At 64.2% G+C, this 57,671-nt stretch carries 44 protein-coding genes (1 of these 44 running past the window's edge); 24 read left to right on the top strand and 20 right to left on the bottom strand.

Annotated features, from left to right (window positions below):
• Together GCT19_RS31145 and GCT19_RS31140 are read right to left on the bottom strand one after the other, a co-directional pair.
• Positions 1–736: the 5' portion of a hypothetical protein gene (locus GCT19_RS31145; RefSeq protein WP_152854054.1), read on the bottom strand. It extends 431 nt beyond the left edge of the window; the window shows 736 of its 1,167 coding nt (coding positions 1–736); it begins with the start codon at positions 734–736; its stop codon lies beyond the left edge, outside the window.
• 818 nt (positions 737–1,554) lie between these two features.
• Positions 1,555–3,348, bottom strand: coding sequence for an outer membrane protein assembly factor BamB family protein (locus GCT19_RS31140; RefSeq protein ID WP_227749362.1), 1,794 nt, complete (start codon positions 3,346–3,348; stop codon positions 1,555–1,557).
• Positions 3,349–4,223: 875 nt separating this feature from the next.
• Between GCT19_RS31140 and GCT19_RS31135 the strand changes: the two genes are divergently transcribed.
• Both GCT19_RS31135 and GCT19_RS31130 read left to right on the top strand, forming a co-directional pair.
• Positions 4,224–5,117: a GntR family transcriptional regulator gene (locus GCT19_RS31135; RefSeq protein ID WP_026228584.1), complete on the top strand. Its 894-nt coding sequence runs from the start codon at positions 4,224–4,226 to the stop codon at positions 5,115–5,117.
• 41 nt (positions 5,118–5,158) lie between these two features.
• The gene (locus GCT19_RS31130; protein ID WP_152854036.1) at positions 5,159–5,893 is read left to right on the top strand and encodes an ABC transporter substrate-binding protein; all 735 of its coding nucleotides are present in this window, start codon (positions 5,159–5,161) and stop codon (positions 5,891–5,893) included.
• Between the two features lie 143 nt (positions 5,894–6,036).
• On the opposite strand, the gene GCT19_RS31125 is transcribed toward GCT19_RS31130, so the two are convergent.
• From GCT19_RS31125 to GCT19_RS31110, 4 genes are all read right to left on the bottom strand, one after another.
• Positions 6,037–6,453 (bottom strand): organic hydroperoxide resistance protein, encoded by a 417-nt coding sequence (locus GCT19_RS31125; protein WP_018434933.1) that lies wholly within the window; start codon positions 6,451–6,453, stop codon positions 6,037–6,039.
• Positions 6,454–6,685: 232 nt separating this feature from the next.
• The gene (locus GCT19_RS31120) at positions 6,686–7,990 is read right to left on the bottom strand and encodes a cation:proton antiporter (protein WP_018434934.1); all 1,305 of its coding nucleotides are present in this window, start codon (positions 7,988–7,990) and stop codon (positions 6,686–6,688) included.
• Positions 7,991–8,041: 51 nt separating this feature from the next.
• Positions 8,042–8,362 carry a hypothetical protein gene (locus GCT19_RS31115; protein ID WP_152854035.1) on the bottom strand — a complete coding sequence of 107 codons (321 nt, stop codon included), beginning with the start codon at positions 8,360–8,362 and terminating at the stop codon, positions 8,042–8,044.
• Positions 8,363–8,429: 67 nt separating this feature from the next.
• Entirely contained in the window at positions 8,430–10,499 is a 2,070-nt protein-coding gene (locus GCT19_RS31110) for a protein-L-isoaspartate(D-aspartate) O-methyltransferase (RefSeq protein WP_152854034.1), read from the bottom strand.
• 217 nt (positions 10,500–10,716) lie between these two features.
• On the opposite strand from GCT19_RS31110, the gene GCT19_RS31105 reads away from it, so the two are divergent.
• Both GCT19_RS31105 and nadE read left to right on the top strand, forming a co-directional pair.
• The gene (locus GCT19_RS31105; protein ID WP_152854033.1) at positions 10,717–11,241 is read left to right on the top strand and encodes a CinA family protein; all 525 of its coding nucleotides are present in this window, start codon (positions 10,717–10,719) and stop codon (positions 11,239–11,241) included.
• Between the two features lie 14 nt (positions 11,242–11,255).
• A complete protein-coding gene (gene nadE / locus GCT19_RS31100) occupies positions 11,256–12,116 on the top strand; it encodes an ammonia-dependent NAD(+) synthetase (RefSeq protein ID WP_152854032.1) in 861 nt (286 codons plus the stop codon).
• A gap of 14 nt (positions 12,117–12,130) precedes the next feature.
• On the opposite strand, the gene GCT19_RS31095 is transcribed toward nadE, so the two are convergent.
• The 3 genes from GCT19_RS31095 to GCT19_RS31085 form a co-directional block, all read right to left on the bottom strand.
• A complete protein-coding gene (locus GCT19_RS31095; protein ID WP_013094109.1) occupies positions 12,131–12,397 on the bottom strand; it encodes a DUF2934 domain-containing protein in 267 nt (88 codons plus the stop codon).
• Positions 12,398–12,641: 244 nt separating this feature from the next.
• Positions 12,642–12,914: a DUF6723 family protein gene (locus GCT19_RS31090; protein ID WP_018434939.1), complete on the bottom strand. Its 273-nt coding sequence runs from the start codon at positions 12,912–12,914 to the stop codon at positions 12,642–12,644.
• Between the two features lie 135 nt (positions 12,915–13,049).
• Complete coding sequence (locus tag GCT19_RS31085; RefSeq protein ID WP_152854031.1) at positions 13,050–13,613, bottom strand: hemerythrin domain-containing protein; 564 nt, start codon at positions 13,611–13,613, stop codon at positions 13,050–13,052.
• A gap of 142 nt (positions 13,614–13,755) precedes the next feature.
• On the opposite strand from GCT19_RS31085, the gene GCT19_RS31080 reads away from it, so the two are divergent.
• Entirely contained in the window at positions 13,756–14,835 is a 1,080-nt protein-coding gene (locus tag GCT19_RS31080) for a glycosyltransferase family 4 protein (RefSeq protein ID WP_152854030.1), read from the top strand.
• 7 nt (positions 14,836–14,842) lie between these two features.
• Here GCT19_RS31080 and GCT19_RS31075 read toward each other — a convergent pair whose 3' ends face one another.
• Positions 14,843–17,962: a CheR family methyltransferase gene (locus GCT19_RS31075; protein WP_152854029.1), complete on the bottom strand. Its 3,120-nt coding sequence runs from the start codon at positions 17,960–17,962 to the stop codon at positions 14,843–14,845.
• A 270-nt stretch (positions 17,963–18,232) separates the two neighbouring features.
• Between GCT19_RS31075 and GCT19_RS31070 the strand changes: the two genes are divergently transcribed.
• Both GCT19_RS31070 and GCT19_RS31065 read left to right on the top strand, forming a co-directional pair.
• Positions 18,233–19,222 carry a chemotaxis protein CheB gene (locus tag GCT19_RS31070; protein ID WP_152854028.1) on the top strand — a complete coding sequence of 330 codons (990 nt, stop codon included), beginning with the start codon at positions 18,233–18,235 and terminating at the stop codon, positions 19,220–19,222.
• A gap of 106 nt (positions 19,223–19,328) precedes the next feature.
• The gene (locus GCT19_RS31065) at positions 19,329–23,411 is read left to right on the top strand and encodes a CheR family methyltransferase (protein WP_018434944.1); all 4,083 of its coding nucleotides are present in this window, start codon (positions 19,329–19,331) and stop codon (positions 23,409–23,411) included.
• Positions 23,412–23,439: 28 nt separating this feature from the next.
• Here GCT19_RS31065 and GCT19_RS31060 read toward each other — a convergent pair whose 3' ends face one another.
• Positions 23,440–24,726, bottom strand: coding sequence for a phosphatidylserine decarboxylase family protein (locus GCT19_RS31060; RefSeq protein ID WP_152854027.1), 1,287 nt, complete (start codon positions 24,724–24,726; stop codon positions 23,440–23,442).
• A 28-nt stretch (positions 24,727–24,754) separates the two neighbouring features.
• Positions 24,755–25,786, bottom strand: coding sequence for a flavodoxin family protein (locus tag GCT19_RS31055; protein WP_152854026.1), 1,032 nt, complete (start codon positions 25,784–25,786; stop codon positions 24,755–24,757).
• 176 nt (positions 25,787–25,962) lie between these two features.
• On the opposite strand from GCT19_RS31055, the gene GCT19_RS31050 reads away from it, so the two are divergent.
• Together GCT19_RS31050 and GCT19_RS31045 are read left to right on the top strand one after the other, a co-directional pair.
• The gene (locus GCT19_RS31050; RefSeq protein WP_227749361.1) at positions 25,963–26,670 is read left to right on the top strand and encodes a PIG-L deacetylase family protein; all 708 of its coding nucleotides are present in this window, start codon (positions 25,963–25,965) and stop codon (positions 26,668–26,670) included.
• Between the two features lie 58 nt (positions 26,671–26,728).
• On the top strand, positions 26,729–27,661 hold the full coding sequence (locus GCT19_RS31045; RefSeq protein ID WP_026228587.1) for a glycosyltransferase family 2 protein: 933 nt from the start codon (positions 26,729–26,731) through the stop codon (positions 27,659–27,661).
• Between the two features lie 21 nt (positions 27,662–27,682).
• Here GCT19_RS31045 and GCT19_RS31040 read toward each other — a convergent pair whose 3' ends face one another.
• Positions 27,683–30,376 (bottom strand): ATP-binding cassette domain-containing protein, encoded by a 2,694-nt coding sequence (locus tag GCT19_RS31040; RefSeq protein WP_152854024.1) that lies wholly within the window; start codon positions 30,374–30,376, stop codon positions 27,683–27,685.
• A gap of 321 nt (positions 30,377–30,697) precedes the next feature.
• Between GCT19_RS31040 and GCT19_RS31035 the strand changes: the two genes are divergently transcribed.
• The 8 genes from GCT19_RS31035 (at position 30,698) to GCT19_RS31000 (ending at position 39,950) form a co-directional block, all read left to right on the top strand.
• A complete protein-coding gene (locus GCT19_RS31035) occupies positions 30,698–32,005 on the top strand; it encodes a glycosyltransferase family 4 protein (protein ID WP_152854023.1) in 1,308 nt (435 codons plus the stop codon).
• Positions 32,006–32,128: 123 nt separating this feature from the next.
• Complete coding sequence (locus GCT19_RS31030) at positions 32,129–32,731, top strand: D-glycero-alpha-D-manno-heptose-1,7-bisphosphate 7-phosphatase (RefSeq protein WP_152854022.1); 603 nt, start codon at positions 32,129–32,131, stop codon at positions 32,729–32,731.
• Complete coding sequence (waaF, locus tag GCT19_RS31025; protein WP_321576895.1) at positions 32,728–33,969, top strand: lipopolysaccharide heptosyltransferase II; 1,242 nt, start codon at positions 32,728–32,730, stop codon at positions 33,967–33,969. Before GCT19_RS31030 ends, waaF begins: the two co-directional genes overlap by 4 nt.
• A 22-nt stretch (positions 33,970–33,991) precedes the next feature.
• Positions 33,992–35,737 (top strand): carbamoyltransferase family protein, encoded by a 1,746-nt coding sequence (locus tag GCT19_RS31020; protein WP_152854021.1) that lies wholly within the window; start codon positions 33,992–33,994, stop codon positions 35,735–35,737.
• Entirely contained in the window at positions 35,734–36,822 is a 1,089-nt protein-coding gene (locus GCT19_RS31015) for a glycosyltransferase family 2 protein (RefSeq protein WP_152854020.1), read from the top strand. Before GCT19_RS31020 ends, GCT19_RS31015 begins: the two co-directional genes overlap by 4 nt.
• Complete coding sequence (locus GCT19_RS31010) at positions 36,819–37,958, top strand: glycosyltransferase family 9 protein (RefSeq protein ID WP_152854019.1); 1,140 nt, start codon at positions 36,819–36,821, stop codon at positions 37,956–37,958. The genes GCT19_RS31015 and GCT19_RS31010 overlap by 4 nt, the downstream gene beginning before the upstream one ends.
• Positions 37,948–38,904, top strand: coding sequence for a glycosyltransferase family 4 protein (locus GCT19_RS31005; protein ID WP_152854018.1), 957 nt, complete (start codon positions 37,948–37,950; stop codon positions 38,902–38,904). The genes GCT19_RS31010 and GCT19_RS31005 overlap by 11 nt, the downstream gene beginning before the upstream one ends.
• A gap of 50 nt (positions 38,905–38,954) precedes the next feature.
• Positions 38,955–39,950, top strand: coding sequence for a UDP-glucuronic acid decarboxylase family protein (locus tag GCT19_RS31000; protein ID WP_152854017.1), 996 nt, complete (start codon positions 38,955–38,957; stop codon positions 39,948–39,950).
• Positions 39,951–40,052: 102 nt separating this feature from the next.
• Here the strand turns inward: GCT19_RS31000 and GCT19_RS30995 are convergent, their stop codons facing one another.
• The 5 genes from GCT19_RS30995 to GCT19_RS30980 all read right to left on the bottom strand — a co-directional run bounded on the left by GCT19_RS30995 (position 40,053) and on the right by GCT19_RS30980 (position 46,018).
• The gene (locus GCT19_RS30995) at positions 40,053–40,307 is read right to left on the bottom strand and encodes a hypothetical protein (RefSeq protein ID WP_018434958.1); all 255 of its coding nucleotides are present in this window, start codon (positions 40,305–40,307) and stop codon (positions 40,053–40,055) included.
• Positions 40,308–40,559: 252 nt separating this feature from the next.
• A complete protein-coding gene (locus tag GCT19_RS30990; RefSeq protein WP_018434959.1) occupies positions 40,560–41,171 on the bottom strand; it encodes a recombinase family protein in 612 nt (203 codons plus the stop codon).
• Between the two features lie 74 nt (positions 41,172–41,245).
• Positions 41,246–41,368 carry a hypothetical protein gene (locus GCT19_RS44455; protein WP_013094087.1) on the bottom strand — a complete coding sequence of 41 codons (123 nt, stop codon included), beginning with the start codon at positions 41,366–41,368 and terminating at the stop codon, positions 41,246–41,248.
• A gap of 385 nt (positions 41,369–41,753) precedes the next feature.
• Positions 41,754–44,045 carry a 5-methyltetrahydropteroyltriglutamate--homocysteine S-methyltransferase gene (metE, locus tag GCT19_RS30985; protein ID WP_152854016.1) on the bottom strand — a complete coding sequence of 764 codons (2,292 nt, stop codon included), beginning with the start codon at positions 44,043–44,045 and terminating at the stop codon, positions 41,754–41,756.
• Between the two features lie 506 nt (positions 44,046–44,551).
• Positions 44,552–46,018 (bottom strand): hypothetical protein, encoded by a 1,467-nt coding sequence (locus tag GCT19_RS30980; protein ID WP_018434961.1) that lies wholly within the window; start codon positions 46,016–46,018, stop codon positions 44,552–44,554.
• A gap of 428 nt (positions 46,019–46,446) precedes the next feature.
• Here GCT19_RS30980 and GCT19_RS30975 point away from each other — a divergent pair, with 428 nt between their 5' ends.
• The 5 genes from GCT19_RS30975 (at position 46,447) to GCT19_RS30955 (ending at position 54,510) form a co-directional block, all read left to right on the top strand.
• Positions 46,447–48,714 carry a two-partner secretion domain-containing protein gene (locus tag GCT19_RS30975; protein WP_227749360.1) on the top strand — a complete coding sequence of 756 codons (2,268 nt, stop codon included), beginning with the start codon at positions 46,447–46,449 and terminating at the stop codon, positions 48,712–48,714.
• A gap of 262 nt (positions 48,715–48,976) precedes the next feature.
• A complete protein-coding gene (locus GCT19_RS30970) occupies positions 48,977–52,597 on the top strand; it encodes an AAA family ATPase (protein WP_152854015.1) in 3,621 nt (1,206 codons plus the stop codon).
• Positions 52,598–52,654: 57 nt separating this feature from the next.
• The gene (locus GCT19_RS30965; protein WP_013094082.1) at positions 52,655–52,912 is read left to right on the top strand and encodes a DUF4242 domain-containing protein; all 258 of its coding nucleotides are present in this window, start codon (positions 52,655–52,657) and stop codon (positions 52,910–52,912) included.
• A 683-nt stretch (positions 52,913–53,595) separates the two neighbouring features.
• Positions 53,596–53,826, top strand: a complete 231-nt coding sequence (locus GCT19_RS30960) for a hypothetical protein (protein ID WP_018434964.1) — start codon at positions 53,596–53,598, stop codon at positions 53,824–53,826.
• A gap of 186 nt (positions 53,827–54,012) precedes the next feature.
• Entirely contained in the window at positions 54,013–54,510 is a 498-nt protein-coding gene (locus GCT19_RS30955) for a YciE/YciF ferroxidase family protein (RefSeq protein ID WP_013094080.1), read from the top strand.
• Positions 54,511–54,932: 422 nt separating this feature from the next.
• Here GCT19_RS30955 and GCT19_RS30950 read toward each other — a convergent pair whose 3' ends face one another.
• The gene (locus GCT19_RS30950) at positions 54,933–55,460 is read right to left on the bottom strand and encodes a hypothetical protein (RefSeq protein WP_227749359.1); all 528 of its coding nucleotides are present in this window, start codon (positions 55,458–55,460) and stop codon (positions 54,933–54,935) included.
• 235 nt (positions 55,461–55,695) lie between these two features.
• Entirely contained in the window at positions 55,696–56,223 is a 528-nt protein-coding gene (phaP, locus tag GCT19_RS30945) for a TIGR01841 family phasin (RefSeq protein ID WP_152854013.1), read from the bottom strand.
• 431 nt (positions 56,224–56,654) lie between these two features.
• On the opposite strand from phaP, the gene GCT19_RS30940 reads away from it, so the two are divergent.
• Positions 56,655–56,933: a hypothetical protein gene (locus GCT19_RS30940; RefSeq protein ID WP_152854012.1), complete on the top strand. Its 279-nt coding sequence runs from the start codon at positions 56,655–56,657 to the stop codon at positions 56,931–56,933.
• A gap of 492 nt (positions 56,934–57,425) precedes the next feature.
• Positions 57,426–57,671 (top strand): manganese catalase family protein (locus tag GCT19_RS30935; RefSeq protein WP_193727468.1); only part of this gene is annotated, 246 nt, incomplete at its 3' end.

The following is a 57,671-nucleotide window of genomic DNA, read 5'->3' as shown; positions in this document are numbered from 1 at the left end:
GAAAAAGAATGCAGCCGATCGAATAGCGCGATTCTGCAGGCACTTCGCAAGGTTCGAGGTCCCGAGTCGCAGCGATGAAAGCATCAGGTTGAAGCGTGGTCCGTTGATGTAGCCAGCGCGCGATGTGCGGATAGCCCCATATCGTGCCATTGGTGCCGATCTCGATCTGCTCCGCAGGGATGATTCGCAGCGGAAAGCGCTTGTCCCCGTCGGCCCCGACGAAATGCGGATGCGCCTGGCTCGTGAAGTATTCGCGCTCCAGGTTCATCACGCGCATCACCTCAGGGAAGCCCCAGTTGTTGTTGTTGATGAGGGGAGTGACGTAGGCAAGCTCGTTCGCGCTTTCATTTTCCGCCGCGTCGTAGGTGGCCAGCATCTTGTCGAGCCACCCGCCGGCGATCGGAAACGCGTCGTCGTCCACCTTGCAGATCAAGTCGATTTCGGCGAACGCCGGCTGCGAGAGTAGTTTTTTGATCGTGCGATAAGGTGGGCCAGGCGGAATGTCGTCGACGACCCGAACGATGCCCGGAAAAAGTCTTGCGTAGCGCCGCGCGACGGCAAGCGTGCGTTCCGCGTCATAGCCGCCCCGACAGTTCTGAAGCAGGATGAACTCGACGCCTGTTGGCCGGTACGCCATGTGACTGGCGAGGGTTAGTTCGAGCGCTGCGTAGTCCCGACAGAGCAGGACCAGAATAGCGACTCGCCTCGATGCCGCGTTAGAACGGGATGCAGTCATGCTACTCCTTCGTAGGTGCCGACGAGCACGTTGCCTAAGGAACATACATGCGAGTATCGGGACACACTGAATCTGGCGTCGTCTACATCACGAATTTACGAACACCCACAGTGCCGATGCTAATAACCGCGGATCAGGTCGCAGCACCGATCGCGGCTACTAAAGAGACAAGACAGGGACACGCCGGTTCATCATAGTACAAGCAACGATGATGTGAAGTCGCATTCCATAGCGCGTCGCCCCACCTCTCGGCGGCGAACGGTTACTTCAAGTATTGAGGCAAACAACTGCCGGGAGGAAGTTCTATGAGTTATCGGACATTTCAGTGCGCTGAAATCCGCCAAACCATCATGGCGGAGGGCAGCAGTTGCCGGCTGCCGCCGGAAAGCGTCGCTAAGTGCCACTTCCACCGTTCACGACCGCCTCCTGCCCATGACGCTACCCACGCTTCGGGCCGACGACCGGTCACGGTCACGATCTTGAGCATACAGCGCGCGAAGCGTTCTGTTCGAGCGCGAACGCCTGTAGCGCATCGGGCTCGACCGGCAATTCCGCGACAGTGATGGCGGTGGGCGCCATGGCTATCATGATGCCCAACTCGCGCTACGTTTAGAAGCTCGGGGAGCCTTTATTTGCGCGGGCGAGAGCAACGTCGACTCGCGCGCGTCACCGCGACGGCGCGATGCGGCGCGCGCGCCGGGATCTCTATGCCCTCCAGCCAGGCGTTGAGTTCGGCAAGCGTGAAGCCGCGTTGCGCGAGCGCCAGTGGTGACGGAAAGCGGCGCCGTTCGAGGCGCGTGTGCTAACGGGTTTAGCAGTCAGAGGCCATAGGCATGAACCACGTGGTCGCCACCAGCGACGAAGACTTGCCCGTTCACGACCATCGGCGACGCGAAGTTCCCCTCGCCGGTTTGAACTGGCGTGTATCGGTCGTGGAAGAGTATGGTCCCGTCCGCTGCATCCAATGCATAAAAGTCGTTGCCCAAACCGTCTGCGTAATACACCACACCATTTGCGGCGACGGGCGGGATAGCCGGGTTGAACGCGGATTGGTTCAAGCCGACTTGCGCCTGCCACACGGGTTTGGGGTTCACAGTACAGTTGCTGTCGATCGAGAATGCAATGACCCCGTGTTTGTATAAGTTGTTGCTCCCCGAACCGGCGGGGGACACGACGTAAAGCCGATTCAGCACCGGGTCGAATGCAGGGAGGCCTATGTTGCTGCCCTCTTCTGAACTCTGGGAAATCGTCAACTTTTCGATGGGGCCCTGCTGCTGAATAGTGGCCCGGTTATAAATGAACAGGTTGCCGGACTTGTTGTAGGCCGCGAGCATCGTCGGGCAGGTGGGACGCTGAAAGAGCAATGCTGTAGCGCCGAAGTCGACGTCCGTGAGGGGCGGAGAAAGCGGCGAGTTCGACGCGGCTACCGCCAGGGTCGGCGTGAGCTTCACGACGTGTTCCGCGAACGCGGCATTTTCCGGATTGGCGAATGCGTTGCCCGTGAGTGCATAGACGACCGTCCCATCAGGCGGAATCGATACGCCTCCCACACCCCATATACCGCCCCCATCTGGCCCGGTTGCGCCGTCTGGGTACCAGCGTTGCAGAATCGCAGCTGGATTGGTGGTGGACGCGCGGACGACCTGTCCATGGTACGGCTCCGTATCGCAGGGGTCGCCGGCGGTCGCCACGTATATCGACGAACCATCGGGACTGAGCGTCAAGCCGCCATAGACCATCGTTCTTGGAGTAGCGTTGTTTGCGTCGAGAAGTAGCAGGTTGAAGCCCGGGAGATCCGCGCCGGTCTGGAGGTTGTACGCATGCAGGTAGCCTCGCCCGCTCACAACGAAAATCCGGTTGTTGGCATGGTCGATGACGGGCGTGCCCTGCACCCCGATCTTGCCTTGGAACAGCCCGGTGCAGTTCTGCGTCAAGATAGCTTGAGGGATAGGGGCGCTTTTCCAAATGACCTTCCCTGTCGCGGCATCCAGTGCCCATGTAGTGTTCCCCTCTGTCGCAACATAGACGATATCGGTTGGCACCCCGTTGATCATTACTCCGGCAGCCAGTACCGGCTGAGTCAGGATGGCACCGTCCAGGACAGGTGACTTCCAGTGCTGTACCAACGTCGTCACGTTGGTCTGGGTGAGCACCGTCTCGACTGGGTTATACCCAGTCCGCTGCCTGTTCATACCAAATGTCGGCCAGTCGGTCGTCGTAAAGGTCGGCGCGGCGACGGCCCCTGGTGTCCGGCTCAATGTAGCGGCAGTCGCTGCTTCGGGAGCTTGGTACGGCGTATCCACCGCCGGCCCGCGATCGTCGCGGAAATTATTCGGATTGATCTTGTCTCCGCCGTTCTGTTTGTCTACGTCCGATCCATCGAGGGCGGAGGCTGGCGGCACTTTCGGTCCGACGCCAGACGGGTGCGGGCCATGAGGGAATGGGTCCTTCGCGTTCGACGACGCCTGACCGGCTATTGCAAGACCCGGCGCAGACGCCGCAGCCGGTGCCGCGTTCGAACTTTGCGCTTGTGCGCCCGAGCCCGCCATGCAGGCGAGGATCAAAGCTGCGACGAGCCGAGAAGCGTCGATAACTCTCTGTGCGCCTTTCATGTAGCCACCTCTTGCAAATATTGCTGTTAGCATTGGGCAGACGGCGCACCGCGACTTCTCGCCTCGATTTACTAATTGATACGCGCTTTGCTAACGTGATGTTAATCGTAGGCCATCTAAAATCAACCGCAAGAAATGTCCGCGATGGACTACCGTCTGGCGGACGGGGAATTGTCCCTTTTGAGTAATGCAAGGTTCACCCCGTTCGGCTGCTTCATTCGAATGCGCGATTTCGCTGGAAGCAGATCGGCACACCCGGCCACCCCGTCCAGAACTCTCTAGTAGCTAGCGCTTTTAAAGAAATGGGGCAATAAATACCTGCTTCGGCGGCGGGCGAAAAGGGTGCTAACACATACCCCGGCAGCGTTATGCTAACGAGACATTTGCGTTAGCGATATGCAACATTTGCTCTTAGCTCCCACGTTTCAATCGACGTGCCATCCGTAGGAAATACGATGCCGTTCTGTCATGAGCATTGTCCAGCGGCAAATGAGCCTGAACGAAGGTTTTGAGGCAAATCCCGGACACGTTTCCAGCGGCAGATGAGCCTTAGACCCGCAGGGTTCGTATCGACGGTTTGCCCATCAGCGACGAGTCCGTCGCAGCAACACCCTCGACCTGCAACCGAGTGATAAGCTCGACGTTGACGCCCCCACCGGCACGCCATCGCCTCGTCGCAAGCTGCCGGTACGCGCCGTGCGCGCGAATCGCACCATCCAATCGATCGATGCAACCGCGGCCGTAAAATGCGCCTCGAACACACGCTATTGCGTTCAGGCGACGTAATCCCGCTGACACCGCAAAAGCGCTCGGCGAGGCAGCTGGCTCGAAATCGCACCGCGGCTGCGCTGACGTTGCGGCCGAAGGCAACGCAAATGATCGATCGATCCATCGCCAAGCAGATCGTCGAGCTCATCGAGAGCGAAGGACTCGACGCCGGCGCGCACCTGCCCGCACAGATGCTCGCCGACCGTCTGCGCGTCTCGCGTTCCCCTGTGAACGAAGCGCTCGCGTTGCTGCACGAGAAAGGCATCTTGACGCGGGAAAAGAATCGCGGCTTTTTCGTGGCGAAGCCGCTCTCCGAATCTCTTGCGGACGTGGTCGACGACCTGCATCTTGCCGAGGCCGACGTCGTCACGCGTGCCTATTTCCAGATCGCCGACGACCGCCTGAAAAACGAACTGCCCGATGAATTCTCCGAGCAGCTGATCCGCACCCGCTACGGACTGACCAGCGCGCAACTGACCGCCGTGCTCGGCCGCATCGCGCGGGAAGGATGGGCCGAACGCAAACCGGGCTATGGCTGGCAGTTCTCGCCGATGCTGACCACGCCCGACAGTCTCCTGAAGTCGTACCGGCTGCGGCTCGCGCTCGAACCGGCGGCGCTGCTGGAGCCCGGCTACCGGCTCGAACGCAAGGTGCTGGAGCGGTGCCGCGAGGTCGAGAAGCATCTGCTCGCGGGCGGCATCGAAACGGATACCGCCGACCAGTTGCACGATCGCGGCGTGCGCTTTCACGAGTCGCTCGTCGAGGCTTCGGGCAACAGCTTTTTCATCGACACGATCCGGCGCGTGAACCGCGTGCGCCGTCTGCTGTCGTATCGCTCGATGCAGCATCGCGAGCGCTACGTCGAACACGCGAAGCAGCATTTGCATCTGCTCGAACTGCTGGAGCAGGAGCGCAACGAAGAAGCGTCCGAAGCGATGCGCGAGCATCTGCTGCATACGCTCGACGCGCTGTCCCGCATCAGCGAAATCCTTGAACCCTGAGACCGCTGTTCGCCCTGAAGGCGGTCGCCACGAGAACCTTTATGACCATCGACTCCTCCGTCTCCGCCGCCTTCACGCCCACAGGCAAGCTGCGCGCATCGATCAATCTCGGCAATCCGATCCTCGCCAATCGCCATGACCAGTCCGGCGAGCCGTTCGGTGTATCGATCGATCTCGCGCGCGCGTTCGCCGCGAAACTAGGCGTCGAACTGGAACTGGTGGTGTTCGATACCGCCGCCAAATCGGTGCAGGCCGTCAGCGAGGAACGCGCGGATTTCGGCTTCTTCGCGATCGATCCATCGCGCGGCGAAACGATTGAATTCACGGCGCCGTATGTACTGATCGAGGGCTTCTATCTGGTGCGCGACGACTCGCCGGTGCGGTCGAATCAAGACGTGGATCAGCCGCACAACCGGGTCGTCGTCGGCAAAGGCAGCGCGTACGATCTGTTCCTCACACGCGAGTTGAAAGCCGCGCAGATCGTGCGCGCGCCGAGTTCGCCGAGTGTCGTGCCGACATTTATCGAGCAGCAGCTGGAAGTGGCGGCGGGCGTGAAGCAGCAACTCGAAGCCGATGCGAAGCAAACGGCCGGGCTGCGGCTGCTCGACGAGCGCTTCATGGTGATCCGGCAGGCGATGGGCGTTCCGAAGAGCCGCGGCGAAGCGGCGGCTCAGGCGCTGCGTTCGTTTGTCGAAGAGGTGAAGGCGTCGGGCTTCGTGGCGGCATCGCTCGCCCGGCATGGGATCGCCGGGGCGTCCGTTGCGCCTGCGGCGTAGCCGTCCGCGCCGCGCGAGCCTCACGAGCGCGGAACTCGATCGGCTCTGCGCGACCGCGTGGAAGGAAGCGGCGCGTAACAGAAAAGGCGGAGCCGCGCCCGATGCTTCAGCGCGGCGCCGCCACAAACTACCCCGACCGACGCTCAAACGAGCGTAGTTTGCACATCCACGTTACCGCGCAACGCCTTCGAATACGGGCAGGTCTGATGCGCGCGCTCGATCAACGCGCGCGCCACGTCACGCTCGACACCGGGAATACTGACGAACAGACGCGCCTGAAGGAAATAGGCGCCATCGGTGGTGCCGAGATCGATTTCGGCATCGACGCTCGTATCGGCAGGCAACGAAAGGTGCAGCGCGCGCGCCGCCAATCCGAGCGCACCGATGTAACACGCCGACCAGCCGGCGGCCAGCAACTGCTCGGGGTTCGTTCCAACGCCCGAGGTGCCGGGCGACGACAGCTTGATGTCGAGACGGCCGTCCGAGCTGCGCGCGGCGCCTTCGCGGCCGCCGGTCGTGTGGGTTTTGCCGGTGTACAGCACGTTTTCGATGCGGGTCATGCTGGCTTACTCCTGTTGATCCAGTGATATTCAGGTCTGCAAATCCGGGGCGAACTTGCGTTGGACGTATTTGAACGCGCCGACGTATCTAGCATGTGTCTGGATCAGCGGATTTGGTATGCGCACGTATCTGCGGGCCGCGCGGATACATTGCGATACAAGGAGCGGCAAACCGGAGCCAGCCAGAGCGCCGCGCGACAACCAACGCGCGACATCGCGCCCGCCGCTTCATTCACCGACGCCGGTCGAAATACCGCCGCAACAGATAGTTCGCGGTCGACCCATGCAGCAGCACCGACAACACGATCGCATCCAGCACCGCGGGCAGCAGCGGCGTCATCGCGCCGCGCGCGTATTCGAGGCCGAACATCAGGTAGTAAAACGCGCCGACACCGCGAATCCCCATCCATGCCATCAGATACCGCTGGCTGTTGTCGATGCGGGCACCCATCATCGCGACGACGACGGACAGCGGCCGCGCGACGAAAAACAGAAACACCGCGGGCAACACTGCGCGCACGTCGAGCATCTCGCGCCAATGCGCGGACACGACGCAGCCGATGATCAGCATCAGCGACAACTCCGCGAGCCGCTCCATTTCGCGCGTGAAGCCCATCATCGATTCGGCGAGGATCGCATGCGCCTTTTCCGGGTCTTTGGCGACATCGGCCTGTTCGCCGTGCTGCACCTCGTCGAGCACTTCGGACGGATTCTTGTCGCCGGTCGAGCGCAATTCCTCGTGACGCACGGTGACGCCCGCCACGAATACCGCGACGAACGCGTACGCGTGCAGCAGCAGCGCGGCGCCGTACGACGTCGCCATCAGCCCTAGCGCGAGAAAGCCGTCGAGACCGATCGCTTCGCCGTAGCGGGTGCGCAGAAAGAAAATCGCGCGCGCGAACACGATCGCGAATACGCAGCCGATCACGAGCGCGCTGACGATCCCCCACAGCACCGAGCCGACGAAATGCACGCCGCTGCCGGAGCCGAACAGCCTCGCGCCGGCAAGCGTCAGGCCCAGCACCGCAAACGGATAGGCGGCGCCGTCGTTGAGGCCGCCCTCACCCGACAACGCGAAGCGCACGGGTTCGTCGTCGCCGGCCTGCGTCACGCGCAGCTCGTTGGCGAGCACCGGGTCGGTCGGCGCCAGCGCGGCCGCGAGGAACAACGCCGCGCCGTCCGCGCGTCCGGTCAGCAAGGCGGTGAAGCCGAACATCAAGGCGACGGTGACGATCATCGCGGGCCCGCCGAGCCGCAGCGGCAACCACCACAGCGGATTGCGCAGCCGCACGCGCAGATGCATGCCGATCGAGAACAGCGACACGACCAGCCCGACTTCGGCGAGCGTCGCGAGCAGCACGGTATTGCGGAGCAGATCGACACCGACAAGCCCGGACACGGCCGGCCCGACCGCCACGCCGACCAGCAGATAGATCATTGCGCCGGTTAGCGGCAAGCGGCGGATCGGCCCGCGCGCGACCGCCATGAACGTGAGCAGCGCGCCGATCAGCAGGAACCAGACCGGTTCGTCTCTCATGGTGGAATCGCGCGCACGAGCGGCGACGGCGGCAGCCGGGCCGCGTCGCCGCTAGCGCGCGCTGCTGGCACCGCGGGGCGCGCTCGCGCCCTGCTGACTGCGCGATCCGTGCTGAGCCGCGGCCTGGTTCGCGCGCCCCGCCTGCTCGCGGTTCGTCTGGTCGCGGCTCAGTTCGCCAGGCGGCGTGCCCGAATGGCCCGCCGCGCCCGCGCCGCCTTCGGTGCCCGCGTCCTTGCCGGCTTGCGCGAATAGCAACGCTTGGCGGGCGACAGCCGGCTGAGGCGCGGCCCGCTCGACGGCTTGCGCACAGACGAAGTCACTCGCAACACTGAACATCGCGACGATGGCCAAGCGCTGTACAACCTTGTTCATGTGCGGCTCCCTCGGTTCGGACAAGCTGGATATGCCTGTCCGCTCCGTTGCAAGCCGCGTTCCTCGCTCACACACCGAATGGAAAAGTCTCCGCCGCGTGGTATTTCTCGTCGGCGGAAACGGGCAGCGCGGTCACCGCGCTGGTGCGATCGAACCACACGAACGCATCGAACTGCTCGGCCAGCGAGGCTTCCGCGTAGTGGCTATACCGCTCCGTCTCCGGACGATAGATGACGCCGATGAACCGCTCCAGCAGCGGCGCGCGCAGCCGTTCACGCAGCGCGTCGTGCACGCCGGGCCGCAGGTCGAGCAGGAAGCGCGCGAGGCCCGTGCCGTGCATGCTGAATTCGACGCTGCCATCGAGCGATGGCCGCACGGTCTTCACTTCCATCGGTCCGCCCCAGTCACTGGCCGCGGCAACCGTGCCGCTGTGCGTGCCGAAGCCGATCAGCGCCGCCGCGTCGCCGAACTGCGCGCGGCACAGCTGGCCCAGATTGATCTCGTCCTGCACGCGGCCCATCTGCGTGGCGCTCGCGTCGCCGATATGCGAGTTATGCGCCCACACGACCACACGCGCCTGCGGCCCGCGACTGTCGAGCGCATGACGCAGCGTGTCGAACATATGCGTGTCGCGCAAATTCCAGCTTTGCGGCCCACCGTAATACATCGCGCGATAGTAGTGTTCGGCGACAGCGACGAGCCGCGCGTTCTGCGCCGCGTCGAGGAAGCGTTCGCCGTCTTCCCGCGCATAGTCGAGCCGGCTTTTCAGCAGATCGCCGAGCTGGGCGATCACGTGCTCTTCGCACTGCGCGTAGCCGCCGCTCAACGCGGCGCGCCCATACACGGCCGGGTCTTTCTGCCACGGACTGAGGCATCCATAACGCTCGCGCGCGATGCGCGCCGCGGCCGGGTCGACGCTGTCGAGATAGCGCAGCACAGCGTCGATCGATTCGGACAGGCTGTAAATGTCGAGCCCGTAAAAGCGCGTCTCGCTGTCGCGGTGCAACGCATTGTGCGAGCGCAACCACGCGACGAAGCCCATGAAGTCGGTGTTGCGCCACATCCAGGTCGGAAAGCGGCGAAACGGTCGAGACCGCTCGCCGGGCATCGGCCGGTCGCGCACATGCCGGTCGATGATCGCGGCATCGGGCCAGTCGGCCTCGACCGCGATCATCGAAAAACCGTGCCGCTCGACGAGGCGGCGCGTGATCGCCGCCCGCGCGCGATAGAACTCCGACGTGCCGTGACTGGCCTCGCCGAGCAGCACGACGCGCCGCCCGGCGAACCGGTCGAAAGACGCCGCGAATTCGGCCGAATCGATGTCGGGCAACGGTTCGGCCGCATCGCGAAGCGCGAGTTCGAGCGCGGCTGGCTCAGGCGCGGCCGCTTCAGGTGCGGCCGGCGTAAGTGCGGCTGGCTCAGGTGTGGCCGGCGTGGATGCAAGCGGCTCAGGCGTGGGTCGCGAATCCGCATGTGGCACGCCGCCTGGCGCCGGCCAGCCGTCGTCGCCGACGAGCGGTACGAAGCGCACGTCGGCGAATGCGTGTTCGTCGTAGTCGTGTTCGTCGCGCCGCACGATCTTCACGAGCCGCTGACGGCTCGGACTGCTGCCGACCGGCATCACGAGCCGTCCGCCGACCGCGAGCTGCACGCGCAGCGCCTGCGGCACCCGCGGCCCGCCCGCCGCCGCGATGATCGCGTTGTACGGTGCATGCGCGGCCAGACCCGCGGTGCCGTCGCCGACATGCACTTCGACGTTCTCGTAGCCGAGCCGCTGCAAGCGCTCGCGCGCGCCCTCGGCGAGGCTCGCGTCGCGCTCGATCGAATCCACCCGGCCCGCGATCTCCGCGGCGATCGCGGCCGCATAGCCGGAGCCCGTACCGATGTCGAGCACACGATCGCCGGGCTGCAATTCGGCGGCCGCAAGCATCTTCGCGACGATGTACGGCTGCGAGATCGACTGTTCGCCGCCGATCGGCAGCGGCGTATCGTCATACGCGAATTCGCGCAGATCGAACGGCACGAACGCTTCGCGTGGCACACGCCGCATCGCCTCGATCACGAAGTCGTCGCGCACGCCGCGTTGCACGATTTGCCGTTCGACCATCCATGCGCGCGCTTCGTCGAAATCGCCCATCGCCGCCTCCTCGCGAATGCGCAGCGCTGCGCGCGCCCCGCATCGCGGCGGGGCCGCGCGCGAGTCCGCTGCTCTTCCACGCTTCAGCAATGAGCATACCGCCGGCTTGAACCGATGGCGATGCGCGAAACGTGAAGCACGCGCGGACCGATCCTTGCTGAGCTTTTGCACCAACGAAACGCCGGTCCGAATCCGTCGCACAACAAAGGCTCAAATCATGAACATTCCGATGCAAGTCGTGTCTTTCCTCAGCTCGCGAGGTCTGAAGCTCGCAACCGCCGAATCCTGCACCGGCGGCCAGATCGCGTCGTATCTGGCTAGCGTGCCGGGTAGCGGCGCGTGTCTCGATGTCGGCTTCGTCAGCTACTCGCCATCAGGCAAAGCAGGCTTTCTCGGTGTGCGGGAAAGCACGATGAAGCAATACGGGCTCACCAGCGAGGCGGTCGCGCGCGAAATGGCCGAGGGCGCGCTAAGTCAGGAAGGCTGCTGCGCCGACATCGCGGTATCGAACACGGGGCTTGCCGATGGCGGCGCGCATGGCGGCTCGGCTGACGGCCCGCCACCGGGCACGCAATGCTTCGCATGGTCGTTTCGACGGGCCGGCGATCAGTTCGTCACGTTCGCCGAGACGCGGCGCTTTCCAGGCGATCGCAACGACGTGCGTTCGGCCGCCGCGCTGTATGCGCTGTCGCGCGTCGAGCATTACTTCGATCAACTCCCGCGCATCGAGCGGAACCACTGAAGAGAGACCGAACGATGAATCTGCACTCCTCCTTCGACACCCACGCGTGGCAGCAGGCAGTAACTGACGAACTCGGCGTCGAGCGCGATTTCGACGTCGACAGCGAGCGCGAGCGGCGTATTGCCTTCCTCGGCGACTACCTGGCGTCGCAAGGCTTGCACACCTATGTGCTTGGTATCAGCGGCGGCGTCGATTCGTCGACTGCCGGACGCCTCGCGCAGCTTGCCGTCGAACGTCTGCGCGCAACCGGCTACGAAGCGCACTTCGTCGCGGTGCGTCTACCGTACGGCAGCCAACGCGACGAAGAAGACGCCGCGGCCGCCCTTGCGTTCATCCGCCCCGACGAAACGCTGACGGTCAACATCAAGGAGCCCGCCGACGCGATGCTGTCTTCTCTGAAACGCGGCAACGTGCAGTACGTCGACGACTTTCATGAAGACTTCGTGCTCGGCAATATCAAGGCGCGGCAACGCATGATCGCGCAATACGCGATTGCGGGCGCGCGGGTCGGCGTGGTGATCGGCACCGACCACGCGGCCGAATCGCTGATGGGCTTTTTCACGAAGTTCGGCGACGGCGGCGCCGATATCCTGCCGCTCGCTGGTCTGACGAAGCGCCGCGTGCGAGCGCTCGCGCATGCGCTCGGCGCATCGGAGCGGCTCGTCGACAAAGTGCCGACCGCGGACCTCGAATCGCTGACGCCGCAAAAACCGGACGAGGACAGCTACGGCATCAGTTATCAGGACATCGACGACTTCCTCGAAGGCAAGCCGGTCAGCGACGAAGTATTGACGACGATTCGCCGCTTTTACATGGCAACGCGCCACAAACGCGCGCTGCCGGTGGCGCCGACGCGATCGTCGGCGCCGGTGTAGAGCGCGGGGCCCGCTTATCCAGCGCGCGGGCGTTTGGCTCGCTTCGAGGGTTCGATGTCGTCGCCCGGCATTTCCTGCAGTTGCTCTTCGGGCGCGATGCGCGAGCCGCGGTCGCGATCGGCGGACTGATCAGTCGGCTCCTGCGGCGCGGCCGCGCCTTCCGCCTCGATCTGCCGGCGCGCTTCCTCCCAATGGTCGTCGGCTCTCCCTTCCGGCGACGGATCGTTTTCCCAGATCTGATACGCCCGCGTGCGGATGCGGGCTTCGAGTTCCTTGTCCATATGCGTTTCTCCGAGAACGTAAGCGATGCCGCGGCACGGCGCCGCGCGCGCCGGGTCCGAAATGACGGCGAGCGACAAGCGAGCAAGGGTTGTTCCGCGCGGTGCGCGTTGGGTCGATAGCACCATCGCAAGAGAGCGGCGGGCGCACAACTCCACCGTGTGCCGGTGGTGAACCGGGACAAGCGTTTGATGGGGATGCCGTCGTCAGCGCGGCGGGGCGCCGCGCGCTAACCGGGCCGCGCGCTCACGCCTCCGGACAGGCAAGGTCGGCCGCCACGATCCGCGCGCCGTATTCTTCGGCGGCGAGCCGCGCTTCCTCGATGCTGTTGAACGGACCGACTTCGGGCGCGCCGTCGAACGGGAACAGACGGCGGCCATCCACTTTACGGCTCACCAGCAGATCGGCATAGAATCGTCCATCGGCGCTGCGTCGCGCGGTGACGTAGATCGAAAAGTCATCGCGCGAGGCGACCGCTGCCGCCGGGTATTGCGTCAGTTTCAGCTTTCTCCTTGACATGGCTCTCCCTGCCTGCATCAGGCGATCCTGTTTCGCCCTCCTGAAATCGATGTTAATGGACATGTAAAAGGGTGCGTTCGTCCGTAAGCATCGACTTACGGACAGAGCCGTCGCAGCAACGCCTTTGGGCTCCAATCAGGTCTTGTCGCCGACCGCGCGACTGCCCGCCTGATCCAGCTTGGCTTGCAGCGTTTCCTTGCGGGCCGCGATCTTTTTGCCGAGCGCGGCGAGATCGCAGCCGGTGCGGCGTAAGGCCGGAAAGAGTTCGCCTTCCTCCTCCTCGACGTGATGCCGCACCAGTTCGGACATGACCTTGAAGGTCGCGTCGAAGCCCTTGTCGCCCGGCTTCAGCGTCGTGAACTTCGCGATTAGCGTCTTCACCAGAAAATGCTCGACGTAGGCTTCATCGACATCGAGCTTGTCGTCGTCGGGCAGTGCTTGCTGCGCGGCCGGATACAACAGTTCTTCCTCGATGATCGTATGCATCGTCAGTTCTTTGCAGGCACGCTGCGCCAACGCGGCTTTCGCTTCGAGCGTGTCGCGCTCGTCACCGCGCGATTTGCCGAAGGCGTCGAACAGTTTTTCGACGGCACGGTGATCGGCTTCGAGCAGCGCGAGCGCGTCGGGTGTTCTCGCGTTTTCGCGCGGGGCGGTTGGCTTCGTGTCGTCCGAAGCGGATTGCGTTGCGCGGTCGTTCATGGCAGCTCCTTTGATCGGTCAAGTGCCCGCATCGAGCAAACGCCATACCGCGTCACCGGTCGCGCGGCGGTACGCCGATTGCTGCTGGTGGTCCGGCGCGGCGTGTTGCGCGCCGACTTCCCTCTCCTCTTTTCAACGCCCGATGAGAATCGCCCAGATCGCCCCGCTTTACGAAAGCGTACCGCCGTTCGCGTACGGTGCGACCGAACGCGTCGTGTCGTATCTGACCGAAGAACTGGTCGCCCGCGGCCACGACGTGACGCTCTATGCGAGCGCCGATTCGACGACCGCCGCGCGACTCGTGTCGATCTGCCCGCGCGGACTTTGGCGCGACACGAACGTGTGGGACACGCAAACGCATCACGTCAGGCAACTCGCGCGCGTGATTCGCGACGCGGATCAATTCGATGTCGTTCATTTTCACGGCGAGCCATTGCATTTCGCGTGGTCAGAACTCATGCCATGCCGTACGCTGACGACGCTGCATGGCCGTCTGCTGCTGCACGATCACGGCCCGCTGTTTCGCGAATTCGCCCGCGTGCCGGTGGTGTCGATTTCCGCGAGTCAGCGCCGGCCGGTGCCGTGGGCGAACTGGCAAGGCACGGTCCATCACGGCCTGCCGCTCGCCGAGTTCGCGTTTCAACCGATGGCCGGTTCATACCTGTTATTTCTCGGCCGCATGATGCCGGAGAAACGTCCCGATCTCGCGATCGAAATTGCCCGGCGCAGCGGCTTGCCGTTGAAGATCGCCGCGAAGATCCATCCCGGCGAGCGCGACTATTTCCGCGAGCGCATCGATCCGCTGTTGCGCCGCTCGACAGCGTTCACCGAATACCTCGGCGAAGTCGGCGGCCTCGCGCGCCGGCGCTTGATCCAAAACGCCCGCGCGTTGCTGCTGCCGATCGAATGGGACGAGCCGTTCGGCATGGTGATGATCGAGGCGATGGCGTGCGGTACGCCGGTGATCGCGTTTCGCCGCGGCGCGGTGCCAGAGTTGATCGACGACGGCGTGAGCGGCCTGCTCGTCGATAACGTGGACGAGGCCGTGCAAGCGGTTGCGCGCATCGACAGCATCGAGCGTGGCGCGTGCCGGCATGCGTTCGAACGCCGCTTCACGGCCGCGCGCATGACCGACGACTACCTGACGATCTACGACGCGCTGCTCGCGCCCGACACGCGAGACCATCCGCGAGCGACGGGCAGTCAGCCCGCGCCGGTGTAATCGCCGTTTAGGTGCAGTCGGGCGCCTTGTTGCGATCGTCATGATCGTCGGATTCCGTCGCATAGCGACGCGATTGGCCGAGTTGCCGGCGCAATTCGTTAACCTCGTTCTTCAGATCGATCATGCGCAGTTCGCGGCCGATCGCCACCTTGTTGATCCGCTCGAGTTCCTCGTTGCGCGCGCGCAGGTCTTCCTCGGCCCGCGCACGTCCGACCGCCGCCCACGTGCGCTCGGCCATCAGTTCGAGAAACATCAGTTCGTCGGGCGCCCACGTGTGCGCGGTGTCGAAGTGCATCGTCAGCGCGCCGAGCACGCGGCCCGACTGCACGAACGGCATGTTGGCCCACGCGCCGATGCCGAGCGCATGGCAAGCGCGCCGCTCGGCCGCGCTTGCGGCGGGATCGGCCATCACGTCGTTGCTCCAGCCGCTGCGGCCGGTGAACAGCGCGGCCGTGAGCGCGTGCCCGGCGTCGTTGATCGCGCAGCGGCGGCCCAGCATATCGGCCGTGCCCGCGAGCGCGTCGGTCGCGACGATTTCCAGTTCATCGGGGCCACGCGCTTCCGAGTAGTTGACGCGCGCGGCGCCGAACTGCTGACGCAGCATCCGGATCGCCGTCGATCGGGTATTGCGGTAACCGGTCAGCCCGCGCAGCGCGTTGGCGAAGCGCAGCATGAAATCGTGCATCGCGCTTTCGCGCAGCACTCTCTCCGCGTGCTTCAGATCGGAGATGTCGGTGACCGTGACAGCCACGCCGGTCGTGCCGGTCTGCGACAGAAACGGGCGAATGCGCCGCAGGAACCATTCACCGCTTGCATTGCGCACCTCGGCTTCGCGCGGTGCCCGGTTCTGCATCACCGCGAGCACGTCGCGCAGGAAATTCACGTCGTCGACCTTCGGCGAAATATCGGCGATGCCGCGACCGACGTCGCCCGTTTTCAGCGGAAATATCTCGCAGATCGAAGGCGTGAACCACCGCACGCGCAACGCCTCGTCGAGAAACATTGCCATCACCGCACCGGCGCTCAGTACGCTGCTTTGCATCTCCAGTTCCGCTATCTTGCCGGTGAGCCGCGCATTGGCCTGGTTCAGGTCGTCGTTGACGAGATTGAGTTGCTCGTTCGCGGCTTTCAGTTCCTCGTTGAGCACCTGCAACTCTTCGCGCGACGCCTCCAGTTCCTCGCGCGAGATGCGGATCGCTTCGCTCCACTCGCTGGAAGCCGCGACGTCCGCATCGTGGCTCGGCAGTGCAACCGGTTCGGTGGCGCCGGGGCGAATCTCGCGCGCGCGGGAAATGAACGATGCGAGCAGCCTCGGCGCGGCGCCGTTTTGCGCGCTTCGAATCGGCGTGAGCCGGATCTGGAACGAGTGCGTGACGTTACCTTCGTCCCGCAGGCCGTTGACGATCGTCGGCTGACCGTCTTCGAGCGCCATCTTCGCGGCTGCCTTCAGGCTCGACGCCAGTTCGCGCTGCGTCAGTTCGAGCAGGTTGTCGGTTGGCTGGCCGGCCGGGACACGCAGGAATTTTTCCGTATCGCCATACACACGCAGCACGCGGAACTCGTCGTCGATCAACACCGACGGGAAATCCCGCTGCGCATGCGCGCTCGAATGACCGATGAAAGGCACGGCGCTCGCGCGCAAGCTTGTCGCGACACGCAACGGGAAGCGGACTTCGACGTCACTCGCGGGGCCCGTCTTGCGGTAGATATGCCAACGGCTCGACACGAAGTTGAAACCTTGCCGCGATAACAGCGGCTCGCCCTTGCCGAGGAACAGATACCCGCCCACCTTCAGCGAGCTGTGCAGCAGGAATACGACGCGCTTGACCGCTTCGGGGTCGAGATAAATCAGCAGGTTGCGACAAGTGACCAGATCGAGGTCCTTGAACGGGGGATCGAGCAGCAGGTCCTGCGGCGCGAATACCATCTTTTCGCGCAGGTGGCGTTTGACGCGCCAGTTGCCGTCGGTGGAATAGAAGAACTTCTGCTGGCGTGCCGTGGAGACGTTCTTCAGCGCGTCGCCCGAAAACGCGCCGCGGCTCGCGCGCGCGACGATCTCCGGCGACGCATCGGTCGCGAACACCCGGAAATCGAAGGGACGGCCGGTGTTGTCCGCATGCTCTTGCAGAAGCATCGCAACCGAATACGCCTCTTCGCCGGTCGCGCAGGCTGGCGTCCAGGCCCGCACGACATCGCCCGCATGTCGCTCGCTCAGCATCGGCTCGATGACCTCATGCCGCAGCACGTCCCAGGCCGGCGCATCGCGGAAGAACTCGGTCACGTGAATCGGAATGCCGCGAATCAGCGCTTCGAGCTCGGCCGGGTCGTCGCGCAACAGCGACTCGTAGTCGCCGAACGATTCGGCTCGCCGTAGATCCATGCGCTGCTGGATGCGCCACAGCAGCGGGGTCGCCTTGTATCCACCCAGATCGAAGCCCGCCTGCTTGCGGACCAGCCCGACGATCTCATCGAGCGTTCGCGTGATCTCGCCGGTCCATGCGACTTCATTGGCCGGCCGCACATAGGCGGGTGACGCGCAGCGCAGCAGCTGTTTCGCGATCTCGCCGACCGGCAGGATGTAGTCGGCGGCGCCGCGCGAAATCACCGCTCTCGGCATGCTGTCGTTCATCGTGGTGACCGGGTCCTGCACCAGCACCACGCCGCCGGCCCGCTTCACGCAGATCGCGCCGGCCGCGCCATCGGTGCCGGTGCCGCACAGGATCGCCGCGAGCGCGTGCGAGCCGCGATCTTGCGCGAGGCTTTCAAGGAATGCGTCGATAGTGTCGATGCCGGGACGGCGGCTGCCGCCGTCGACCGGCCGCGTGCGAAAGACGCCGCCTTCGAGCGTCAGCACGTCGTCGGAACCCGCTACGTAGACGTGGTTCGGCTCGGGACGCTCGCCGTTGTTCGCGGCACGGACCGGCAGCAACGTCCACTTGCTGACCAGATTCACGAGTTCGTTCGATCCACCCGGCAGCTGGTGTTGCACGACGACGAGCGCAAGCGCAGGTTCGGCGGGCAAAGCCTGAAGCAGGCAATGCATCGCTTCGATGCCGCCGGCGGATGCACCAATGCCGACGACGTGGCAGCTTTCCGCTGGCACGGAAGCTTGAATCGGAGTCGCCATGAGTGTGAGTTTGCGCAGGAACGTCGTATCGTGCCGGCCATGCCCGGCACACCTGTCCTACATGATCATCATATGCCTGTGCGTGGCGCGCGGTGCTTTCGGCCAGCGCGTGGCTGATTTGTGGCGGAGGCTGAAAACCGGTGTAGGCGCAAGGACGTTTTCATCGACGACCGCGCAATAAAAATGCCCGGACGGCATATCGCTTGCTCATTAGTTTGATTGACACGAAAGGCCGGTTTTCCCGTCCTGCTTCCACGTCCCGGAGTCCACTTGACCCACCGTGATTTCATCGTAATAGGCACGTCCTCGGGAGGGGTCGACGCGCTGCGTGCGCTTGCGTCGCAGCTTCCCGTCGATATGCCCGCCAGCATCGCCGTCGTGCTGCACATCGGCGCGCACGGCAGCATGCTCCCTACGCTTCTGAACCAGGCCGGACCGCTACCCGCCAAGCACGCGCAGGATGGCGAACATTACGTGCCCGGCAGAATTTACGTGGCGCCGCCCGATCGGCACCTCGTGGTAGACGATGGGCAGTTGCGGCTCCTGCATGGCGCAAAGGAAAATTTCGCGCGCCCCGCGATCGACCCGCTGTTTCGCAGCGCGGCCGCACAGATGGGACCGCGCGCGATCGGCGTGATCCTGACCGGCCTGCTCGACGATGGCGCCGCGGGCCTCGAAGCGATCCAGGCGTGCGGCGGCACGACGGTCGTGCAGGACCCCGACGACGCGTTCGCGAGCGAGATGCCACGGCATGCAACGCCCTTCGCCGACCACGTGCTGCCGCTCCAGCAACTGGGCCCATGTTTGGTAAAACTGACCGGCGGCATTTCCAACCCGCCGGTAAATATCGGGCCGGCGCAGCGCGAGGCCTCCGACCGCGTCGCCCTCGAACAGCGCGCGTGGCTGTCCGGCACCGCGCCGTTCGACGCCATCGAGGGACTGGCAACGCCGTCGACTTTCACGTGCCCCGAATGCAACGGCACGCTGTGGCGCATCACCGGTTCGCGCGTGCTGCGTTACCGCTGCCATACCGGCCATGCGTATTCGGCCGCGTCGCTCGACGACGGCCGCATGATCGATGCGGAGATGTCTCTGCGCAATGCGCTGCGGGCGCTGCGCGAGCGCGAAATGTTCAGCCGCGAGCTCGGCGAACACTTCGCGGCGATAGGGGACACCGCCGCGCAACGACGCGAGGAGGACAATGCCCGGCGCGCGGGCCACGCGGCCGAACTCTTGCAGTCCATGCTGCTGGAAAAATGAGTGCAATGCGGGATAATAACGATCCGGGCCGAGCAAGAAATGGGCTCGCTGCCCTATAAAAATTCACCGCTGAACACTATCCTTTTCCAAGAAGGGACACGCAGCCATGTCAAAGAAGCGAGGGCAAACTCTGCCTAGCCAGGCACTCTATCCGATCGTCGGTATCGGCGCATCGGCGGGGGGGCTTAACGCGCTGACGGAATTCTTCGAGGCGCTGCCCGCGCGCACGTCGATGGCCTTCGTCGTGGTCGTTCACCTGTCGCCGGATCACGAAAGCAATCTGGCCTCGCTGCTGCAGAAAGTCACCAGCATGCCGGTGCAGCAAGTCACGGGCCCTACGCAGATCGAATCGGATCACGTCTATCTGGTCGCGCCCTCGTTCGAGATGATCATGGTCGACGGCTACCTGCGCGTCACGCAGAAGCAGTCCGAGGAGGGACGCCGCGCGAGCATCGATCTGTTCTTCCGCACGCTCGCCGAGGCGCACCGCGAACGCGCGATCGGCATCGTCATGTCGGGTGCGGGCTCGGACGGCTCGGTCGGCCTGTCGCGCATCAAGGAAATGGGCGGCATCACGCTCGTGCAGGACCCTTCCGAAGCGGAATACGACAGCATGCCGCGCAGCGCGATCGCGACCGGCATGGCCGACTTCGTAATGACCGCGGCCGAAATGCCGCAGCGGCTGCTCGATCTGTGGTCCACCGCGCGGGAAATTCACCTGCCGGCCGTGCAGCCGGACGAGCCCGAGGAAGATACGGTCAACGAGTCGGCCGAGCGCGCGCTGCGCGAGATCATGGTGATCCTGCGCACCCGCACCGCGCACGACTTCCGGCATTACAAACGGGCTACGGTTCTGCGCCGTATCGAACGCCGGCTGCAGGTCAACGGCATTACGGATCTGCAGGCGTATCGCGATTATCTGCATCTGCACCCTGAAGAAACCCAGGCGCTGCTGCAGGACATGCTGATCAGCGTCACCAATTTCTTCCGCGACAAGGAAGCGTTCGACGTGCTTGAGCGCGAGGTGTTGCCGGCGCTCTTCGAAAACCGCGGCGAACAGGACCGCATCCGCGTCTGGTCGGTGGGCTGCGCGACCGGCGAGGAAGCGTATTCGCTGGCGATGCTGCTGCAGGAGCGCTCGCTGAAGTCGCCCGAGGGCGTGTCGTTCCAGGTATTCGCGACCGACATCGACGAGCGCGCCATTTCATTCGCGCGCGTGGGCCTGTACCCGGATTCGGTCTCGGCCGACCTGACGCCGGCGCGCATCCGCCAGTTCTTCACCAAAGACGCCGCGCACTTCCGGATCAAGAAGGAGCTGCGCGAACACATGCTGTTCGCGCACCATAACGTGCTCAGCGACCCGCCGTTCTCGCGGCTCGATATGATCTGCTGCCGCAATCTGCTGATTTATCTGGACCGCGAAGCGCAGATCGAAATTCTGAAGATGTTCCACTTCGCGCTGCGGCCCGGCGGCGTGCTGTTCCTCGGCAGCTCGGAGTCGGCCGACAGCGTGAGCTCGATGTTCACCGTGGTCGACAAGCGCAACCGCATCTATCGCGCGAACATGGCCGTGCGCGGTGACACGCCGATGCCGATCGCGATTTCGGGCACGATGAGTTCGCGCCCCCTCGTCACTACGGTGCAGCCGCCGGGGCGCCGGCGCTTTTCGTTCGGCGATCTGCACCAGCGGCTCGTCGAGCAATATGCGCCGCCCAGCGTGCTGGTGAGCCGCGAATCCGAAATCGTTCATCTGTCCGATCGCGCCGGGCGTTTTCTGCAATATTCGGGCGGCGAGCCGTCGCATAACATCGTGGCCGCCGTGCGTCCGGAACTGCGGCTCGAACTGCGCACCGCGATCTATCAGGCCTTGCACACGAACCGCAGCGTCGAAGCGCGCCGCGTGCACATCGAGCGCGATGGCCGTTCGTACTTCGTCAATATGACCGCGCGGCCGGTGCACGACCCGGAAGCGAACGCGGACTTCGTGCTGGTGCTGTTCGACGAGGTCGAAGACAGCATGGCCAACGCCGAAACGGCGTCGGCTGACGTGCAGAAAGACCCGATCATCAGCCAGCTCGAACGCGAGCTGCAACGCACGAAGGAGCAACTGCAGTCCACCATCGAGCAGTCGGAGACCTCGACCGAGGAGCTGAAGGCGTCGAACGAGGAATTGCAGGCGATCAACGAAGAACTGCGCTCGGCGACCGAGGAGCTCGAAACCAGCAAGGAAGAGCTGCAATCGATCAACGAAGAGCTGACCACGGTCAACGCGGAGCTGAAGTCGAAGGTCGAGGAAACCGGCAAGATCAACGACGACCTGCACAACCTGATCGCCGCGAACGACATCGGCACGATCTTCGTCGACCGCAACATTTGCATCAAGCGCTATACGCCGCGCGCCACCGACGTGTTCAGCATCATTCCGTCGGATATCGGGCGCTCGCTGCTCGACATCACCCACCGCCTCGAATACGACAAGCTCGCCGACGACGCGGCCGAAGCATTCGACTCGCTGCGCCTGATCGAACGCGAGCTGAAGAGCAACGACGGGCGCTGGTATCTCGCGCGCTTCGTGCCCTACCGCACCACCGAAGACCGCATCGACGGCGCGGTGCTGTCGTTCATCGACATCACCGGCCGGCGTCAGGCGGAAGACCGGCTGCGCGAAGGCGAGCGGCGCATGCGCCTCGTCGCCGAGGGCACCAAGGACTACGCGATCATCACGTTCGACGAAAACGGCGTGATCAATAGCTGGAACGCGGGCGCGGAACGGATTTTCGGCTATTCCGAAGCCGAAATGATCGGCCAGTCCGCCGACATCCTGTACACCGACGAAGACCGCGCCGCGAACGTTGCGCAACGCGAGTTCGCCGAAGCGCGTCTGAACGGCCGCGCCGAAGAGGAGAGCTGGCATCTGCGCAAGGACGGCACGCGCTTTTTCGCGAGCGGTGTGCTGTCCCTTCTCGACGAGCCGGGTCTTAGCGGCTTTGCGAAGATCACGCGCGATCTCGGCGAGTTCGCCAGCGACCCGACCTCGGGACGCGGCACCCACGTCGAAACGCTGCGCGCGGCGAGCGAGCGCGAAGCGCAGCGGCGCCGCGATGAATTTCTCGCGGTCGTGTCGCACGAGCTCAAGCATCCGCTCAACCTGATTTCAGCGAGCGCCGAACTGATCGCGCGCGCGCCGGAAACGCGCCAGAACCTGAACGTGTCGCGCGCGACCGATACGATCCGGCGCACCGTAATCGGCCAGGCGCAAATCATCGACGACCTGCTCGACATTTCGCGCGTGCGCACCGGCAAGCTGTCGGTCGTGCGCACCGTCGTCGACATGCGCGAGATCGTGCAGCGCGTGTGCAGCGCGGTGCAGGACGATGCCGCGCAGCGCGGCATCACACTGAGCGTCGAGGTGACCGATGCGCCCGTGATCATTCATGCGGATCTGACGCGTATCGAGCAGATCGTGTGGAATCTGATCAGTAATGCGCTGAAGTTCACGCAGCGCGGGTCGATCCAGGTGTCGTTGCAGGTCAATGACCACGCCGAGGCCGTGCTGCGCGTCAGCGATACCGGCATCGGCATCGAGGCCTCGCTGCTGCCGCATATCTTCGAGATGTTCCAGCAAAGCCGCGATCCGGGCTCGCGCCGCGGGGGCCTCGGTATCGGCCTCGCGCTGGTGCGCGATCTGGTCAACCTGCACGGCGGCGCGGTGCGCGCGGAGTCGGACGGCGTCGGCCGCGGCGCAACGTTCACGGTGACGCTGCCTACCCACCGGCTCGCCACCCGCACGAGCGCGGGAATCGAAATCACCGGCGAGCCGCTGAAAGGCACGCGCATCCTGATGGTCGACGACGACGCCGCGACCGTCGAAACCTTCAAGCTGCTGCTGGAAAGCGAGGGCGCCGAAGTGCGCACCGCGACGAGCGGCGAGGAAGCGCTGACGATCATCAACGGCAACGCGCCCGATATCATCCTGTCCGACATCGGCATGCCGGGCATGGACGGTATGGAGTTCATCGGCAAGCTGCGCAGCATGCCGGCGATGAAGTCCGTGATCTGTATCGCGGTCACCGGCTTCGGGCAGCAGGCGGACGTCAGCGCAGCCGAAGATGCGGGCTTCGACGCGCACCTGAAAAAACCGGTGGTTCTCGAAGACTTGCTGAGCATTTTCGCGCGGCTGCGCAGTTGAATCCGCCGCCCGGTGGCGCGCAGCGCGTCTAGCCGTTGCTTTGCGACGGCGATGCGTTGCGCGAGCCGACCCTTGCAACGGCCGCGTTGACCTTGATCGGCGGCTGCTTGTCGCCGAACGGCGGCTCGACGACGAAGCGCTCTATCACGCCCGGCTCGAACACCAGGCAGCAGGTCGATCCGCCGTACTGGAAAAAACCCAACTCATCGCCCTTTCTGACGCGCTGACCCGGCAACGCCTCGATGATGCACGACGACACGTCCGCCATACCGACGAACACGCACGCCACCTGCCCCACCGCCGCATCGTCGGATTCGATCACGATCACCGCGCGCGCCGCGAGCGCCGTGATGTAACCCTGAGAATCGTTGAGCCCGCTCGGGTCTTCGCCTTCGCTATCGGCTGTCGAATAGTAGCTGCCGTCCGCCGCGTACGCGCGCGATATCACGCCACTGACCGGCGCATGCCAGCGGTGATAGTTGAACGCGCTCAAAAACGCCTGATACACCGAGCCGCCCTCGAAGCATCGCGCCAGTTCGCGCTCGCGCGAGCTCAGCATGTCTTCGAGCGAATACGGCTGCGACTTGATCCAGAACGTGTCGCGCAGCTTCACGCCGTGCTGCACGTTGTACGGCGTCGCCTCGCATGGGCTGACGACCAGCTTGTCGTTGTCCGGCTCCTCGACGGGTCGCATGCCGGGACGGAAGCGCCGCGTGAAGAAATCGTTCCACGATGTAAAGCCCCAATACGGTTGCTCGGGATCGCAAACGAATTGCGCAAGGCCGATCCGTTTGTCGGCCTCGGGGCTGAACCAGCCGTCGGGCGACGACGTATTTAAATGTTCGCGTGAATGCGGACCACTCAGAAAGCCGCACCAGCAGTTCAGCACATGCTTGAGCTGCGCGTTGAGCGCCGGGTCGCGAAACAGCGCATAGCCGGACGGCATGCACATCGGCCAGTCGAGTACCGCGTTCAGCGGACAATGAATCAGATCGGACTCGCTGAACGGCGGCGCGTACGTCATCAAGTAATCGACGACCGTCATCAGTTCGTCGATCGTTGCATAGCCGAGCACGTAGCCCGCTTGCTGTGCCTGCATGATGGCGCGCGTCATATCCATGCGGAGCACCGGATCGCCTTCGATCAGCGCCGCGAGTTCCGCGACGGCGCGCGTGCGTGGCGCTGTGCGCGCACGTTCGCGCGCTTTCGCGGCCAGCGCGGTCCGGTAGCGCGCGAGATGCGCTTCGTCGCGCGGCAGCCATCCTCCGAGCCGGCGCCGTTGCGTGCGCGGGCTCGCCACTTCGTCGTTCGTCATGCTTTGCCTTCGTTATCTGAGTTGGGGATCACTTAGCGCGCGGCGTGCCGAGGGCGTCGTCCGGCTCCTTGCGGCCGCCACGGATCTGCTCGACGCAGGTCGCGACGGCCTGGGCCACGTTGGCCACTTCCTGCTGCATGTCCTCGTCGCGATCGAGCGCTTCATGGCTGGTCGCATAAGGCTCGTAATAGCCGATAAAACGATCGAGCCGCGACTTCGCGCCCGCTTCGACAAAGCCCATCCAGTCGAGCCAGTCGGCGAGCGCCCGGCGCGAGTCCTCGATGCCGGCGACGTCGCCATGCACGACGACGCCATAGGCCCGGCCCGCCAGATGTTTCGGGTAATCCCAGCCGGCCAGTTCGAGACGCTTCGCTTCGTCCGCTTTCTTGCCGTGCGTCGAGGTGGGATCGGGATTGCCGCCGTCGGCGCAAACGAGGCGATCCATCATCAGCTTCAGCGGCGCGGACACCTGATACCAGTAGACCGGCGTCACGATCAGCACGCCGTGGCAGGCGGCAAAGCGCTCGTAGATTTCGTTCATCCAGTCGTTGACGAGCCCGAGCGAGTGATTCGGATAACAGCTGCATGGCCAGTGACACAGCGGCATCGCGGTCGACACACAGCCTTTACACGGATGAATGTGCAAGTCGCGATCGGAGTTCAGGTGCGACAAGTCGAGGAAGTCGACGTCGCAGGTCCGGCGTTCGAGCGCCTGCTGCGCGATCTTCGCGAGCCGGAAGCTCTTCGACATCTCGCCGGGGCATGTGTAGTCGTTGCGCGAGGACGCGTTGATCACGAGCACGCGCGAGCGCGTCGCCGGATCGCGTTGCCGCGCCTGCGCCGCCTTCACGCGTTCGCTCGCCGCGCGCCATTCGACCGACAGATCGTAGTCCGGGTCGGCGAATCCCGGGCCGGCCTTTTCGGTGACCGGCGCCTTGCGGCCCTGTGAGTAGGCATCCCACGCGATCGCTTCGAGCCGCGCGAGCGATGCGTCTTCCGCACGAAACGCCGGATCGTAGAAGCGGGCCATGAAGCGCTCGCGAAACGCGTCGCGGGACATTGACCCGGTTACCTGACCTTTGCGGACTTCGACGGTTCGGACGTGATCGGGCGCTTTTGCAGGGGGGCTCATGGCTGATGTGGTAAGCGGTAGTAGAACCGCAAGTCAGCAAGGGTTATTCCAGCGTCGCCCAGTCGCGCGCCGCGATGGCGGAACGCAGCTTGCTGAGCGCCGGTATGGAATCGAACCAGCGCCTGCTCGTCATCTCACCGCATCTCGACGATGCGGTCCTCAGTTGCGGACTTCTGCTCGCCGCACATCCCGGCACGGTCGTTTGCACGGTTTTCACCGCGCCGCCCGCCGAGAACATCACGACCGATTGGGACCGCGCGGCCGGTTTCGCCGACGCGTTCGAAGCGATGCGGACGCGTCAGGCGGAAGACCGGGAGGCGCTGGGGCTGCTGTCGGCGCTGCCCGTGCATTTGCTGTTCCGCGACGCGCAATACCATGCGTCGCCCGGTGCGGACGAGCTGATGACGGCGCTGAGCCAGATTGTTGCTCATGCGAAACCCACGCGCGTCCTGATGCCGTTGGGCCTGTTCCATTCGGATCACGTCATGGTGGCCAATGCCTGTCTCGCACTGATGCGGCGTCAGCCAGCCACGCGCTTCATCGCCTATGAAGACGTGCCCTACCGGCGCATGTCCGGCGTCGTGCAAGAGCGCCTATGCGACCTGGCGAAACGCGGCTATGCCGCTGACGCGCCGCACGCGTTGGACGTGCCCGGCACGACGCAACACGAGCGCATGAAGCGCGCGGCGCTCGACGCCTATCGCAGCCAATTGCGCGCGTTCGGTCCCGAAGGACAGGCGAGCCTCTTTTCGACGGAACGCTATTGGCAGCTCGGCCGCGATGAATCGAGTCGACATCCGCAAAGCGCGTGACCCACGGCACGACGTTTGCTGCGTCGTCGCGGTCCAACCGTCGAAGCGATTGCTTAGCATGCGAACAAAAACCGCCCACCCGCGCATTTCGGTCGTCGTTCTTACCCATAACCGTGCGGGCGAATTGCTCACCACCTTGGAACGTCTGCTCGCGTTACCCGAAAACCCGCCAATCATCGTCGCCGACAACGGCTCCACCGACAACACGGCCGCACTCGTCGAAGCGCGCTATCCGAGCGTTCGCGTCGTCGAATGCGACGGCAATCTCGGCGCGGCGGGCCGCAACCACGCGGTCGCGTGCGTCGAGACCGACTATGTCGCGTTCTGCGATGACGACACCTGGTGGGAGCCCGGCTCGCTCGAACGCGCGGTGCAATTGCTCGACGCATGGCCCCGCGTTGGCGTGCTGAATGCGCGCGTCGCCGTCGGCGCGGACGACACGACGGACCCCACCTGTACGTTGATGCGCGCAAGCCCGCTGGGACGTGTCGGCCTGCCCGGGCCTTCCTTGATCGGCTATATGGCGGGCGCGTGCGTGTTTCGCACCGCGCTGTTTCGGGAAGTAGGCGGCTATGAGCCGCGACTGTTCATCGGCGGAGAGGAAACACTCGTTTCACTCGACGTACTCGCGTCGGGACATGCGATTGCGTACTGCGAGCAGTTGACGCTCCAGCATCGTCCGTCGCCGGTGCGCGACAGCGCGTTGCGGCGACGCATGCTCGCGCGCAATGCCGCGTGGGTGGCATGGCTGCGTCTGCCGTTGGGCGAAGCGTTGGGCGCGACGTTGCGCGCCCTCGACGTGTTCGCGCGGGAAGGCACGCTGGTTCGCGACGGCATCGAATTACTCGGCGGACTCGCATGGTGTACCCGACAACGCCGGGTGGTCCCGCAGTCGATCCTCGCGATGCGCGACCGCGTGCGCGCGGCCGAGCGCAACCTCGACGCGTCCGCAACGACGACCGTGGGCGGTAAGTTCGACGCGCCGACCTGAGACCGGAATCACGCGCTTTCCTTATCCTGGCAACGTCGAGTCCGCGCTCGACGGCGCAGGCGCGAGCCGCCGGATCGCAGCGATCAGTTCTTCAGGCGGCACGGGCTTGTTCAAATGCGCGTCGAAGTCCGCACTGCGCGCGTGCTGTGCGTCGAGTACGTCCGCGTAGCCGGTCAATGCGATCGCCGGCAGTGGCCTGCCCTGTAACGACGGCCGCTCGCCTTCCAGTTCTCGCAAGCGGCGCAGCACGTCGTAGCCCTCTTCGCCGGCCAGCATCAGATCGCAGAGCAGCACGTGCGGCCATTGCGCCGGGTCCGTCACGCGCAGCCAATCCAGCGCTTCGCGGCCCGATGCGAACAGCCGCACGCGTGCGCCGCTCGTGCTCAGCACCGCTTCGAGCGCGTCACGTGCTTCTTCCTGATCGTCGATCGCGAGCACGAAGAGGCCGTCGAGCGAAGCGGGCTCCGCCGAATCCGGTGCCGTGGACTCCGACGCCAATCGCGGCTGCGCATCCGCGACCGGCCGCAACGGCAGCATCGCCACATAGGCGAGCCGCCCGTTCAGCGGCGTCAGCGTGAAGCTGCCGCCCGCGGCCGCCAGCGCGCTTTCCATCTGCCGCGCCGTCGCCTGCGATAGCTCGGCCGGCTTGTCGCCCATGCCGAGCACGCTGAACCACACATGATTGCCGTGACGCTCCGCGCGCAAGGCGATGCGCTGCCCCGGGCTCGCCTGCGCGATCTCGTTGCGGCACAACTCGGCGATCAACGGCTGCAGCACGCTCGGATCGCCGGTCACGCGCAGCGCGTTGTCGGTCGGCTCCGCGTAGACGACCACGCGCTGCCCGGCAATCTCGTCGTGCAACGCATCGATCACACCCGCCGTCAATGCGCTGACGCTGACCGATCGGGCGGTCAGCCGGCGCTGCGCGTGTTCGAGCTCGCCCTGCTGCCATTGCAGCGACCACATCTTCGCGTACACAGCGTCGCGCGCGAGCAGTTCACGATGCGTGCCCTGCTCGACCACCTGGCCGTGTTCCATCACGAGAATCCAGTCCGCGTCGACGACCGTGGAAAGCCGATGCGCGATCACGATCGACGTGCGGCCTTGCGCGAGACGCGTCAGCTCGGTCTGGATCGCGCGCTCGGAGCGCGTGTCGAGCGCCGAGGTCGCCTCGTCGAACACGATGATGCGCGGGTCCTTCAGGATCGCGCGCGCAATCGCGATACGCTGGCGCTCGCCGCCCGACAGCCGCACGCCGCGCTCGCCGACGCGCGTGTCGTAGTGGTCGGGCAAGCGCTCGATGAATTCGTCGAGCTGCGCGGCACGCGCCGCGCGCACAACGTCCGCGCGTGTCGCCGACGGACGTCCATACGCAATGTTGTAGGCGATCGTTTCATTGAACAGCACGGTGTCCTGCGGCACGATGCCGATCGCCTCGCGCAGACTGCGCTGCGTGACCTGGCTGATGTCTTGCCCGTCGATGCGAATCATGCCGCGCTCGGGCCGGTACAGCCGGAACAGCAGCTTGACGAGCGTCGATTTGCCCGAGCCGCTGCCGCCGACCACCGCGAGCGTCTTGCCCGGATACGCATGGAAGTCGACATCGCGCAACACCTGACGCGCGGTGTCGTACCCAAAATCGACGTGCTCGAACTCGATCAGCCCCGCGCCGACCTTCAGCGGCTGCGCGTCGCGCGCATCGATATCCTCGCCGACGCGGCCGTGCGCCGCCAGAATCACGAACATCCGCTCGACGTTGACGAGCGCGTCGTTGGTCTCGCGAAACACGAAGCCGAGCGTGTTCAATGGCATGCAGACCTGAATCAGGTAGGCGTTGACCAGAATCAGATCGCCGACGCTCATGCTGCCGGCCACCACATGCTGCGCGGCGAGCAGCATGACCCCCGCCACCCCGAGCGCGATCACCGCGCTCTGTCCCACGTGCAACGCGGTCAACGCGTTCTGGTTCGCGATGCGCGCGTGGACCCACTTTTCCAGCACGTCGCCGAGCCGTCGAGTTTCGCTGTCTTCGGTCGCGAAGTACTTGACCGTGTCGTAGTTCAGCAGACTATCGACGAGCCGGCCGTCCGATTGCGCTTCGAGCAGATTGACCGCGCGCTGGAACGCGACGCGCCGCCGCGTGAATACGAACGTATAGCCCGCATACAGCACGAAGGTCGCGACGATCACGAGCATGAACTCGCGCGCGTAGGCGTGCACCATGATCGCGACGATCACGGCGATCTCGAAAAAGGTCGGCACGATCGTAAACAGCGCGGTGCCGAGCAGAAAACCGATACCGTCGGCGCCTTTCTGCACGTCGCGCACGATCGCGCCAGTCTCGCGCCGGGCATGAAAACGCGCGCTCAATCGATGCAGATGCGCGAAGGTCCGCTCGGTCAGCGCCGCGACCGTGCGCTGCACGACGATGCTGAACACGACGTCGCGCGCCTCGTTCAGCGCGTCGCCGAGAAAGCGCAGCAGCGCATAGGCGAGCACGAGGAATACCGGAAAAGCCACATGCGCGAGCGGATGGCCGAGTTCATCGACGATGTGCTTCAGCGTGAGCGGCATCAGCACGGTCGCGAGCCGGGCCGTGATCATCAACGCGAGCGCCCCGCTGGTCTGCCAGCGATAACGCCATACCGCATGCGCGAGATCGCCGACGATTCGGCGCGTCAGTTCGGAGCGAGGCGGCGGGACGGAATTCGGCATGGGTTCCTGGTCGGGGCGCGCCCGGATAAAACGTCGCACAAATGTGGCGTCGAGCAAGTGGCGCGCCCGGCGATCCTCCGCCCATCCTAGTACCAGCGCGCCATCAGCGGTGCGAAGTTACATGACCGTATGTAGAAACAGGGAACGCCACAGCGCTTCTCCGTCTGCACGAAAAAGGGCACGCCACAGCGCTTCGTCCATGCGGACCAACGTCTGCCGTCGATTCCCGGCGCCGCAAGATACGAATGGCACAGCGAATGCTCGGGGCCGGTGAAACGATTCCTCCACATCGAAGAACGCGCATCTCAGGAAGGAGTGCACATGAAGATCGCCCTGATCAGTGAACATGCGTCGCCGCTTGCTGTCGCCGGTGGCGTCGATAGCGGCGGCCAGAACATCTACGTCGCGAACGTCGCGCGTCAGCTGGTGGAAATGGGCCATCAGGTCGACGTGTTCACGCGCCGCGATCGCGCACTGGTGCCCGAGCGCGTCGAGATGGACGGCGTGCGCGTGATTCATGTTCCCGCCGGACCGCCGCGACAATTGCCGAAGGAACAGTTACTGCCGTTCATGGACGAGTTCGCGACATTCCTGATCGGGTTCTTTCGTCGCGAACCGCAGCCCTACGACGTCATGCACGCGAACTTCTTCATGTCCGGCCTCGCCGCGCTGAAGGTGAAGGCTGCGCTCGGCGTGCCGCTGGTCACGACCTTCCATGCGCTCGGCCGCGTGCGGCGTATCCATCAAGGAGCGGATGACGGCTTCCCCGACGAGCGCTTCGCGATCGAGGACGATTTGGTCGCACGCTCGGACGTCGTCGTCGCCGAATGTCCGCAGGACCAGGCCGATCTGCTCGAACACTATCGCGCCGATCCCGCGCGCATCCGGATCGTGCCGTGCGGTTTCGACGATGAGGAGTTCCGGCCCGTCGAGCGCGAAGCCGCCCGCAATGCGCTCGGCTGGAGCCCGCACGACTTCATCGTGCTGCAGCTAGGCCGGCTCGTGCAGCGCAAAGGCATCGACAACGTGGTGCGCGGCGTCGGCGTGCTGAAGCACACCTTCAACACGGCGGCGCGACTGTACGTGGTCGGTGGCAATTCGGACGCGCCCAACGAAATCGCGACGCCGGAGATCGCGCGCCTGCGCGAGATCGCACGCGAATGCGGTGTCGCGGAGCAGACGAGCTTCGTCGGCCGGCGTGGTCGCGCGCGGCTGCGCTACTTCTACAGCGCCGCCGACGTGTTCGTGACGACGCCCTGGTACGAGCCTTTCGGCATCACGCCGGTGGAGGCGATGGCCTGCGCGACGCCGGTGATCGGCGCCGATGTCGGCGGCATTCGCTATTCGGTCCTCGATGGCGTGACCGGCTTTCTGGTGCCGCCGCGCGATCCGCACACGCTCGCCGCGCGTCTCGACCGCTTGCGGCGCGACCCCGCGCTCGCGCGCCGGATGGGCGAAGCGGGCCTCGAGCGGGCGCGGACCAGCTTTACCTGGCGCGGCGTCAGCGAAGCGCTCGCGCAAGTCTATGCACGCGCGGCAAGGCTCGCGCCGAGTAAAACATCGCTCGACGCCGGGTCCGAGCCGGCACAGCTACCGCTGCGAGCAGCAGCCGGAGCGTCGTTCCGTTGACGACGGCGCACGCCGCGCGAACCCGCACGGCGTGCGCATTTGGAACGCGCCGCAGCCGGTCCAGCGGCTACGGCGCGCCTTTTTCCGACCTTCGACCCACGCTCGCAAATACCACCAACCATCATGACGGTACCCGCCGTATTCATCGACAAGGACGGCACGCTGCTCGAAGACGTGCCCTACAACGCCGATCCCGCGCTGATGCGTTTCGCGCCGGGCGCGCGCGAGGCGCTCGCGCTGCTCGCCGCCTACCCGTACGCGCTGTTCACGATCAGCAATCAGTCCGGCATCGCGCTCGGCAAGTTCGAAGACAAAGCGCTGTTCGCCGTCGAACGCCGGCTGCGGCAGATGTTTGCCGAGTGCGGCGCCACGCTCGCGGGCGCGTACTGGTGTCCGCACCATCCCGAGGGCAGCGTCGAGCGTTACGCGATCGTCTGCGACTGCCGCAAGCCCGCGCCCGGCATGCTGCTGCGCGCGACCGTAGAGCATCAACTCGATCTCGCCAACAGCTGGTTCGTCGGCGACATTCTCGACGACGTCGAAGCGGGCAATCGCGCCGGCTGTCGCACGATCCTGCTCGACAACGGCCACGAGACCGAATGGCGGACCGGCCCGCAGCGCACGCCGAGTGCGCGGGCGGCCGATCTGCACGAAGCCGCGCAACGCGTCGTGCTGAACGGCTTTCCTCCGGGCCCCGCGGCACGCCGCAAGGAGGCGCCGCGGTGAACGCACCTGTGCCAATTGCACCGCCCACGCTCGCTCATGCGCGTGTGCCCGATACGTCGCAACCGGTGTGCTGGGGCGACGACGTCAAACGGATTCTGTGCGTGCGTCTCGACAATCTCGGTGACGTGCTGATGACGACGCCCGCGCTGCACGCGCTGCGCGAGTCCGCCGGAGATCGCCATCTCACGCTGCTCGCGTCGCGCAGCGGCGTCGCGCTCGCGCCGTTTCTCGACGACGTCGACGACGTGATCGAATACGACGCGCCGTGGGTCGCGCCCGCGTCGAACGTGACGCGCGATCTGCTCGACGATCATCGGATGCAGCAGCGGCTGAAGCGCGGCTGCTTCGACGCGGCGGTGATTTTCACCGTGTACAGCCAGAGCCCGTTGCCGGCCGCGATGCTGTGCTATCTCGCGGGGATTCCGCGCCGCCTCGCGCATTGCCGCGAGAATCCGTACGCGCTGTTGACCGACTGGCTGCGCGAACCCGAGCCGCAGCAACGCACGCGGCACGAGGTGCAACGCCAGCTCGATCTGGTGCGTCACGTCGGCGCGCAGACGAGCGACACCGCGATGCGTTTTCGCGTGCCGCCCGCCGCGCGCCGGTCGCTCGACGCGAAACTGACGACGCTCGGCATCTGCCGCCGCACCGAGTGCATCGTGCTGCATCCAGGCGCGACCGCCGCATCGCGCCGCTATCCGCCCGAGCGCTTCGGTGAAGTCGCGACCCGGCTCGCGCGCGAAACCGGCGCCCCCGTGCTGTTGACCGGCGGCGCGAGCGAGCGAGCGCTCGTCGAGGCCGTGATCCGCGCGGCCGCACCCGGCGTGTGCGCGCAGCTATACGACCTGAGCGGCGCACTGACGCTCGCCGAGCTTGCCGCGCTGCTCGAACGCGCGAGCGTGCTCGTCTCCAACAACAGCGGCCCCGTGCATGTCGCTTCGGCGCTCGGCACGCCGGTCGTCGATCTTTACGCGCTGACCAATCCGCAGCACACGCCGTGGCAAACGCCGCAACGCGTGCTGTACCGCGACGTCGAATGCCGCTGGTGCTATCGCAGCGTGTGTCCGCATGGGCATCACGCTTGCCTGCTCGGCGTTTCGATCGACGAGGTCGTCAACGCGGCACTCGAATTGCGGCACGCACACGCGCATGCGCCGCGTCGTGGTGCAGCTGAGCGCGCCGGCCGCGCCGACGACACGAGCACGCCGTCGCTGACGGATCAGCCCGCCATCCCCTGAACCCACTCTCATTGCCAACGCCATGTACACACTCGGAATCAATGCGGTCTATCACGACAGCGCGGCCGCGCTGCTGCGTGACGGCGTGGTGCTCGCCGCCGCCGAAGACGAACGCTTCACGCACGTCAAGCACGCGAAACGTCCGGTGCCGTTCTCGACCTGGCAGCTGCCGTTCGACGCGATCGACTACTGCCTGAAAGCCGCCGGCATCACGCTCGCCGACATCGATCACGTCGCTTACTCGTACGACCCCGCGCTGTTCGGCGGCATGCCGAAGAAGCCGGGCGCGACGATCGAGCTGCCGTTCGATCCGGCCGGCACGCGTCCGGACAATCCGTCCGCGTCGCCGTGGGACCCGCTGTTTCTCAGCTATATCGCGAACGCGAAGGGCCAGTTGCTCGACGGCGCGCCGCATCATCTGCGCAAGCGCTTCCAGGGCGTGGATCGCGAGCACGGCTTCGCATGGCACTTCGTCGAGCACCATCTCGCGCACGAGGCGAGCGCGTTTCTCGCGGCGCCGTTCGACGACACCGCCGTGCTGACGATGGACGGCCGCGGCGAAGGCGTGACGACCAGCATGGGGCAATTCGTCAGCGGCGAGTACACGCGCCTGAAACAGGTCGAGCTGCCGCACTCGCTCGGCTTGCTGTACGAAGCGGTGACCGACTGGCTCGGCTTCCTGCACTCGTCGGACGAGTACAAGGTGATGGCGCTTGCGTCGTACGGCAAGCCGGCCTATGTCGATGTGTTTCGCGAGATCGTCAAGTACCGCCGGGACGGCAGCTATACCGTCGATGCGCCGCGTCTGACCGAGCGCTTCGGTCCGGCGCGCGAACGCGGCGGTCCGCTCGGGCAACGCCACTTCGATATCGCCAATTCGTTGCAGCGCGTGCTCGAGGAGACCGTGCTGGAACTCGCGCACTGGCTGCATCGGCAGACCGGCTTGAGCCGGCTGTGCATGGCGGGCGGCGTCGCGCTGAACTGCGTGATGAACTCGAAGGTGCGCGACGCGGGCCCGTTCAGCGAAGTGTGGGTGCAACCGGCGGCCGGCGACGCGGGCACCGCGCTCGGCGCGGCGCTGTGGACCGACTACCGCGAGCGTGCCGCGCGCGGCGACCGGGAGCGTCGCTGGAAAATGGATCACGCGTACCTCGGGCCCGAATACAGCGAAGCGGAAATCGAGCAGTTTCTGCGCTGGTCGAAAGTGCCGTACCGGCGCCTCGCCGATATCGCGGGCGAGACCGCCGACCTTCTCGCGCAAGGCAAGGTGATCGGCTGGTATCAAGGCCGCACCGAATTCGGGCCGCGCGCGCTCGGAGCGCGCTCGATCCTCGCGTCGCCCGTCGATCCGCACATGCAGGCGAAGCTCAACGAGATCAAGGATCGCGAAGACTTCCGCCCGGTCGCACCGGTCGTGATGGAAGAGGAAGCAAACGAATGGTTCGTGAACGGCCAAACCGCACCGTTCATGCTGTTCATCTTCGATGTGCGCGCCGAAAAGGCCACGCGTATTCCGGCCGTGCGGCATGTGGACGGCACCGCGCGCGTGCAGACCATCAACCGCGCGCAGCACCCGCTGTACTACGACCTGCTGGCCGCGTTCAAGCAGCGCACCGGCGTGCCGATCCTCGTCAATACGTCGTTCAACACGCGCGGCGAGCCGATGGTGAATTCGCCGCGCGACGCGGTCGAGTCGTTCTGGACTTCGCCGCTCGACGCGCTGGTGATCGGTCCGTTCCTCGTCGACAAGGCGGGGGGCCGCGTATGAACGCGTCGGTCATGTGTCCCGCGCCACTGCATGGCGGCGTGGCCGCGCGCTACAGCAGTGAGGATGCCGAGGAAACCGGCCGCACGCTGCACTCGCCGTCGTGGCCCGACGTGTCGGTGGTGGTGCCCACCTATCGCCGTCCCCAGATGCTCGCGAACTGCCTCAACGCGCTGTGCGCGCAGCAGTTCGCGCCGCATCGCTATGAGATCGTGGTCTGCGACGACGGTCCCGACGACGCCACGCGCGCCTGCGTCGAACGGTTCGCGCGCGAGCAGGCGCCGCATGGATTGGAGGTGCACTACCTGCCGGTCACGCGCACCCAGGGTCCGGCGGGGGCGCGCAACGCGGGCTGGCAGTATGCGCGCGCGTCGCTGATCGCCTTCACCGACGACGACACACTGCCCGATCCGCATTGGCTGACGGCCGGCGTCGCGGCGCTCGCGTCCGGTGCCACGGCGGCCGCCGGCAGGATCGTCGTGCCGCTGCCCGAGCTACCCGAGCTACCGACCGATTACGAAGCGGACGCGAGCGGCCTCGCGCGCGCCGAGTTCGCGACCGCGAACGTGTTCGTCACGCGCGCGGCGCTCGTCGCGACCGGCGGCTTCGACGAACGGTTCACGTCGGCGTGGCGCGAAGATTCGGACCTGCAATTCACGCTGCTTACCGCCGGCGGCCAGATCGTGCGCGCCCGCGACGCGGTGGTCGTGCATCCGGTGCGGCCGGCGCGCTGGGGCGTCAGCATCGCGCAGCAGAAAAAGAGCCAATTCGACGCGCTGCTTTACCGCAAGCATCCCGAGCTGTTTCGAACCCGCATCGGCTCGCGGCCGCCGCTGCTGTATTACGCGATCCTCGCTGCCGCGTTGCTTGCGATCGGCGGTGGGTTCGCGGACCTGCCGATTCTCGCGGGCGCGGGTGTGATCGCGTGGTGCTGGTTGACCGGCTATTTCTGCGCGCGTCGGCTGCGCGGGCGCAATCACGGCTGGCGCCACGTCGCCGAAATGATCTGGACGTCCATTCTGATTCCGTTCCTGTCGATCTACTGGCGGCTCTATGGCGCCATCCGTTTCAAGGTGTTCTTTCCATGACCGTACCCTCGCTACTGACGGCGCTCGCGCCGCGCCGTATCGCCGTGTTTCGCGCGCTGCAGCTCGGCGACATGCTGTGCGCGGTGCCCGCGCTGCGCGCGTTGCGCGCCGCCGCCCCCGCTGCGCATATCGCGCTGATCGGACTGCCGTGGGCGCGCGCGTTCGTCGAGCGCTATGCGGCGCTCGTCGACGAGCTGATCGTGTTTCCGGGCGCCGTCGGTTTTCCCGAGCAACCGGAAACGAACGATGGCTTGCCCGAGTTCTTCGCGCGGATGCGCAACCGGCGTTTCGATCTGGCACTCCAGCTGCATGGCAGCGGCGGCGTCGCCAACGATCTGCTGCATCGACTCGGCGCGCGCGCCGATGCCGGTTTCGTGCAACCCGATGAGGTCACGCGCGAAGGCTGCTTCATCGATTGGCCGGATGCGCTGCCGGAGCCCGAGCGCTATCTCGCTCTGATGAGCGCCCTCGGCGCGCCGGCGCACGACCGGCGCCTCGCGTTCCCGCTGACCGCGCCCGACCTCGACGAGTACGCCGCGCTGCGCGCCTATCACGGCATCGAAGACGAGCGGCTCGTGCTGGTTCACCCCGGCTCGCAATTGCCGTCGCGCCGGTGGCCCGCCGAGCGCTTCGCGGCCGTCGCCGACCACCTAGCCGCCGACGGCTGGCAGATCGCGATCACCGGCACGGCCGCCGAAGCGCCGCTGACCTGCGCGGTGCTCGGCGCGATGAGCGCGCCCGCGCTGCATCTGGCCGGCGCGACGTCGCTCGGCGGACTCGCGGCGCTGGTCGCACATGCGCGGCTCGTGGTCTGCAACGACACCGGCATCTCGCACATCGCCGCGGCGATGGCGACCGCGTCGGTCGTGATCGCGTGCGGCAGCGACACACGACGCTGGGCGCCGCTCGATCATGCGCGGCATCGCGTGCTGGCCGACTATCCGGCGTGCCGGCCGTGCATGTTCCGCGACTGCCCGTACGGCCATCCATGCGCGCTGAACGTAGGCGTCGAACAGGTGGTCGAGACCGCCCGCGAGCAGCTTGCGCGCGCACCCGGCGCGCAGCCAGGCGCGCCCGGCAGCCTGCATGAGGAAACCGTTTCGCTGTTTTACGAGGATCTGCACCATGCTGCGTAATTGCCGCCGACTGCGCGTGCTGACCTGGCACGTCCACGGCAACTACATGTATTACCTGAGCCAGACGCCGCACGATTTCTATCTGGTGACGAAACCGGGTCATCCGCCCGGTTATGCCGGCAAGGTCGGCGTCTTGCCGTGGGGCGACAACGTGCACGAGATCGCGATCGACGACGTCGCCAATCACCAGTTCGACGTGGTGCTGTACCAGCATCGCACGCACTGGGAATATGACCGCGAGCACGTGCTGAGCCCCGCGCAGCGACTTCTGCCGCGCGTCTACGTCGAGCACGACCCGCCGCAGGAAAACGCGTTCGCGCAATGGCATTGGGTCGACGATCCCGGCACGCTGCTAATTCACGTCACGCACTTCAACCGGCTGATGTGGGACAGCGGCGTCACGCCGACGCGTGTGATCGAACACGGCGTCGTGGTGCCCGACGGCGTGCGTTACAGCGGCGAACTGCAGCGCGGCATCGTGGTCGTCAATCATCTCGCGCAGCGCGGCCGGCGGCTCGGCGCGGACGTCTTCAGCGAAACGCGCACGCGCGTGCCGCTCGATCTCGTCGGCATGGACGCGCAGCGGCTCGACGGCATCGGCGAAATCGGCAATCTCGATCTGGCCGCGTTCAGCGCGCGCTACCGCTTCTTTTTCAATCCGATCCGCTGGACCAGCCTCGGCCTCGCGGTCGTCGAGGCGATGACGATCGGCATGCCGATCGTCGGTCTCGCGACCACCGAGCTCGCCACCGTGATCCGCAACGGCGAAAACGGCTTCGTGCATACCGACGTCGATGCGCTCGTCGACGCGATGCTCGGACTGTTGCGCGATCCCGACGAAGCGCGGCGGCTCGGCGAAGGCGCGCGGAGCACGGCGTTGGAGCGTTTTCATATCGACCGTTTCGCGCAGGACTGGCACGACGCGCTGCTGCACGTCACGGCATGACGCCATGCTGATTTTCGAGCTCATGCGGTCCAACCACAGGATCACGCACCATGAAAGAACTCACCCGCAAGCGCATTCTGGTCACCGGCGGCGCCGGTTTTCTCGGCTCGCATCTGTGCGAACGGCTCGTCGCGCAGGGACACGACGTGCTGTGCGTCGACAACTTCTACACCGGTACGAAGGACAACATCGCGCATCTGCTCGACTGTCCGAACTTCGAGCTGATGCGTCACGACGTGACGTTCCCGCTGTATGTGGAGGTCGATGAAATCTATAACCTCGCGTGCCCGGCGTCGCCGATTCACTACCAGTACGATCCGGTGCAGACGACGAAGACCAGCGTGCATGGCGCGATCAATATGCTCGGGCTCGCCAAACGCGTTAAGGCGCGGATTTTCCAGGCATCGACGAGCGAAGTGTATGGCGACGCGCTCGTGCATCCGCAGAAGGAAAACTACTGGGGCCACGTGAATCCGATCGGTCCACGCTCGTGCTACGACGAAGGCAAGCGCTGCGCGGAGACGCTGTTCATGGACTATCGCCGCCAGCATGGTCTGTCGATCCGCATCGCGCGCATCTTCAACACCTACGGTCCGCGCATGCATCCGTCCGACGGCCGCGTGGTGTCGAACTTCATGATGCAGGCGCTGCGAGGCGAGCCGCTGACCGTCTATGGCGACGGTACGCAGACGCGCTCGTTCTGCTATGTCGACGACATGATCGATGCCTTCATCCTGCTGATGAACAGCGCCGACGATCCGGGCGGCCCGGTCAATCTCGGCAATCCGCACGAAGTGTCGATGCGCGAGATCGCGCAGCGCATCGTCGCGGTGACCGGCTCCGCTTCGCCGCTCGAAACGCAGCCGCTGCCGGCCGACGATCCGTGGCATCGGCAGCCGGACATCTCGCTGGCGATAAAGCTGCTCGGCTGGCGGCCGGGCATGTCGCTCGATGAAGGGCTGCTGCGCACCGCGCATTATTTCCGCGCGCGCATCGAGGCGAGTCAACAGACGCCGCAGCAGCAGGTGAGCGGGCGAATCTCGTGATGCGCAAAAAAAGCGACCACAGGGGTCGCTTGGTGAGCAGTGCCACGGAGGCCGCTCAAAGGCCATGCCGCGAAGGGCGAGCGGACTATGGCATAGGGTTCATCAGGAACGGACGGTCGATTCCGCGTCGCTCGTCAGCACCGTCATCGGTCCCGCGCTCAACGCGGCCGAGATGATCGCGAGGCGTTCGGCCGGGCAATCGACCAGATCGACGCTCAGTGACTCGCGTCCGCCTGCGGTGTTCACGTGCGCGGACCAGCCGCACACTTGCGCATGATGTTCGATCAGGCTCTTCCAGACTGCGACGACTCGCAGTGATCCCGGGTTTGCATAAACAGTCAGACGTTTCACGTTCATGGCTTTCACACGGTATCGCGCCGCGCCTCGGGTTCGGATCTCAACGTTTGATAATGTGGTTGTAGGTTGAGGTTAGACGTGTGAACTTTCAAAGCAAAGCTCATGCCCCTGTCCGTAACTGGTCTGTTACGGACGGGGCATATGGAAGCTTGCGTGGCGCGTTTCACGCAACCGCCCACGCGAAACGGGCCGCGCGGGATGCCCGAACGGCGATGCGGTAAGAACGATATGAAAGAAACCGGCAGGTATTTTCTACATGGCCGGCGTGTCCGCGCGAATGCGCATCACTGTCTGGCGCGAAGTGCCGAAGCGTCGCGCCACTTCGCTGACCGACTGTCCTCTGCCGAGGGATTGCAGCACGCGTTGGCGCTGCTGCTCGGACAGCGAAGGCGGTCTGCCGGTGTGCTTGCCGCTCGCGCGCACGGCCGCGAGGCTGTCGCGGCTACGCAGGCTGCGGCACGCGGCATCGAGCCGCACCAGCGCGCGCAGCGCCTTCACCGCCGATGGCTCCGGACGTCCGGCCAGATCCGTATGGCCGACTTCGACGCACCGCAGCGCCGCGCCGGCCTTCCGGCACTGCATCACGGTGGCGAGAATGTCGCGCGCATTGCAGCCGAGCGCGGCCAGCTCGAGTACGACGAGCGTATCGTGCGGCGCGATGCGCCGGATCAGGCTTTGCAGCTCGGGCCGTTCGCGTCCCTGTGTGTAGGTCGGCAAATCCTCGACCACGAGCCGCGCGAGCGTGACCATGTAGCCCGCCTTGTCGAGCCGGATCAGCGCCTGCTCGTGCCGAACCGCATCGTGTGCACCGAACAGATAGATGTGTAGTTTTTCCACGTCGCCTTCGTAGTCACGATCCGCCATTCGCGGCGCTATTTCGCTAGAAATTCCGTTGGTCCGAGCGACGGCGCTTGCACACGCGCCGTCACTCATCGCCCTCAGGGCTGCCGCTGGCCGCCCTGATGCGTCGGAGGAGTCTGGTTCTGTTGCTGCTGTCCGCTGTCTCGGCCGGGTTGCGCCGGGTTCGACGGCTGTCGATTCGAATTCTTGTCCGAGGTCATGAGGTTCTCCTATATGAGATTGCGGGGTGACCGTGGCAAAGCGCGGCCATCGTGATTAACTCGCAATCAGCGTTCCCGGTCGCTGCGCCGCCGCGCGAGACCGCCTCGGCGCGGGCATGGGTGCCTGTCATGCCGCTTCTGCTGGCGGGGCAGGCAACTGGTGGAGGAATTTTGAAAGTGTATCAATCAGGTTCAACGTCCAATACGGTTGGCGTGGGTATTGGCGCGATTGAACTGTGATTGCGTGTGCGGTGGACGCGCGGCATGTAACGCCGCGGCATCTGTCTGGCGGAGAGGAATGTAGCGCCCTGCTCAAAACCTGGCGCCAAGAGGCGATCCGGATACGAGCCGCCGCGAAGAAAGCGACGGCTCGCTCGCCGTTCTACTAGACCCGGCTGCGCAGCGTCTTCGCGGCCGCAACCATGTTCGTCAGCGCGGGAATCACTTCAGCCCACTGACGCGTCTTCAGACCACAGTCCGGGTTCACCCACAGACGTTGTGCCGGAATGCGCTCCGCCGCCTTTTGCATCAATTGAACGATGTGCTGCTGCGTCGGGATGTTCGGCGAGTGAATGTCATAGACGCCGGGGCCGATCTCGTTCGGGTAGTTGAAGTCGTCGAACGCGTCGAGCAGCTCCATGTCCGAGCGCGAGGTCTCGATCGTGATGACGTCCGCATCCATGCCGGCGATCGACGCGATGATGTCGTTGAACTCCGAATAGCACATATGCGTGTGGATCTGCGTTTCGTCACGCACGCCGTTCGCGGTGATCCGGAACGACTCGACCGCCCAGCGCAGATACTCGCCCCACTGCGCGCGACGCAGCGGCAGGCCTTCGCGAAGCGCGGCTTCGTCGATCTGCACGACGCGCACGCCGGCTTTTTCCAGGTCGAGCACTTCTTCGCGGATCGCCAGCGCGAGCTGGTAGCACGACACCGAACGCGGCTGGTCGTCGCGCACGAACGACCAGTTCAGGATCGTCACGGGGCCGGTCAGCATCCCCTTCATCGGCTTGTTCGTCAGCGACTGCGCGTAGCTGATCCATTCGACCGTCATCGCTCGCGGACGGCTGATGTCGCCGAACAGGATAGGCGGCTTCACGCAGCGCGAGCCATACGACTGCACCCAGCCGAACTGGCTGAACGCATAGCCGTCGAGTTGCTCGCCGAAGTATTCGACCATGTCGTTGCGTTCGGCTTCGCCGTGCACGAGCACGTCGAGACCCAGCGCTTCCTGTTCGCGCACGCTGCGCTCGATTTCCCGCCGCATCGCGGCCCGATAGCCTGCCCGGTCGAGCGCGCCGCTCTTGAATTGGCTGCGTGCATGGCGGATTTCCGCCGTCTGCGGGAACGAGCCGATCGTCGTGGTCGGGTACGCGGGTAGTTCGAGCAGCGCGGCCTGCTTCGCCGCGCGCTCGGCATAGGCGTGCTGGCGATTGCCGAGCTTCGCGTCGATGCGCGCCAGCGCCGCCTTCACCGCCGGGTTGTTCACGCGCGGCGACTCGCGGCGCGCGGCAATCGCGGCCGCATTGGCGGCGAGCTGGTTCGCGACTTTGTCGCGGCCGCCGTTGAGCGCGGTGGCGAGCACCTTCAGTTCGTCGAGTTTTTGCAGCGCGAACGCGAGCCAGGAGCGGATTTCCGCGTCGAGCTTGTGTTCGCTCGCGAGATCGACCGGCACGTGTAGCAGCGAGCACGACGGCGCGAGCCACAAGCGATCGCCGAGTTTGCGCGCGAGCGGCGTGAGCCATTCGAGCGCGGCGTTCAGATCGGTTTTCCAGATGTTGCGGCCGTTGATCGCGCCGACCGACAGCACGCTGTGCGCGGGCAGCTTGCGCGCGGCCAGCGCGATTTCTTCGCGTGCGTTGATCGCGTCGATATGCAGACCGTCGACGGGCAAGCCGCACGCAAGTTCGAGGTTCTCTTTCAGCTGGCCGAAGTAGGTAGCGAGCAGCAGCTTGACGCCGCGTTCCTCGAAGCCTTGATACGCGGTCACGAACGCGTCGCGCCATGCCGGATCGAGTTCGGTGACGAGCACCGGCTCGTCGATCTGCACCCACTCGACGTCCATCACCTTGAAATAGTCGAGCAGCGCGCGATAGACGGGCATGATGCGAGCCAACAGCGCGAGTTTGTCGGAGTCGTCCTTCGCCTTGCCGAGCCATAGATACGTGATCGGGCCGATGATCACCGGCTTCGCCTTCACGCCCTGCTCGCGCGCTTCACGCAGCTGTTCGAGGAAGCCGGACGTGTCGAGGTTGAACGTCGTATCGGCCGTGAACTCGGGGACGATGTAGTGGTAGTTGGTATCGAACCACTTCGTCATTTCGCCGGCCGCGACGCCGCCGCAGCATGCGGCATGCTCTTCGGCATCCTGCGCCGAGCGGCCGCGCGCGACTCGGAAGTAGTTGTCGAGCTTGTCGCCATGAAAGCCCTGCACGCGTGCGGGCAGATTGCCGAGCGTGAAGCTCATGTCGAGCACCTGGTCGTAGAACGCGAAATCGCCGACCGGTGCGAGATCGAGTTCGCGCTGGTCATTCCAGTGACGCGCGCGCAGTTGCGCGCCGAGCGCCTTCAGTTCCTCGCGCGACGATTCGCCCTTCCAGTAGCGTTCGAGGCCGAACTTCAGTTCGCGTTTTGCGCCGATGCGCGGGAAGCCGAGATTATGTGTCGTGACCATGGAGGCTGCCTTCCGATGAAAAATTGCAAGGAACGATGCAAAGATTGGCAGCCATGATAGGGGCTTCATTCCATGAAGAAAAATGGCATTATTTCATTTATCCATTAGTTTTGTTCATTCTATGTGTCGGGCGCTTTGACTGCCGGGATGTATCGGATGGTCCCTCATCTGCCAAAAACCAGTATGCCTCGGCCCACGCGTTCAGAATGCGTTCCCCCGCGGCGTCCCCCCATGCGCGTCGTGATTGCCACGCCATGCTTTTGCATGACAGGGGCGGTCGATTTGATGACGGAATTCGTTTCTGGAGAAAGAGAGGCGCTCATGGCTTCCCTCCGAATAAGACTGTTGAGAGAACCAGCCGAGGTGGTGAGCATCAGTGGAACGAGGCTACAGGAGGGCCGCCTCGTGGGCGGTCCTCCTGTCGACCTTCAGAGCGCACGGTACGGGTCGAGTGCCTGTCGCAACTCATTAAACGGCCCGTCAGTTCGACGCGTTGCGAGTTGCCTTCAGCGGTCGTCGCCGTCACGGCCCGCAGACGCCGGCCTCGGCGGGCTTACGCTTATGGCAGCGCCAGTCAGTACCCACGCCCGTTGGCTGGGCGCGAACCGCGGCGCCAGGTAGCCGTCATTGATTTCGCGCGTCACGGCAAAGCGACGGAACGAAGTCGCTGGCAAGAACAGGCGGGAATTGTCCGGGAACCCATCGCTGGGAGTATCCACGTCTCCCTCGCGTGCCGAAATGACGCCGTCGCCATTGGTATCGACCCGTTTGACTTCAGCCACATAGGCGTCGTACAAGCGCTGCGGGAATGGCGTGCCCTGCTCGAACGATGCCACTCGCACGTAGGTGTCCAGGTAGATTTCGTGCGCCAGTCCGCTTGGGATGAAGCGCTGGCGGTATTCACGCTGGTTATCGACTTCGGCATCGAATCGGTCGGGGTCGCGCGGACCTGCACCACCCAGTGGGGCCGTATTGTTCGGATCGTCACCATAGTCGATCGCACTGTTCTTCGCACCTGCCGGTCCAGCGCCGGGGATCAGTGACGACAGCTCGCCAACTTTGCCGGCTTCAAAGCTACCGGGAATACCTCCGGTAAAAGGCAACTCGTAGAGTGGATGGATCCAATTGGTCGTGTAGTTGAATTCCCAGTACCCGTGACAATCAGCCTGCTGCATGCAGTTGAGCGCCCCCATGCTTAACTGGATCGGCACGATATTGGTCTGGCGCTCGGGGAAGTGGTCTGAAGCATCGGGCAAATGCGGTGACTTGCCATCCATTGTGAAGAGCTGGCCCGGCACGTTGTGGTGCGTACCCATTGCCCGCAAAGCGGCTGCGTCTGCGACTGTCATTGTGCCGAACTGGGCGTGCCCGTCGGGACGGGGCGGTGCGACATTCGGCACTTGCAGATCGTGGATCATCCAGCCCTCGTACCAGCCGCTTTCATTGTTGATCACAAACAGATTTGAAAGGTCGGTAAATACATCGATGAAGGCGCGAACGTTAGCGGGATCAGTGGGCAGCCCGGGCTTCGGCTCGACCACCAGGCGCACCGCACCGATGGTCGGCAAGCCGCAGTTGCCGCCAGTTGCCGTCAGCATCGCCTGGTCGTTGATGCCCGAGAATCGTGCCGTGAACGTATTGGGCTCGAATCCTACTGTGGACAGCAGGAAATACTGGAACAGCTGGCTCGGTTTGTCGGCCTCGGCATAGGCCTGAATTGGCAAATAGCTATGGGGCCGTTCGGCCATCCTTTGGAGGAGATCTTGCAGCGGGTCCGGCAGGTGCGCGATGTCGCCGCGCTGACGCACCAGCGCGCTGTCAGCTGCCGCGTTCGGATTCGGATGGCAAGGCGGCGGCGGCTGTTCCGCGCGTGCTTGGCCTGCGGCCAACGCGCCGATGAAGACGGCAGCGGACAGGCTGGCAGCGCCAGAACCCAGTGGTCTGAAGCTGCGGGGCTTGAATAGCGATTTCATGATGGCTCCTGAGGTTGACCCGCGTCTACGGAAAGATCTTCGGTTGGGTATCGATGTGTGGCTTAACCTCCATTGAAAGTCGAGTCGCGTGTTATCCATGGCCGGGCAGCGGGTCACCTGTCACGAGCGTGACGATGCCTCGCGGTGGGCAACCTGCGATGCGATGTGGCGGGGTGAAATCGGCAATCGGATGCCGGAGAGAGGTGTCGAGTAAACGGGGAGGAGAAACAGATATTCCGAGCGCGGCTAAAGACTGCTGTCGCCACTCAACAAGTGGCCCGAACTGCACAGACGACAAGGCGCAAAACGCAGAGATATCGGCCTGCATGCGCGGGGCCGGGAGCTATTCTTCAGACGCTGCGACCAACGTATTTGCGCTGGACTCTGCGGGTCGTCGGCAGCCATTTTGCGTGGACTCGGGAGAGGGTATGTCACGACTGAACCTACTTGGGAATGTGCTACACGCACAGCGTCGGCAACATTCAAATGCAGGCTCCCTGCTGGCCATCGGCATTTCGCTGACTGGACTGTCCCTGACACCCGTGGCGCTCGCGGCGGGCGTCCTTCCACAAGGCGGCCGTTATGTCGCCGGCGCGGGCACGATAGCCGCCCAGGGCAACGAGCTTGTGGTCACACAGCCGGGCTCAACGCGCGGCGTGATCGACTGGAATCGCTTCTCTATTGGCAAGGGCAACACGGTCATCTTCAACAACGGCGACGGCGCGACGCTGAACCGCGTGACAGGCGGTTCGCCGTCGATGCTGCTCGGCAAGCTAAACGCGACGGGCAGCGTCTACCTGATCAATCCGCAAGGCGTGCTGATCGGGCCGCAAGGTGTCGTCACGACGGGCGGCCGCTTCGTCGCCTCCACGCTCGACACCGACAACGCGTCGTTCATGAACGGCTCCGCGCTGACGTTTTCCGGCGGGTCGGATCATCGCGTGGTCAATCTCGGCAATATCGGCTCGACGAACGGTGACGTACTGCTGATAGCCGCGAAGGAAGTGGACAACTACGGCAACGTCAGCGCGCCGAATGGCACCGCCGAGGTCGGTGTCGGGACCAAGGTGCTGTTGCAGGACTCCTCCAGCTCGCGGCAGATATTCGTGCAGACGGCGAGCGGCGGCGCGATCGTCAACACGGGCGCGGTCGAAGCGGCGCAGGTCAGCCTGCAAGCCGTTGACGGCAACATCTATGCCCTCGCTGGCAACGCCGACGTCCTGCGTGCGACCGGCACCGCCGTGCGCGACGGGCATGTGTGGCTCGTCACGGGCCCCGGTGGACAGGTGATTCTCGCCGGCAACATCGCCGCGAAGAATGCGGACGGCAAAGGCGGCACGGTCGATATGGACACGGGGCTCTTCACGTTCTGGGGGGACTTCGCGAAGGTCGTCGCGGGTCAATGGAACGTCACGCTGCCCGCCTACACGTTCGATAACGGCGCGGCGCGCTCATTCGCGCGCAGCATGAACGACGGTACCTCGATCTCAATGACGACCACCGGTGCAGCAGGCCGGAGCGGCGACATCAACGCGGATCAAAGCATTCAGTGGACAGGCGGCGCATCGCTCGCGCTGAACGCGGCGCATAGCGTATCGGTCGGCCCGGGTGTCACCTTTAGCAACCAGGGCGTCGGCGCGCTGACGCTTCGCGCCGACACGGCCGGCGTGAACAACGGCGGCAGCGTCACGAATCACGGCATGATCGACTGGTCGCAAAGCACCGGCACGGTAAGCGCGTTCTATGACATGACCGGCAGCTTCACGCCAGGCACCCTGCTCGCGAACGCAGGGTGGGCCGCGCCAGACTATAGCGGGCTGCTCTCGCAGATCACCGGCTACAAGCTCGTCAATACGGCGCAGGATCTGCAGAACATCGAGAACGATATGAGCGGCAACTATGCGCTGGGCCGCGACATCGACGCGGGCGGCTACGCGTTCAAGACGCTCGGATTCGCCAGCAAGCTGTCGTTCACCGGCCAATTTGACGGCATGTGGCACAGCGTGTCCAACATCAGGCCCGACACGGATGCTGTGTTTAGCGATATTGCCGCGAACGGCGCGGTCAGGGACGTGAACATCCTGAACGCGCAGTCGGGCACCTATGCGCCGTCTTACAGGTCCGACGGCATTCTCGCCATGAGCAATCACGGCCTGATCATCAATACGTTCACCTCGGGTTACATCGCGCCGGCATCCAATGCCGCCGGCGCGACGCTTGGTGGTCTCGTCGGCACCAACTATGGAACGATCGCGCGCTCCGGCAGCAGCGCCAACGTCACGGCCGACTCCGGCGGCGGCGGCCTCGTCTATAGCAATCTGGGCACGATCACCCAGTCCTACGCGACCGGCAACGTTGCCGCTAACGAGTCACGCGGCTCGTCCGGCGGCCTCGTCAACCACAACACCGGGACGATCACGGAGTCGTTCGCGTCGGGCAAGGTCTCAGCGTTCAACCTTGTGACGGTGGGCGGGGTCTGCGCATACTGCACAGGACTCGGCAGCGACGTCTACTGGGATACCGAAACGACGGGACAAGCAAAAAGCGGCGGCAATCTGCCGGCTTCGAACGGCTTGACCACCGCGCAGATGAGCGATCCGAGGAGTTTCGTCGGCTGGAACTTCGGCAGCAATGGCGCATGGGTGATGCCGGCGGGCGCGACCCATCCGGTGCTGCGCTGGCAGGTCGAGCACTGAAGGCGGATGCCCGCTCTCGCGGGAATGGCCGGTCACGACGTGTGGCGTCGCGACCGGCAGACCCTGTAATGTCAAGGGCTGAAGCTGCAGGTGTGGGCAGTGCCGCCGTGGTCACCGGGTCGAAATGTTCGTCGTTCCTACTTAAAAAGACCCATCGCACGCGCCGGTCCCGAAACTCGCCGGAACGAGGTGCGAAGCCGCATGGACAAGTTGGGCTACCACGCCGATGATAGCGTTGGATAGGGATTCCAGAGATCCAGCAATGACCGACGATCTGACGACATGGTTAGCGCAGATTGGCCTCGGCGCCCATACTGCGAAGTTCGCCTCACAAGGAATCGACTGGGATGTGCTCGGCGATCTTTCCGACGATGACCTGAAGGAACTCGGCCTTACGCTTGGTGACCGCAAGCGGCTCGCAAAGGGACTTGCAGCGCTGAACGAATTCCACGTGCATTCGCTTGGCCGGGTGGCGGAACGCGCGGACGCACCGTCGCCTGCATCTGAAGCCATCGAGGCCGAGAGGCGGCAAATCACGGTGATGTTCGTCGACCTGATCGATTCGACAGCGCTAGCGGAGCGATTCGATCCAGAGGATATGCGACGTCTGCTAGGCGTCTACCATCAAGCCTGTGCGCGGGCAATCGAAGCCCATGATGGTCGCATCGCGCTTTATATCGGCGACGGCCTGCTCGTCTATTTCGGCTATCCGAGTGCGCACGAAGACGATGCGATACGCGCGGTACTCGCCGCGCTCGCTGCCATAGCTGCGCTTCGCGAGGCCAACGATCTCATCGAAACGGAGTACGGCGTGCGCCTGCATGTCCGGATCGGGATCGAAACGGGACTTGTCGTCGCCGGCGCGATTGGCGCCGGATCTTCGCTGGATTACCAGGCCATCGTCGGGGAGGCGCCAATCATAGCCGCAAGGCTGCAATCGCTCGCTCCTCCCGACGCGATCGTCGTGGGGCCGGCCACGCAGCATCTGATCGAAGGGTCGTTCAAGCTTGAAGACCTTGGCTGGCGAGAACTGAAAGGTGTCACCGGTCCGGTTCGGGTCCAACGAGTACTGGCGCAAGCGGACACGATCGACCGCTTCGAAATCAGGGCGGTCCGCGGGATGACGCCACTCGTGGGCCGGGCTGCGGAACTCGACATGATGCGGCGGCGGTGGAGGCAGAGCGTCGATAGCGAAATGCGCTGCGTGCTGTTGACCGGCGAGCCGGGAATCGGAAAATCCCGCGTGCTGCGGGCGCTCTGCGACAGCATCAGTGAAGACACGCATGCAATCGTTTCGCTTCAATGTTCGGCGTACTATCGCAACAGCCCTTTTTGGCCGGTACAACGCTGGCTACAGCGCACTTTTGGCGTCGGCCCGGACGCGTCAGATGCATCGAATATGGAGCGGCTAGAGGCCGGGATCGCAAGACTCGGACTCGATGTCGACGAGACACTTCTGGTCCTTACGAATCTGCTTGGTATTCCGACAGGCGCGCGACATCCGGCAGTCGACACGTCTTCTCCTTCCTTCAAGCGCCGGACGCTGGACGCGCTGGTGGCCATGCTCGAGATGTCGACGCGTGTTCAGCCGGTGCTTTTCGTTGTCGAAGACGCGCACTGGATCGATCCGTCATCCCTCGAGTTCGTTCGGCTCGTGGTTGAACGGCTGACGTCCGCCCGGCTGATGGTACTTGTCACGGCGCGGCCCGAGTTCGACCCGGGATGGACTTACCCTCATCTCGTACAACTCAATCTCGATCGGCTATCGCGCCGTGATTGCGTTGCAATGATCGAGCGGCTGACGGGCGGCAAGCGGCTGCCGGATCTCCTACTCGACCAGATCGTCTCCAAGACGGACGGTGTGCCGCTCTTTGTCGAAGAACTGACCAAGGCCGTTCTCCAGGGCGACCAGTTGGAGGACACCGGGGCCGGCTACGAGTTGAAAGGCACGCGGCAGACAATCGCGATTCCGGACACGCTGCAGGGTTCGCTGCTGTCGAGGCTCGACCGGCTGGAGCCAATCGTCAAGGAAACCGCGCAGGTTGCGGCCACAGTGGGGCGTGAGTTCGGCAGGAAGCTGCTTGGTCTGATTGCGTCCAGGTCAGAGGACGAACTGCAGGAATCACTCGACCGGCTGATTGCGGCCGAAATCATTGTTCCTGCTTCGGGGAAACTCGCCGAAGAAGACGCCTTCCTGTTCCGGCATGCATTGATCCAGGAGATTGCATACCAATCCCTGCTGCTTGCGCGCCGCAGGAACTACCACGCGCTGATCGCCGGTGCTCTCGAAGAACATTATCCGGACGTCGTCGAGCGGCAACCCGAAGTGATCGCTCAGAACTTCGCTGCGGCCGACCTGCCGGATCGCGCGATCGGCTACTGGCAGCGTGCCGGGGAACGGGCGCTGGCGGGCGCCGCCTACGATGAGGCTATCGCCCATGTGCAACGCGGACTTGAACTGGTCAACCGATGCTTCCACAGCGAGGCGGATCGTGCCACTCACCTACTGCCTCTGCTGCTGACAAGAGGCAGGGCAGAGCTCAGACTGGCCCAACGCGAGGCGATTGCGACCTTCCGCGAGGCCGCCCGGATTGCCCGCGAATGGAAGCTCACGTCGTATCTCGTGCAGGCAGCGTTGGAGTTCGATACTGCCGAGACCTTCCTCGAAGGTTCCGGCGATGCATCGCTTTCGCTGCTGGAAGAGGCCCTCGCCCTGATCGGCACCGAGGAATCGGTGGAGCGTTGCCGCCTGTTGTGCCGCCTCGTCCGCACCGTGCATATGACAGGTGCACGCGAACAAAGTAGTGAATTTGGCGAGGAGGCCGTCGCCCTCGCCAGACGCCTGAACGATCTGCCGAGCCTGTTCGATGCATTGGCGTGCGAGTTGATGCATGTCGGGGCTCTCCCGTTACCTGCGAACAGGTTTGCGGAGCGTGAAAGCGTGTTGCTGGAGTTGCGGCAGATGGCGGAGGATCTCGGCGATGCGCATACCATCGGACATGCATGCGCCCGATGTCTTGCCGGCTACCTGGAGATCGGCGAGGTGGACCGTTTCGAAAGCGCGCTGGAACGGTATCGGCAGATCGCCGCCAGCGGACAGCACTTCGTCGACAAGTGGTGCGTGACGGGGGCGCAGGCGATGCGGGCGATACTCGTCGGCGACTTCGCCGAGGCGGAGCACAAGACCCGCGACTCGTTGCAGATGGCGCAGAACGCCGACGCGAATTTCGCTACGGGTGTCTACGGCATGCAAATGTTCGCGATACGTCGCGAACAGGGTCGGCTCGCTGAGGTAGCGCCGATCTTCAAGCGGTTTGTCGACGAGCATTCCGAGGACACTACGTGGCGGCCAGGATTCATGTTGATCTGCAGTGATCTCGGCTTCGAGGCGCAGGCCCGCGACAACCTCGTTCGGCTTGCGGAATCGGAATCCAGCATCCCCGTGGACAGCAAGCGGCTTGTTACGTTGACATATCTGGCGGAGGTTGCCGCCCGCCTGCGGGACGTCGAACATGCCGAACGGATTTATGCCCTTCTCCTGCCCTTCCGGGATCAGGTGGTCACGGTTCCAGTCTTTACGCTTTGCTGTGGATCTGCGGCGCGGTTCCTTGGCATGCTGGCCCATGCTCTCGGCGACTGGTCAGCGGCAGAACAGCATTTCGAATACGCGCTGCGCATGGATGAGCGCTTGCGAGCCTGGCCCTGGCTCGCACATGGCCGCCACGAATACGCGCTCATGCTGGCGGCACGCAATGGCATCGGAGATAGAGCACGTGCGCAGGATCTGCTCTCGATGGCGGCCGCAGCAGCCAAAAAACTCAAGATGTTCGCACTCGTCGAGCGCATTGGTGGCGCGCAGGCAATAGCAGGCAACAGAAATTAGCACAGTCGATCGTACCGGTTGAGATGCAATGTGCAGTCGCTACTCAAGGAGAATCGTATGCCGCGGTTTATGATTGAACGTAATTTTGCAGAACAACTCGAGGTCACAGACGAAAGTGCTGCAACTGTGAAGAGAATCAACGACGAAGAAGGTGTCGAGTGGCTCTTTTCGTTTCTCAGCGCGGACAAGAAGAAGACTTATTGCCTGTATGAGGCGCCTAGCGCCGATGCCATCCGCGCCGCAGCACGCCGGGCCAATCTGCCGGCCGATGTGATCATCGAGGTAAGCGACTTGCGGCCGGAAATGTTCAACTAGAGGCGGGGAACCGACGCATTGTCTAATGGCTGAGAGTATGCAACGAAAGGATTGTCGCCAACCTCATCGGGCTGCGGCGATGACCAGGAATGCGCGCGTTCGAGGCTGAAGCGCCCGGCCTGCTGTTCGTACTTCGGCAGTTCTTCTCGCCAGAAACCGTGTGCACGTGAACGACGAGGAAATGGATCTGCTCGGAGGTCGACTGCGAAATGGCCTTTTCTGGTTCCTAAGGTGGCTCCTTTTCTAGCTAAGGGATGCAAAGATCTTTACGCTGTCCACTTTGCGCCGCGACGCGTTACATCGACGCGTCTCCTCCCCCCGCAAGCGGCCCCATTTTTCCACGGCGGGCGAGAATCCGCGCACGCGTGAGCGCTGTCGACCGCGTCTTTCGGACAGGCTATGAAAACCGTCGAGGCACAGGGACTGCTAGCGAAACTGTCAAAACATGCATGACGGCGATCGCGACGATCGGCGGTGCCCATGGGTACCACTCAGGCCAGGAGTTTGCTGCATTCGTGGGGCCGGTGCATCGCGTTGGCTCAAAAGATTGTGCGCATCATCGGCGCTAATGGCTCATGGTCGAACGTATCAACCCGGTTATGCGGTCTACGCCGCGTAGAAGACCCATTTACTATGGAGATTGGTCGCACCTGGCAAACGGGAAGGCGTCCATATAAATCAGAATGACCGACGTATCGTGGCAGGTGACGCATCGGGAGTGGATGATTCGTTCGTTACCGGAGAAGAGAGGCTTTCACTACCACGCTCGCGTAGAGGTCGAGCGCCGCCCTCAGGACTACGCGGACAATCGCCAGGTCTTTCGCTTCACCGACATTGGCTATTTCGACACCGAGGCTTCCGCAAATGAGCGCGGTGTGGCTTGGGCGAAGGCATGGCTCGACGTCAACTTCTAAGCGTTGGCAATTCCCCTCACATTTCGCAAGCATCGCCCGCTTGACACCCTCCCCCGCCCAAGGTCCCGGTGGTTTCTGCGCACTCGCCGCTGAGTTCGCCGTTGCAGGTCTGGATGCGCGTCGGTCGGTCTCAGGCATACTCGTTGCGCCGCTGAGGGCTCTGAACAACCTTTTAGGAGCCCCCAAATGTCACAGCGAAAGACGGTCGATGATCTGTTCGTGCACATGCTTTCCGATATCTATAGCGCGGAGAAGCAACTGACCCGGGCACTGGCGAAACTCTCCCGCGCCGCTTCCGACCCGGCGCTGAGCGACGCATTCAAGACTCATCTTGAAGAAACGCAAGGACAGGTCGAACGGATCGACAAGGTGGTGGAAACCTGCGACATCCGCCTGAAGAGAATGAAGTGCATCGCGATGGAGGGATTGATAGAAGAAGGTCAGGAACTGATCGACGAGATTGAAAAAGGTGCCGTCCTCGATGCGGGCCTCGTGGCTGCCGCGCAGAAGGTCGAACACTACGAGATCGCCACCTACGGTAGTCTGTGCGCCATTGGCAAGCAACTGGGTTTCACCGAAGCCGTGAAGCTGCTGAAAGAGACGCTAGAGGAAGAAAAGGCCACGGATCTCAAGCTGACCGAGTTTGCGGAAAGGGCCGGCAACCAGAAAGCTAAGCAACAGTAAGCTGCGACCGGCACAGCGCAGGATTGCCCTTCGAATGGGCTTCCTGCGCTCGCCGTTTATTCCATTGCCGCGGGTTCAGCGTCGATACGAGACGAACCGAAAGAGGAATTTTCGATGGATAACGCTCCCCGCAGTTGAGCGCCAGATCGACGCGCGGTGCAAGAGACCGGATGCGTCGAAGCAGGCGTCGGCTGAATCGCTTCGCGACTTTTCGAACAGCTGGGCTTCGAATCACCAGGGCGGGGCGAACGAAGGTTCAAGCTTCCAGATCGCCCTTGCTGCGTGGGCGTGCCAAGTCTTTCGCGGGTTCCAAGGTCGGGCTCGAGATGATCGTGTTCGGGCGCGTAGGGGCCTTGTTCGGGATGGTTCTTGCCCTTCGCCAATAGCCTTTCGTCCGCCCGCTCGGGGTTCGTGGTATCGAACTAGGTAGTGGTGTAGGGCTGCAACGCATCCGGCGCCCGCATGTCGCGCGGCATGTGGAAATCGGCGAGCGCAGCGCCGCGCATCTGTTCGGCGTTGCGTGGAAAACCGGTGCGTCCACTGTAATCTTGACGTACCGCGCGACCAGAGTTCGCAAGCGTCCGAGTATCACGACACGCGCGCGTCGCGTAAAGGTCTAGTGCCGTAATGCCCGCGATGTTGATGGCCGCGCCGAGGGAACGGCGTTTGTCGCGCGGGCTCAGCTTGTACGATGCGGCGGCGACGCTGCCCATGTCGGCGACGTCGCCGGCCACGCGTGCCGCGAGGAATCGCTGTGGGTCGCGCGCGGCAAGCAGGCCGATTCCGCAAGCGATCTCCCGCAGGCCGTAGGCACGAACAAGCGCGGTGCGCGCCTCGACACCTGCCGCTCTCGACACTACTCGCGGCGCCACGAGTTCGGCAACACCAAGCGCGATGCTGAACCACCCGAGTCCGCGTACGAGCGTCGTGCCCCGCGACGAATTCTGCATGCGTGTTTCCATTACGCTACCTTTTCCTTGTATCCGTTCGTCTGTTTCATCTGGGTTTCCGTTAGAAGCGCCGATGCGTTCGCCTGTCGACGCAACCGGCGGACCGGTGCGCGCGACACGCATAAATGATTCGCGCGCGCCGGCCGCGGCGTGGGCCAACACCGCTCTTTCGCCTCATCCGACAGCCGCGGTTAGGCAAGCGTGGCCGCGCGTATTGCTCTACGTCGTGCCTGCGCTACTTTGACGCGCTTTGTCCGTCTGCCCTACCGCGCCGTCGCGCAGGAGTTTCGTCCTCCGGTTGCGAGATGATCTGCGCCGTTTCCTCCATGCTCTGTGTCGCGGGCCCCGGGTCTCCCATGAGAATCGAGGACCCGAGCCCGACGCTCGCATCTTCCATCGCGCCTGTCATCACGAGGAAGCCCCGGTTCACGCGATGCTCGGCGTCACTCACGGCATCCGCAAACGAGTCCAGCAGGATTTCGCTCGCATGGCGCCAGTAGGCAACCGCCTTTGCCGATCCGGCAAAGACATAGCTCGCCTGCAGCCGCCACGCGCCCAGCGGCGACCTTTCTTCAAGCGCCTTCAATGCGACTACACATTGCTCATCAATTGAAGTCTTTACTGCCGTGCGGTTCAGTTCAAACAACCTTTCAGTCGCATCGAAAAAATGATTGACTTCCGTGCGTCTGTCGGCGCTGCCCACCGCAGCCCGTTCGGCCTCGCCTCCGTTATCTGGAAGTACCAGAAGCGTTTCGCTCGTCATAACCGTTTCCTCGAATTGGGTGATCTGCAGGTACCGGCCGCAAAGGGCCGGCGCGAAAGTGATGCAGCCTGGCCCGCCGCAACGAGCATTCCCGACTACCCGCTGCTGCCTAACGCCAGTCCCGCGACAGCATCAACTGGAATGAGCAGGGGTTATTCCCGGGATCGCACCGGCAATTCTCCGTAAGCCCTCGCTTCACGTCTCCGGATGAGCACCAATGCATCCAGGTAAAGGATCGGAATGGGGTATGCCCTTGGGTCTCGCCTTGGCATGACGGATGCGCGATCGCCCTGGCAATCGTCGGCATTCAAAGAGTCGCCATTAATGCGCAGGCATGTCGCCGATTTTTGATCGGTTGAACACGAGAAGATCGACCGCTCGATGGCGCCGGGAAGACTCCCATTTTCGGTGGCAAGGGAACGGGTGAAAAGATGCTGATCCAGATGTCGATTCGTCTCGCGGACAAGTCGGGCCTCCTGCTCCTGTACCGGGTGTTGCTCGACAGCGATGCGCAACTTTCGGGCGACGTCAGGCAGTTCGACGACCAGACCGTCGAACTCTCCATCGTCGCCACGCGCGCGTCAGACGTATCGTGGCTATGCAGAGAACTCGTCAGCAGACAGCTTGCGGAAAACGTGCTGGTGCGACGACTCGACATCGACGAGCAAAGCGGACTGGGGTTCGGAACCAGAGATGGAGAAGTGCGATAAGCGCAAACAGCAGCCGCTTAGCGAACACCTCCATCGCACACGTTTTTTACGACACTCCGACGGAACATCGTGTTCGTGGGCAAAGCGATGGTCCTCTTCGCGATCCGCCTCCTTCCGGGGCCTACTCGCACGTGCGCGCAAAGTTGGTCTCGAGACCGCTAGCCCGTTACAGCCTCCCGACTTGCTTTGGGCAAGCCAAAGCTTGCAAGCAGAACGACCGGAGCCTCCGACGCTCCGGATGCCACCAAAGGAAGTTAACCGCGACTTGTCTGCCCCGGCTAGCTGCCGGAGCGAGACATCACGCCGCTCGTCGCCCCTGTCTCGCCCTGCCGCACGCGCGGGGCGCCGCACGTCGCTCCAATGTCCGCTCACGTCAGGTGTGCGGGAACGCGGCATGCGCAGACAGACTCGCGCCGTCCACATGCGACGGCGCTCCGCGCGCGTGGCACGGCGGATGGAAGACCCACAGTACCAACTCCAATGGAGGTCACGATGTTCATGCACAACAAAAGGCTGCAATACACGGTCCGCGTCGGCACGACCAATCCCGGGCTTGCGAATCTGATGCTCGAGCAGTTCGGCGGGCCGCAAGGCGAACTGGCCGCCGCGATGCGCTACTTCACGCAGGCCGTTGCCGAAGAAGACCCCGGGCGCAAGGACATGCTGTTCGATATCGCCACCGAAGAGCTGAGCCATCTCGAGATCATCGGCTCGATCGTCGCGATGTTGAATCGCGGC

This window comes from Paraburkholderia atlantica (assembly GCF_009362785.1).
Taxonomy (GTDB): Bacteria; Pseudomonadota; Gammaproteobacteria; order Burkholderiales; family Burkholderiaceae; genus Paraburkholderia; species Paraburkholderia atlantica.
The sequence above is the reverse complement of the archived record's forward strand: the minus strand, read 5'-3'. Positions and strand labels throughout refer to the sequence as shown.

Excerpts from the sequence above, each read along its gene's own strand:
- GCT19_RS31010 (WP_152854019.1), top strand. The coding sequence starts at position 36,819 with ATGACCGTACCCTCGCTACTGACGGCGCTCGCGCCGCGCCGTATCGCC.
- GCT19_RS31120 (WP_018434934.1), bottom strand. The coding sequence starts at position 7,990 with ATGAGAGACGAACCGGTCTGGTTCCTGCTGATCGGCGCGCTGCTCACG.
- GCT19_RS31095 (WP_013094109.1), bottom strand. The coding sequence starts at position 12,397 with ATGGACAAGGAACTCGAAGCCCGCATCCGCACGCGGGCGTATCAGATC.
- GCT19_RS31020 (WP_152854021.1), top strand. The coding sequence starts at position 33,992 with ATGTACACACTCGGAATCAATGCGGTCTATCACGACAGCGCGGCCGCG.
- GCT19_RS31090 (WP_018434939.1), bottom strand. The coding sequence starts at position 12,914 with ATGTCAAGGAGAAAGCTGAAACTGACGCAATACCCGGCGGCAGCGGTC.
- GCT19_RS31135 (WP_026228584.1), top strand. The coding sequence starts at position 4,224 with ATGATCGATCGATCCATCGCCAAGCAGATCGTCGAGCTCATCGAGAGC.
- GCT19_RS31115 (WP_152854035.1), bottom strand. The coding sequence starts at position 8,362 with ATGAACAAGGTTGTACAGCGCTTGGCCATCGTCGCGATGTTCAGTGTT.
- GCT19_RS31085 (WP_152854031.1), bottom strand. The coding sequence starts at position 13,613 with ATGAACGACCGCGCAACGCAATCCGCTTCGGACGACACGAAGCCAACC.
- metE (WP_152854016.1), bottom strand. The coding sequence starts at position 44,045 with ATGGTCACGACACATAATCTCGGCTTCCCGCGCATCGGCGCAAAACGC.
- GCT19_RS30970 (WP_152854015.1), top strand. The coding sequence starts at position 48,977 with ATGACCGACGATCTGACGACATGGTTAGCGCAGATTGGCCTCGGCGCC.
- GCT19_RS31080 (WP_152854030.1), top strand. The coding sequence starts at position 13,756 with ATGAGAATCGCCCAGATCGCCCCGCTTTACGAAAGCGTACCGCCGTTC.
- GCT19_RS30950 (WP_227749359.1), bottom strand. The coding sequence starts at position 55,460 with ATGCAGAATTCGTCGCGGGGCACGACGCTCGTACGCGGACTCGGGTGG.
- GCT19_RS30975 (WP_227749360.1), top strand. The coding sequence starts at position 46,447 with ATGTCACGACTGAACCTACTTGGGAATGTGCTACACGCACAGCGTCGG.
- GCT19_RS31130 (WP_152854036.1), top strand. The coding sequence starts at position 5,159 with ATGACCATCGACTCCTCCGTCTCCGCCGCCTTCACGCCCACAGGCAAG.
- GCT19_RS31035 (WP_152854023.1), top strand. The coding sequence starts at position 30,698 with ATGAAGATCGCCCTGATCAGTGAACATGCGTCGCCGCTTGCTGTCGCC.
- GCT19_RS30940 (WP_152854012.1), top strand. The coding sequence starts at position 56,655 with ATGCTGATCCAGATGTCGATTCGTCTCGCGGACAAGTCGGGCCTCCTG.
- GCT19_RS31075 (WP_152854029.1), bottom strand. The coding sequence starts at position 17,962 with ATGGCGACTCCGATTCAAGCTTCCGTGCCAGCGGAAAGCTGCCACGTC.
- GCT19_RS31015 (WP_152854020.1), top strand. The coding sequence starts at position 35,734 with ATGAACGCGTCGGTCATGTGTCCCGCGCCACTGCATGGCGGCGTGGCC.
- GCT19_RS31060 (WP_152854027.1), bottom strand. The coding sequence starts at position 24,726 with ATGACGAACGACGAAGTGGCGAGCCCGCGCACGCAACGGCGCCGGCTC.
- GCT19_RS30960 (WP_018434964.1), top strand. The coding sequence starts at position 53,596 with ATGACCGACGTATCGTGGCAGGTGACGCATCGGGAGTGGATGATTCGT.
- GCT19_RS31005 (WP_152854018.1), top strand. The coding sequence starts at position 37,948 with ATGCTGCGTAATTGCCGCCGACTGCGCGTGCTGACCTGGCACGTCCAC.
- GCT19_RS31050 (WP_227749361.1), top strand. The coding sequence starts at position 25,963 with ATGGAATCGAACCAGCGCCTGCTCGTCATCTCACCGCATCTCGACGAT.
- GCT19_RS31140 (WP_227749362.1), bottom strand. The coding sequence starts at position 3,348 with ATGAAAGGCGCACAGAGAGTTATCGACGCTTCTCGGCTCGTCGCAGCT.
- GCT19_RS30995 (WP_018434958.1), bottom strand. The coding sequence starts at position 40,307 with ATGAACGTGAAACGTCTGACTGTTTATGCAAACCCGGGATCACTGCGA.
- GCT19_RS44455 (WP_013094087.1), bottom strand. The coding sequence starts at position 41,368 with ATGACCTCGGACAAGAATTCGAATCGACAGCCGTCGAACCCGGCGCAA.
- GCT19_RS31110 (WP_152854034.1), bottom strand. The coding sequence starts at position 10,499 with ATGGGCGATTTCGACGAAGCGCGCGCATGGATGGTCGAACGGCAAATC.
- GCT19_RS30965 (WP_013094082.1), top strand. The coding sequence starts at position 52,655 with ATGCCGCGGTTTATGATTGAACGTAATTTTGCAGAACAACTCGAGGTC.
- GCT19_RS31125 (WP_018434933.1), bottom strand. The coding sequence starts at position 6,453 with ATGACCCGCATCGAAAACGTGCTGTACACCGGCAAAACCCACACGACC.
- GCT19_RS30955 (WP_013094080.1), top strand. The coding sequence starts at position 54,013 with ATGTCACAGCGAAAGACGGTCGATGATCTGTTCGTGCACATGCTTTCC.
- GCT19_RS30980 (WP_018434961.1), bottom strand. The coding sequence starts at position 46,018 with ATGAAATCGCTATTCAAGCCCCGCAGCTTCAGACCACTGGGTTCTGGC.
- nadE (WP_152854032.1), top strand. The coding sequence starts at position 11,256 with ATGAATCTGCACTCCTCCTTCGACACCCACGCGTGGCAGCAGGCAGTA.
- phaP (WP_152854013.1), bottom strand. The coding sequence starts at position 56,223 with ATGACGAGCGAAACGCTTCTGGTACTTCCAGATAACGGAGGCGAGGCC.
- GCT19_RS31105 (WP_152854033.1), top strand. The coding sequence starts at position 10,717 with ATGAACATTCCGATGCAAGTCGTGTCTTTCCTCAGCTCGCGAGGTCTG.
- GCT19_RS31030 (WP_152854022.1), top strand. The coding sequence starts at position 32,129 with ATGACGGTACCCGCCGTATTCATCGACAAGGACGGCACGCTGCTCGAA.
- GCT19_RS30990 (WP_018434959.1), bottom strand. The coding sequence starts at position 41,171 with ATGGCGGATCGTGACTACGAAGGCGACGTGGAAAAACTACACATCTAT.
- GCT19_RS31040 (WP_152854024.1), bottom strand. The coding sequence starts at position 30,376 with ATGCCGAATTCCGTCCCGCCGCCTCGCTCCGAACTGACGCGCCGAATC.
- GCT19_RS31055 (WP_152854026.1), bottom strand. The coding sequence starts at position 25,786 with ATGTCCCGCGACGCGTTTCGCGAGCGCTTCATGGCCCGCTTCTACGAT.
- GCT19_RS31065 (WP_018434944.1), top strand. The coding sequence starts at position 19,329 with ATGTCAAAGAAGCGAGGGCAAACTCTGCCTAGCCAGGCACTCTATCCG.
- GCT19_RS31045 (WP_026228587.1), top strand. The coding sequence starts at position 26,729 with ATGCGAACAAAAACCGCCCACCCGCGCATTTCGGTCGTCGTTCTTACC.
- GCT19_RS31000 (WP_152854017.1), top strand. The coding sequence starts at position 38,955 with ATGAAAGAACTCACCCGCAAGCGCATTCTGGTCACCGGCGGCGCCGGT.